This window comes from Acinetobacter sp. NBRC 110496, assembly GCF_000876115.1.
In the GTDB taxonomy this organism is placed as follows: domain Bacteria; phylum Pseudomonadota; class Gammaproteobacteria; order Pseudomonadales; family Moraxellaceae; genus Acinetobacter.
The window spans coordinates 1-41,685 of the sequence record NZ_BBTF01000033.1 but is presented as its reverse complement, the minus strand read 5'-3'; the positions used below and the strand labels follow the sequence as shown (position 1 = coordinate 41,685).

Below are 41,685 nucleotides of genomic sequence, written 5' to 3'. Positions count from 1 at the left end.
GCGCTCATCACACATTGATTCATTGTTATACTCTCTTTAATGCTCTGATTTAGCTAAAAGCGAATAGATTCTTCGTATGAGCTGTAACTTAAAGAGAACAACTTAAAACAATATTAAAGCACTAGATGGATATAAAGATTAAAACGTTAAGTGAACATCTATGCTCCATTTCCACCATATTTCATCTAGATTATGAACAAATCACCCCATTGATGTTGGTTTGAGTTTTCGAATCCGAGGCCATAATTGACAGTGCAATGGCGTCAACAACTCTGCTCAATGATCCACTAGCTGCACTCACAATATTCTGCATTGAATCATTATGATCCTGTATCGGTTGACTAAAGCTCATCCGACACGCCAACTGCTGATTTTGATTTGAATTTTGATCCAAAGTGATATTGGGATCATTACGTTTAATAATCCAAGCCACAGCGACCTCTACATTTTTCTTGGTAGCATCAGCAGTGACAACATCAAAATGGGAAAAATCAGTCGCAACCCGATAAGACACTTTACCGCCTGCCATACCGCTATTATAACGATCGACCGCGCCAAGCTTTTGCTGCAAACCGGCTGACAAATTGTCTCTTAACTCCGCACCCAACGTTGAGGTCCAGCGCTCGTTCTCTAAAATTCGTGATTTACCCGCAGCATCCTGCACTACGATCGGCGCACGATTGATACGATCAGGCAAACCAACAGGCAGAACCTCGATCACACGCACCTTCGAATTTGCCAAAGGTGAGACTTTGCTTGCCAAGGTATAATAATTTGGCGTAGGCGTACTTGAACATGCAGCCAACAATAAAGCCATGGACAAGAGACTGATTTTCGATGAAACCATCAATAGTGGTTTGACTGTGCTGTTGATCATTTCTTGTCTGCCTCTGTTTTTTTACCACGAATCAATGATTCAGGATGCTGTTCAATATAATCCGCCATTAATTGCAAGGATGCGGCTGCTCTGGTCATTTGTTGTAAAGCTTTACGCACATCCTGTTGCATCGGCGCGTCACTAGATAAAATCGACTCACTAGATTGCATGGTTTTACGCACATCATTCAGTGTCGCTTGCAAGCCCGGTGCAACTTTGCCATCCAACTGTTTCACCAACTTGTCGGTTGACTCAATGGTGGTATTCATATTCTTAAGTGTCTTACGAACATCCTGCCCAATCTCTTCGAGTGGGAACTTACTGACTTTATCGGCAATTTGTGAAACTTGCGCCTGTAAACCGCTCAACTCTGTTGCAGTAGTTGGCACTTCGGCACGTCCATCTGCATGCATAATTAAAGATGCAGCTTTAGCTTTTGGAAACTTATCAAAAGCAATATAGTTCTGGCCTGTTAATAAATTACCCGTCCGCATCTGCGCGCGCCAGCCTTTTTCAATGAAGTATTTAAAAATTTCACCATCTGGATCCAGCTCTTTACCGTGGGCCAAACGCGATGGATAAATCACTGCATCCACGCGCATTCTTAAATGCGTATAAGACTGATCAAACTCAACATTGATTGATTTGACATTACCAATCTCAATCCCCATAAAGTCAATCGGTGCGCCAGCCGTTAAGCCGCGTAGCGAATGATCAAAGTACATAATAATTGGACGTGGTTTACCATCTGGTTCTTTCATTGCCTCTTTGCGGGAATCAGACAAAGTAAAATAGCTGTTGTCAGGTGCGATAACTCCTGCCGAATTTTCTGGATAACCAAATGCAATCCCACCAGCCACAATACTGGCAAGCGATTGGGTATCTAAATTAAATCCAGATGCATTTAAAGTCACATCGACACCGCTGGCCTGCCAGAAACGGGCATCCGTTGTCACAAATTTATCGTAGGGCGATTGAATAAAAGTTTGCAATTCCACACTTTTACCATCTGCCGCTAATTTATAAGCCGTAATCTGCCCGACATTAATTCGACGATAATAAATCGGTGCACCAATATCCAATGAACCTAAATCTTGTGCTTTGAGGAAAAAAACTTTACCAGGGATATCCGAAGACACCACAGGTGGTACTTCCAGCCCTGTAAAATTCTCTTGTTTTTGCTCTGCTTTTCCACCATCGACTTCAATATAGGCCCCAGACAATAAAGTATCGATACCCGAAATCCCACCAGTTCCTACTCTGGGTCTCACCACCCAGAAGCGTGAATCTTTGGCTGCAAAATTACTGGCATCTTTGCGTAGTTCGATTTTGGCAATAACATGTGAACGATCATCTGAAAGATCAATCTGGCGAACCAAACCAATATCGACCTGTTTATAACGCACAGTGGTTTTACCCGCAACTAAGCCCTCTGCGGTACGGAAAGACACTTCAATGGTTGGACCTGTATCGAGGACAGCTTTGGCCGCCAGTGAAATCCCAATTAAAAGCGCAACAAAGGGAACCAGCCAAATCAATGCAGGTCGCCAACGCCCTTTCTTTTTTTCTGGCTCGGCAAATACTGCATCGTTCTGAGTTAACTCGATTGAGTTCTCTTCAGTATTTTGGCTATTGTGTGTATTTTCTGACATAGTGATCATTCTTTTATTGGTCAAAAATAGGACAATTCATCTTAACTTTTCAATGGATGAACAACGCTTGCTTTTAACTGCTTGGGTATCTGGCTGTCCATCTGCTGCGCCTTGAAATAATTGTCCCAAATAATTCTGGGGTCGAAACTGAGAGAAGCAAGCATGGTTAATACTACAACGGCACCAAAGGCGACTGCACCGGGTCCTGCCAAAATAGTGGCCAGTGACTGAATTTGAATCAATGCAGTCAGCAATGCAACCACAAAAACATCGATCATAGACCACCGTCCAATAAACTCAACAATACGGTACATCAGTGCACATTGTTCAGGGGTAAAATGCCATTTGGAGGAGGATTGCATATATACCGAAACCAATAAAAAAATCAGAATCAGTAATTTTAAAATCGGAATAAAGATACTGGCCATAAAAATCACCGCAGCGACCAAATAATCACTATTTTGCCAAAAATAAATCACGCCACTGATAATAGTATCTTGCTGACGGCCCAATAAAGAATCGGTAACGGTCATCGGAAGAACATTGGCAGGGATATATAAAATCGCAGCAGCAACCACCAAGGCAAACGTACGGTTTAAACTTTCTGGCTTGCGTGAATGCAACACACTTTTACATCGGGTGCAGTGTGCATGCCCATGTTGATTGGCATGAGCATCAACTTGGTTAAGTAATCCACAACAATGGCATTGAACTAGACCGATATCTTTTGCCCGAATATAGTTTTTAACCTGCAAATCAACATCTGAAAGCTGTTCTACAATTGAAAAGGTTTCGGAGTTCTGATCTTGGTCCTGCTTCATCCCAAACTCCTATCCACTTCATTCCAGAGATCTTTAATCTTAAGTGAGGCAATATAGACCAAAAGTACGCTGAGCAAGGTAAAGGCCCAGAGTGCAATGCCTGGAATAACTGTCACCATTCCTACCAGTTTAACCAATGTTACCAGTACACCGATTAAAAACACTTCCACCATTCCCCATGTCCGAAACAGGAACAATATACGCAGTGCAGGAATTAAATATGCAGGTCTACGTTTCCAGAAACTAATACAAGCAAGAACATAGCTGAGTAATAACAATTCAATCAAAGGCACAATAAAGGTGGTAATTAGAATCAGCACACCGACCAAGGCACGATCAATATGAAACATGGTCCATGCTGCACCCATTAAGGTGGTTTGTGAGGTATTGCCTTGCAACTCAACAATCACAATGGGAAAGCTGTTCGCAATCACAAAAACAATCAATGCAGTTAATACCAAGGCCAGCAAAGACGAAAATGAACGGCTTCTTCGATACAACTCTGCCCCACAACAGGTGCAGTAAGCTCGCTCATTGGGTAAAAGATCAATCTTACGGTAAATTGCATCGCATTCTTCACAAGCTGCTAATTCACTTAAGATGACTTTTTGGCCTATTGCTAAAGGCTGATTATTTTTATTCGCCATGCAGTCATGCCCATTTCAAAGACTCGCTATGATTAAAAAAACCGACTTAAGTTCTGTTATACCGCTTATTTTTGTAATCACAACGCATCATGGTCATTCTTACACAATATATAAACAAATTATCTAAATCAATTCAATGATCTAATCACACAAGTTTACTGATGAATACGGTATTGTGCATCCCTACGTACAATAAAAAAAAACGAATAAAATTGCACAACTACCGCAATCTTACTCGTCTAGTCTTTTTTAAATAATATTATGATTTAACTAATTTTTTCTTTATAAAACATATAGTAGCTTGCATAGCACGCGATAATGAACAAAATACAACAGATAAAGCCAACCTGCATCGATGGGTCTGTGACCATACTAATACAGGTAATCACACAAAATAGGCCACCTAAAATCGGTGTTAATGGAAATAATGGCGCAGCAAACTTAAGATCTTTCACTGTTTTGCCTGATTTAATCCATTGTCTGCGAAAATTAAACTGGCATACACAAATCGAAATCCACACCACTACCATCGTAAAGGCAGCAACCCCCAATAAATTCTTGAAAATTGTTTCAGGTGCAAAATGTTCCGATAACAGACCTGGAATTGCCCCAAACATGGTCACAATAATCGCAACAATTGGTGTTCCGGAGCGGGTTAATTTGGAGAAAACTTTCGGTAACTGATTCTTTGCCGAGAGTGACCACATCATACGTGATGCAGCAAATAAACCCGAGTTCGCTGCGGATAAAAGTGCAGTAATAATAACAAAACGGATGATATCTTCTGCATATGCGATGCCAATATAATTAAATACCGTAACGAATGGACTATTACTCACGCTATTTGAATTAAGGCCCGCCAGTTCAAAAGGAAGGAGTGCGCAGATCACCACAATGGTACCGACAAAGAAAATCAATAAGCGCCAAATTGCAGCATTGATTGCCTTGGGTACCGTTTTTGCTGGCTCTTCTGCCTCACCTGCTGCAACCCCAATCAATTCAGTTCCCGAAAAGGCAAAATTTACAATCAACATTGTTGCAAAAATTGGAAAAATACCATGGGGAAACCAGCCGTGTTCAGTGAGCTTACTAAATAATGGTGCAGACTCATGCCCATGATAAGAAATAAAGCCAAAGATCGCAGCTAAGCCTAAACCAATAAAACAGATAATGGTCAGCACTTTAACCAAGGATAACCAGAATTCAGACTCAGCAAATAATCGAGTAGAACTGACATTCAAACTAAAGACCAACCCAGCAAACAGCAAAGTCCATGTCCACATCGAAACGGAAGGAAACCACTCCTGCATCAGCAATGCCGCAGCGGTAAATTCAGTCCCTAAAGTTGCGGTCCAAGTCAACCAATATAACCAAGTAATCATATAGCCTGTGCCTGGTCCAATATATGTTCTGGCATACTCACCAAATGAACCAGAAACAGGCATATGTACAGCCAATTCACCCAAACATAACATGACCATATAGGCGATTACGCCACCCAGAAAATAGGAAATAATTGCACCAACGGGACCCGCCTGAGAAATGACATCACCAGAACCTAGAAACAATCCGGTTCCGATTGCTCCACCCAATGAAATCATGACCAAATGACGTTTGGTCATGGCACGTTTTAAGGGTTTTCCAGCCTCGATCTCGGCACTAGAAAAGCCCGATGCGCTGGTTACCTCTTGCTGCGGTACATATGACCCACTCAGGATTTCTCCTGATGAAAATGTCTTTTCATTATTGTTACTCATACACGGTCACTCCAAGTGTATATATGACAACCTATCCTTGCTATTTCACTTTCATAAAAAAATGAATATCTAAACGATCTTATTTGACGCGTTTTGTTTTACTGAACATCCATATTCAAACTCCATTTATGTCGATTTCCTGTTGACATCTACGCAGTGACCCTGCCGAGATTTATACCATTTCTGTTAAAATTAAGCCTGCCCGAAGCCCTACCTTTACCTTCGGATTAGGAAATAAGATCCAGACTTGCTGATCGTGTACCACATAATCACCTGCCTGTTGAGTTGCAATTACCTGATCTTTCTGAAAAGACGAGAAGTTTGGTGCATCGGCACCGAGTTGCAACTGAAAATCGTCACTTTGCTTTAAAATTGAATCCACGACTTTAAATTGGTGAATCGCGTCTTTTTGCCGAACAGGTAATGCTTGATCTGACAACACAGCACGCAACATCTGATCAGTACTGGAAAATTCAGATAGATCATTGGCACCAAAGGGTTTCGCTTTACCTAATTCCAAAGTACTACTCGCAGCCTGAAAACGTTCAGCAGTAAAATGAGTAAAAGTTTTACCCGCCGCATTGTGATAGACCAATGCATCCAAATCAGCGGCATTCAGACTTTGAATCAAAAAATCATCATAAGGATGTGTTTGGTAAGGAAATAAGGCAAATACTGGCAATAACGATGTACGAATCGCGGTATGCAAATCATAATGATAGCGCTGACTCGCTGGACTGCTCTGCTGAAAAAACTGTGCTGTGACTTGCTCTAAATGTGCTGCTCGTTCAGTTTCCTGATCCTGAATTAAATGCTGATATGCACCACAGAACATGCGGTTCATATCATTCTCTAAATAACGTACCCCATGACGGATTGCTTCAGGATTACCCAAAACGAAAAGTACCTGCACTGCAAGTACTAAACGCTCAGCAAATAAGTCATGAATGATCTGATCCAATAGCTCGATGGGTGCAGTTTCATTGCCATGAATGCCTGCCGAAAGTACGATGGTTTTGCCATAGCCAGTCTTGGGTGTACATTGCAATAGCCCTTCACCTAGCCACTGCCATGTAAATCCTGCTATTTCACCTTGCATCTGCACTGGTATTTGCTGCGCGAGTGTCAACGCCAATAGATCAACCATGTACTTTCATCCTTAAAAGCTGTTATTGAAGGTTTTATCTCTGGAAGTGATAAACCGAACCTAATGCCAAAATTTTTGTGAGCTCATCCAGTGCCGTACGGCTCTCAATCAATAAACTTGGATCAGCCAGATCATCCTGCGTTAATTCATCACGATAATGCTGATCCACCCACTGATTTAAGGTTTTGAACAAAGCATCATTCATAAACAAGTTCGGATTTACGGCATTCAGTTCAGCTTCATTCACAGCAACCCGCAATCTCAAACATGCTGGTCCACCGCCATTACGCATACTTTCACGCAAATCAAACACCTTAATGTCATCAATTGGCGTTCCCATTTGAATCATGTCAGTCAAATAGCTCCATACGGCTTGGTTTTGACGTGATTCTTCTGGTACCACAATGCTCATGCCACCATCAGCACGCGTTAAAATCTGGCTATTAAATAGATACGTTGAAACCGCATCTTCTACCGTCACACGATTGTCTGGTACTTCAATCGAAATAAACTCTTGCTCGATCCCCGTCATTTTTCTACGGATGTCATCCAAGGCCGCAGCCTGATTCAAAAATGCCTGTTGATGATGGAATAACACCTGCTGATTACTCACGGCGATCACGTCGTTATGAAATACACCTTGATCAATCACATCTGGATTCTGCTGTATGAACACTGTGCGTTTCGCATCTAAACGATGTAAACGTGCAATTGCTTCACTTGCCTCACGGGTTTGACGCGCAGGAAATTTCTGCGGTGCAACCGTTCCACCCAGTTGCTGTTGTCCATAGACAAAAACCTGTACACCTGCCTGATCGTATGCGCCACCAAGACGGTTATGATTGGCTGCACCTTCATCCCCAAATAAAGCTGCTTCTGGCAAGGCTTCATGGTGCGCGAAATATACATCATTATTGAACATGGCTTGAAGAATACGGGTGGTCGTATGATGCTCAATTGATCGATGAAACTTATTATTTAAGTTTGCCGCAGTAAAATGCATACGCCCATCAGCACTATCTGCCGATGGAGACACCGTACATGAGTTGGCGGTCCACATCGATGATGCTGAACTCAGTGATGACAATAAGGCTGGCGCAGTACGCATGGCTTGGGTAATGACATCAATATCACTGCCGGTAAAGCCCAAACGGCGCAGCGTTGGCACATGTGGGCGTTCTTGTGGTGCAAATACCCCTTGCTTGAGACCTAAATCCGCAAGCGCCTTCATTTTTTTCAAGCCTTGTTTTGCGGCTAATTTCGGATTTGATGCATTATTACGGTTTTTAGTCGATGCAACATTACCGAATGATAAGCCTGCATAATGGTGCGTCGGCCCAACCAAACCATCAAAATTGATTTCATAACCTGACATGTTCTTCTCCCTGTGTCCCGATACCCGCTGACTTACAGCACAATGCCCGGTGATAATTTTGAAGGTAAGCTAACGCCCTCACTTTCCAGTGATGCCATTGGCCACGCGCTATAATCTGCGGCATAGAAGGCACTGGCACGGTGGTTACCCGAAGCACCGACCCCACCAAAAGGTGCTGCACTTGAAGCACCTGTCAATGGCTTATTCCAGTTCACAATCCCCGCACGTGCCTCAATCAGTACACGCTCAAACAAATCACGGTCAGATGAAACCAAACCTACGGCCAAACCAAAACGGGTGTTATTGGCAATGTTTAAGGCCTCATCAAAATTGTGGTAACGATAAATTGTAGTAAGTGGTCCAAAGTATTCATCATCAGGAATGGCATTGACTTGCGTTACATCTAAAATGCCAGCAGTGAGTAATGAGCTGTCTGCTTGTGGACGTGTCATTTCTAACAGCGGTTTGGCACCCAGAGCAATCAATTTGCTTTGTGCCGCTAACATTTGTTCAGCCGCATGTGCAGAAATGACCCCACCCATAAACGGTTGTGGTTCAGCATTCCACGCCCCCACCACCAGATTTTTAGCCACATCCACAAAACGTTGAATGAAGGCATCTCCATTGGCACCTTGCTTGACAATAATACGGCGCGCACAAGTACAACGTTGCCCCGCAGAAACAAAAGCAGACTGGATTGCTAAGTTCACTACGGCATCAATATCACTGGCTTCATCAATAATCAGGGCATTATTACCGCCCATTTCCAAAGCAAGAATTTTTTCAGGCGCACCAGCCATTTGCTTATGCAAGTGATAACCCGTATTGGCACTACCGGTAAACAGTAAACCATCAATCTGTTCAGCGGCAGCCAATGCCTCTCCAGTACTACGTCCACCTTGTACAATATTCAGCACACCTTTTGGCAGACCTGCCTGTTGCCATAATTTTGCAGTTTCTTCAGCCGTCCAAGGTGTGAGTTCACTTGGCTTAAATACCACCGTATTACCTGCAATCAATGCAGGAACAATATGACCATTGGGCAAATGACCCGGAAAGTTATAAGGACCAAATACCGCAAGTACACCGTGTGGACGATGACGTAAAGAAGCAATCCCGTCTGGCATTTCAGTTTCACTAAAACCCGTACGTTGATGATAGGCGCGAATCGAAATCGCCACTTTACCAACCATCGATTGTACTTCAGTCAAAGTTTCCCAAAGCGGTTTACTGGTTTCCTGACTAATCACTTCAGCCAATTGGGTTTTATTCTGTTCAACTAAAGCAGCAAAACGTTCAATAATCGCAATACGATCTTCCAGTGCTAAGCGTGCCCATGCCGGGAAAGCCTGTCTTGCTGCATCACACGCCTGATTCACATCAGCTTGGCTTGCTTCATGTCCCACCCAAATTTGCTGATTGTTAACGGGGTTTGTTTTTTGAAATGCGGCTCCTTGTCCTTGGACCCAAGCACCATCAATCAATAATGTACCTTGTGACATTAGTTGTTCTCCATTTTTTCTAATGCTAAAACGCGCACTTCATCCTGTTCATTGACATTCAGAGCTTGAGCTTGTGCAACTGTTAATTGCAACGTATCGCTCTCGCTGACTTTGTTCATCATCAGCAACACGCAGTAATCTTTATATTGGTCGTTGGCAACCAAGTAATGTGTTTCTGTGGTTTCAACTTGCTCAACAATGCTGACTTTGAGCAAACGGCTTTCATTCACTGCCCGTAAATCGGCAGTATTGGCTTCCAAGGTTGGACCTGCATCAAAAATATCGACATAGCCTTGATATTTAAGACCTTCTGACATCAACACCTTTGCTGCTGGCAGGGTATGTGGATGTACTTCTGCAATCACCCGACGAGCCTCTAAGCTCAGCAAGTCTACGTAGACGGGAAATCTTGGCATCAGTTCCGCAATAAAGACTTTCTGTCCAGTTCCACTTAAATAATCCGCAGCCGCAAAATCCATATTAAAAAATAGGTTGCCTAACGAATCCCAAAATGGTGAATGCCCATTTTGATCAGAAAAGCCCCGCATTTCAGCAATCAGTCTTTCTTCAAAAAAACTACGGAATGCTGCAATAAACAGAAAACGAATTTTAGATAAAAACTTACCGTTCTGATTTTTGCGATATTCAGGGTCAAGGAACAAAGTACACAGTTCACTACAGCCCGTATGGTCATTACTTAAAAACAAGGTGTCAAAAGCCTTATATACATTTAAAGCTTTAGATGCATGCACCTGCTTTGCCACACGAAAGTTGTAAAAGGGCTCATTCAATCCAACAGCGACTTCAATTGCACTGACACCCACAATTTTGTGAATGCTGGTGTCTTCCAATACAAACAGATAACTTGCCTCACACTTTTCGGCTAAGCCATCCAAAGTGCGAGTGGTACGTGTAATACGTTCAGCCAAGATGTCTTTATTTGGGGGTAAGGAAGTCAGACCAATGCCAGACTCCCCCGCTCGTTGCGCTAAACGATAAATATCATCTAAGTCCCGATGCGCTGCATGTCGAACAATCATCATGGGCAGATGCTCACGGCAGACTTAGAGACGTGCTAATGCACGGGTAAAACGGTTTAGACCTTCATCAATATCCTGTTGTGGAATGATCAGTGAAGGAGTAAAACGAACCACATCGGCGCCCGCAACCAAAGCCAGTAATCCTTCTTCACCCGCCAGTGTAACGATATTTTTGGCTTTGCCTGCATGCTCATCTTTCAGCACACAGCCAATCAATAGACCTTGCCCACGAATTTCTTTGAACAATCCATATTCCGCATTGATTTTATTTAGGGCATCAATGAAATATTGATGACGTTGTTTAACGCCGTCTAAGACTTCAGGCGTATTGATCAATTCAAATACCGCACCTGCCACCGCACAAGCCAATGGGTTACCACCATAGGTGGTCCCGTGATCGCCTACTGCATACATGTTGGCATAGTGGTCTGTGGTGATCATTGCACCAATTGGAAAACCACCACCCAATGCTTTTGCCGTGGTTAAAATATCAGGCGTAACACCCGTGTTCATGTAGGCATATAAGGAACCTGTACGACCAACACCAGTTTGTACCTCATCAAAAATCAGTACCGCACCTTTTTCATCACAGAGTGCACGTAAACCTTTTAAGAACTCAATATTTGCAGGAAGAACACCGCCTTCACCTTGAATCGGTTCTACAATCACCGCACAGGTGTTGTCAGTAATTACGGCTTTCGCAGCTTCAAGATCATTAAAAGCAGTATGTTCAATGCCACCTGGTAAAGGTGCAAAATCTTGAGAATATTTTGGCTGACCGCCCGCTGTTACGGTAAATAAGGTACGACCATGAAAGGCATTTTTAAAGGCTACGATCTGGTTCTTATTTGCATTGCCACTGAGTAAACCCACTTTACGCGCCAGTTTTAATGCGGCTTCATTGGCTTCGGCACCAGAGTTACAGAAAAAGACCTTATCGGCAAAAGTGCTGTCGACCAATTGTTTCGCGAGGCGTAATACTGGTTCATTGGTATAACCATTGCCGATATGCCACAATTTTTGCGCTTGCTCAGTCAAGGCTTTTACTGCAACAGGATGTGCATGGCCTAAAGCATTTACCGCGATCCCACCTGCAAAATCAATATATTCTTTATCGTTTTGATCCCACAGACGTGAACCTTCGCCACGCACTAAAATGAAATTTGCCGGGGCAAAAACGGGAACCATCCACTCATTAAAGTTACTACGTGTAATTGCGACTTCGCTCATTTTATTTACTCACTTCCTGTTTAATCTTCAGGCTTGTTGAATGCTCAACAAGCCCTTTACTTTCATTTTTTGAATTGCTTAACCTGGGAAAATACCGCGCTCTTTGCGCGCTTTCAGAATACGCTCACAGGCCAAGATATATGCTGCTGTCCGCAAGCTACATTCTTTCTGTGCTGCAGTATTCCAGACATCAGCAATGGCTTGGATCATCAGTTTGTCTAGACGTTCATTGATCTCGTCTTCGCTCCAGAAGTAACTCGCCATATCTTGAACCCATTCAAAATAACTGACGGTTACACCACCTGCGTTACAGATCACATCAGGTACAACGGTAATGTCACGACTGACAAACACGTCATCGGCTTCTGGATAAGTTGGGCCGTTGGCGCCTTCAAGTACGATTTTGGCTTTTAGTTTTTGTGCGCGTTCAACGGTAATCTGACTTTCTAATGCTGCTGGAATCAGGATGTCCATCTCGACCGTCCAGAATTCCTCATCTGAAATCACGGTTGAATCTGCAAAGCCCTTCACTCCACCAGTTTCCACCACATGTTTTTGTAGTGCTTTTACATCCAGGCCTTCTGCATTAAAAATCGTGCCTGTGTGGTCTTGTACCGCAACAATTTTTGCACCTGCATGGCTAAACAAATAGGCTGCTTCATTGCCCACGTTACCAAAGCCTTGTACAGCGACTTTGCTGCCTTCAACAGGTAATTTAATACGTTCTGCAACTTGCATACCCGTTACAAATACACCGCGGCCTGTGGCACGAACGCGGCCAAGTGAACCACCTAAATGTACAGGTTTGCCTGTTACCACACCCGTGACGGTATGACCTTTAATACTTGAATAGGTATCCATCATCCAGCCCATGATGTTGGCATTGGTACCAACATCGGGTGCAGGAATATCAATTTGTGGACCAATAATTGGGCTGATTTCACTGGTAAAACGGCGGGTTAAACGTTCTAATTCACGTGGTGAAAGCTCTTTTGGATTCACGCGAATACCACCTTTAGCCCCACCGAATGGTAAATTAAGTACCGCGGTTTTAATGGTCATCCATGCAGACAATGCCATGACTTCGTTCAATTCAACATCTTGATGATAACGAATACCGCCTTTACCTGGACCACGTGATAAATTGTGTTGTACGCGATAACCTTCAAAATGACGGATTGAGCCATCATCCATTACGATTGGTACATCGACAATTAGGGTACGTTTTGGCGTTTTCAGTGTATTGACAAAGTTGCTGAGGTCGGCATCCAAATAAGGTGCCACTCGATCGACCTGAGTGAGAAAAGTTTGCCAAGCACTGCCATTTTGAGCCGCATATGATAAAGACATCATCTATTCCTTAATTAATCCATTGTCCCTGTTGTTCACAGATTCCCTTTGTTTCAGGGCATCCTACCCCATCCTCCTTGGTGTGCATTTTTGTTCTTTTCTGCAAAAGTAAAAATGCTTGGGGTGCTGTATAGTCATTATTATTAAGAATCAAATTGATTCACAAAATTTGTTATAATGATTAAAATGAATTATTTTTTATCACTTTGCTAATAGTAAATATCAAAATGAACAATATCGATCATATTATATTAGGATTACTCAAAGACAATGCACGGATGTCAATTACCGACTTAGCAGCAAAAACACGTGTGTCACGCGCCACAGTACAAAAGCGAATTGAATACATGGAGTCCACGGGTGTCATCACAGGTTATACAGTACGGTTCCGTCCAAATGCAGAGAAGAATATTATCCGGGCCTGGATGAATATTATGGTGGAAGGTACACGGGCTCAGGCTGTTATTCGGGAGTTGCGCCTAGAGTCCGCTGTGGAACGTCTACATACCACTAATGGCAAGTGGGATCTGCTGGTGGAACTCCAATCCGACAGCTTAGAGAATTTCGATAAAGCATTGGAACGAATCCGAAATATTTCAGGCATTTATAATAGTGAAACCAGCATTTTACTCTCCACCTACAAAACCTAAAAAAAGGGACTCTATTCAGAGTCCCTTTTTTGTATCAGCTCATGGCTTAATAACTGACACGGCGATAACTACGATATTCAGGTGTCCAGAAATTATCTTCAATCGCTTGTTTCAAGACATCATTGCTCAACGGTACTGCCAAGCCATCAGCCATGGCCGCTTTTGCTACTTTAAAAGCAATAAATTTTGACACTTGTTGAATATCATTGATATTCGGCAATAAGTCTGCTGCTGCATTTTTCAAACGTGGTGAACAATCGGCCAAGGCGGTACTTGCAGCCATCAACATCGAATCGCTGATATGAGTTGCGCCACATGCAATCACGCCTAAACCAATCCCTGGGAAAATATAGGAGTTATTGCATTGTGCAATGCTATATATCTTACCTTGGTAATAGACGGGTGCAAATGGACTGCCTGTTGCCACAATTGCAGCACCTTGGGTCCACTCGATAATATCTTTTGGCTGTGCTTCAACCTGTGAGGTCGGGTTCGACAAAGGCAACACAATCGGATGTTTATAGTATTTGGCTAAGGTTTTGATCACTTCTTCACTAAACAGGCCAGCCTGACCAGAAACACCAATCAAGATACTCGGTTTGGCATTTTTCACCACATCCAATAAAGCGACATTGTCACCGCTATATTCCCAAGTCGCAATTGCATCGACAGGTGTTGCCAGTTTTTGCTGGAAGTTGAGTAAATTCGGTTGCTGATCGGTCATCAATCCAAAACGATCCACCATAAAGATACGTGAACGTGCTTCGTGATCACTCAGACCTTCATCCATCATTTGTCTGACGATCTGTTCTGCAATCCCGCAACCTGCTGAACCTGCTCCGACAAAAGTAACGGTTTGGTCTTTCAATTGTTTGCCTTGCGCGCGCGATGCGGCAATCAAGGTCGCAACCGTCACTGCGGCAGTGCCCTGAATGTCATCATTGAAACAACAAATTTTATCGCGGTATTGAGTCAATAAAGGCATAGCATTGGTTTGTGCAAAATCTTCGAACTGAATCAACACATCTGGCCAGCGTTGACGCACTGCCGTAATAATTTGCTCAACAAATTCATAATATTGCTCGCCACGAATACGTGGCTGTTTCCAACCCATATAGATTGGGTCATCCAGCAATTCTTGGTTATTGGTTCCGACATCAATGGTAATCGGTAAGGTATAGGCAGGACTAATCCCCCCACATGCGGTATAGAGCGACAATTTACCAATTGGAATGCCCATGCCACCAATACCCTGATCGCCTAGACCTAAAATACGCTCACCATCGGTAATCACAATCACCTTAACGTTTTTCTTGTTGACGTTATGGATAATTTGATCGATGTATTGACGTTCTGGATAGGAAATAAAAATACCACGATGGCGACGGTAGATATCCGAAAAGCGCTGACAAGCTTCGCCAACGGTAGGCGTATAAATGATCGGCAGCATTTCATCTAAATGCTGACTCAATAAATTATAGAACAGCGTTTCATTGGTATCTTGAATATTTCGCAAATAAATATGCTTATTCAAGTCGCTATCGAATGAAAGGTACTGTTGATACGAACGCTGGGTCTGCTCTTCAATATTCTCAATATTGTATGGAACGAGGCCATGTAAGTTAAAATTCTCGCGTTCTTCTTCAGAAAATGCAGAGCCTTTATTTAGCAGAGGGAGTTCTAAAAGAGCATTTCCAGCATAGTGAATATATAAAGGTTTTTTGGTTTTACTCGGGTTCACAGACATACCTGACTCTTTAGACTCTCTCTCAAATGTACGAAAAATGGATTGGCTGAAGCACTTTAAAAAAGGCTTTGGCATGGGCAATAATTTACACCAATCCGAGCCCGAAGCCGAATAATCTGACAGTATGTAAAGTGATTCAACATTTAGTAAATAAATAGTAGTGCCTATTTTGGATCATTTTTTAACCTTCCATGCAACATTTTGAATTATTTTTGCAACATTGAGACTTAAATTGTAGTGAAATCGTTTGATACACGGTTTAACACAAATGAAAGCCTGACCCTCAGCCAGCATAGGCCATTTATCCAACTTACTGTTTTTGCTCTATCCTGCTTTGTTATTTGCCCGATTGTGTAATGAACAAAATGATAGATCGATCAATAAAACAAGATTCACAGCCATTAAACCCTCTAAAACACTACAAAATAGGACAATCTTTCTCAATCTCTTGCAAATAAGCCTCAATTTTATATGATTTTGAGTGAAAGCATTGCTCTCCCAATAACCTCCTTGTTTAACAGTGAGCAATGCCTTCACCCATAAAAATCAAACAAATGAAAGATGAAATGATGTGTCCAAATTACAACGGAAAATATTATCAATATATAAGCATTGATTAGAGGATTCTTCAATTTTGATCCTTATTGTCATTTGCTTGATAATTATAAAAATTATCACTATTTTGATACATACCCATCATCATTTGAATTTGAAGTATGTTCAATCAAGTAAACACCTAGTTATTTTCTTGTTCAAATTCCTGAATCGCTTCTTTTGCAATCCGGAAACTGTCTACCGCAGCTGGCACACCACAGTAAATTGCAACCTGTAACAGTACTTCACGGATTTTTTCTTTTGGCACACCATTTCGTAACGCACCTTTGACATGAAGTTTAAGTTCATGCGGACGATTGAGCGCTGAAATCATAGCCAGATTAATCATGCTGCGTTCTGGTTTACTTAATTCCTCACGCCCCCAGACGGCTCCCCAACAATATTCTGTGACTAATTCCTGTAAAGGTAAGTTAAAGTCATCCGCATTATTGATTGAATTATTGACGTAGCTTTCCCCAAGCACCTGTTTACGGATCGCTAAACCTTTTTCAAACTTTTCATTGCTCATGGATTCAATCCTCCAAATAAGGTGTATTTGATTTCAAGATAATCTTCGATGCCGTATTTTGAGCCTTCTCGGCCTAAACCTGAATGTTTAATCCCCCCAAAAGGAGCAACTTCATTGGAAATCAGGCCTTTATTAATTCCTACCATACCATATTCAAGTTGCTCGCTCATGCGCCATGCTCGTCCTAAATCCTTGGTATAACAATAAGCAGCTAGACCAAACTCCGTCGCATTCGCCATATCTAACGCCTGCTGTTCCGTTTCAAATTTAAAAACTGCGGCTAAAGGCCCAAAGGTTTCCTGAGTTGCAACATCCATTTTAGTTGTTGCATCGGCAATAATCGTCGGTTCATAAAAAAGCTCTCCCGCCTGATGACGCTTGCCTCCCGTAATTAAACGTCCTGCTTTGGCTAAAGCATCTGCAACATGTGCTTCAACTTTCTTCACGGCATTGGTATTAATTAAAGGGCCAATTTCATTTCCAGCTTCGAGTCCATTACCAATTGCAAAAGCATTCACTTTGGCACTTAATGCGGTAATGAAGCGTTCATAAATGCCATCCTGAACCAGAAAACGATTTACACAAACACAGGTTTGCCCAGCATTGCGATATTTAGCAATCAATGCCCCTTCAATCGCGGCATCCAGATCGGCATCATCAAACACAATAAACGGCGCATTGCCACCCAACTCGAGAGAGACTTTCTTCAAGGTCTGAGCTGAACGCTGGTAAAGTAATTTCCCCACAGGCGTGGAGCCAGTGAACGTGAACTTGCGTACATCATCACTTTCAAAAATCGCATCACCTATGGTCACGGCATCACCCGTGATGACACTAAAAATTTCTGCTGGAATACCGGCCTGAATAGCAAGATCAACCAAAGCCAAAGCCGTAAAAGGTGTTTCTGGAGCAGGTTTTACAATACAAGGACATCCTGCTGCCAAAGCAGGTGCAACTTTACGGGTAATCATAGCTGCTGGAAAATTCCACGGGGTAATCGCGGCAATGACACCTATCGGCTGCTTGCTCACAATAATACGTGCATCAGGATATGGGCTTGGAATAGTATCCCCATAGACTCGCTTTGCTTCCTCTGCAAACCATTCTACAAAGCTGGCCGCGTATAGGATTTCTCCTCTTGCCTCTGCTAAAGGTTTGCCCTGTTCACTGGTTAAAATAAATGCCAGCTCATCAGCATGTGCGACCATGAGATCAAACCATTTCTTTAAAATAATGGAACGATCTTTGGCTGTCTTATTTTTCCATGTTGCCCAATGCTTCACAGCAGCCTGAATTGCACGATCCGCTTCAGCTTTCCCCATATTCGGCACAGTACCAATCATTTCTTGTGTCGCAGGATTATAAATCTCTGAAGTTTGCTGGTTGTCAGCATCACACCACTGTCCAGCAATAAGCGCTTGTTGGTGGAATAATTGCATTTGTTGAAGTTGCATACACGTTATCCTGTATCGGCGTTGGAATAGGTCAACAGATGATGAAAAATCTGGAAACTATTCCATTTTGTATTATGGCATACCAAATAAATCTTGAAAAAAATTTTCGGTCGCCCGAATTTGATGACTCATCCTAAAAATAATAGAACAATGTCAGGTTTAATAATTTGTTCCACTTCCCATCATCCCCCCGCGCCAGTGAGCCTTGAGTACCACCAATAAAGGGATCATTTTTACTCATGATATATTCAGCAACCAAAGAAAGCTGTTTATGGTCGATTGCGACACCCAGAATATTACGGGTTGAATCTTGTGCACCAGCCTGATCTTTGTTGTAACGGCTATGCATGAAATAAGGCGTAATATTGCCAATCTGTTTGACATCTTTAAAGGCATAGCCAATATCAGCCGTATAATACGTTGCTTTGTTGGCAACATAATATTCGCTGTCGTATGAACCCATTAATGAAGCTGCAGAGTCAAATGAGTCTTTATTCGTGACATCATTTTTCCCACCCGTTAATGTGAGTCCCAGATTGCCATAATTAAATTTGCTAAATAATGCCCAGGCGTTACGTCTTCCTGTTTTAGACATCGTTTTATTTTCAATTTCCGAAGTCCAGTAAGAGCCGCCAACTTGGGTGCTTAAGCCAGTTAACCCTAAAGAGATATCTTGCGTTATACGCCCCACCCACATATTTTTTTCCTGTAGATCGCTTTTACTACTGTCATTTGAGCTCACATAATTGGCCGTATAGCGTCCAGAGTCTCGCGTACTTCCTTCGTAATGACCTGCATCTGTAGCAAAATAACCTACATCAAATTGAGTCGCGCTCGGTAATTCAAAGTGATAATTTAAACCAAGGTTATGCACATCTTCTAAACCTGCTGTGGTATTGATACTGCCATATAAGCTATTTCCCCAGAACCGTGCAGGCCCAAAAGGAATGGATTGCATACCCACCACCACTTGATCAGTCTGATTCAGATGATAGCCAACATAAGCATCAATCAAACTCGAAAAATCACATAAGGTATCGTACTGATAGCAACGATATTCAGCATGTCCAAATAACTGCCCACGTTCATAGTCCAGTTTTAACTGTGCTGCATCAAAACGTATTTTATGTTCAGATGCTGCTTCACCAAAATCCTTATCTTGATAATTGGCACGTACATAACCCGATATCGTCAACTTGCCTGCATCGGCTGTCGCGTCTCCAAAGCTGATCCCCGCATAACTTGACGAAATCATGCCCAGCAAAGCGGTGATTACAGCGAACTGCAAATCAATTTTTTTCATATTTTGATTCCTTTCTCATCCAGTTCCGCTTATGCATTTGCATTGCATGCAGGACGATTACACTTAATCTTTCCGAGATTAAAGGCGTAATACACCACGAAGCTCACCACCAAACCAATCACCCATGAAATATCAACATCAGGAACGATATTGGCAAATGGCCCCGTAAAGAAAGCATTGGTGAGGAAAGGAATCTGAATCACGATACCTAAGAAATAGGCGATTAAGGCTTTGGTATGGAATTTCCCGTAAATGCCGCCGTCCTGAGCAAAAATAGATGGAATATCATAAGATTTCTTATTGATGACATAGAAGTCCAGCAAGTTAATCGAAACCCAAGGAACCAGAATAAATAACAAGGCAAAAATGATATTGAGGAAGAAACTGATAAAGTTGCTCGAAGCCCACAGTGCAGTAAAGGTCGCCAGAATTAAAACAATAATGGACAAACTGATACGCACATTTTTACTTGGCATCCACTGCCCCGCAAAAGTTTGAATCGAGGTGATACAAGACAGCACCGCACCATATAAATTCATGGCATTGTGTCCGATAATATTACACAGGAATAAAATCATCAGCACATAGCCAAATAGCCCTGTTCCAGATTTAACGGCTTCCATGGCATCTGTAGTCGAGCCAATACTCACCGCAACCGTTCCAAAGCTCATCGCAAAGATCGTACCAAGCGCAGCACCTAAATAGGTATAAATAAAGGGCTTATAAATCCCGATACTTTTAGGTAAATATCTCGAATAATCTGAGGTATAAGGTGAGAAACTGATTTGCCAGACCGCACATAAACCAAACATGGCAAACCAGCCTTTCAGGTTAAACGATCCTTTTGCCAAGACCTCTGCGTTGATATGCGGAATCATGATCATGAGGCCGATTAACAATGCCCCCCCCATAAACCAAGTACCAATTTTGTTGAACTTATGAATCAGGTGATAGCCCACAATCCCGATTGTTGTTGCAGCGATCGCACCCATCACCGTCGCAGTTGAAATAGGAATCGCTGGCACAACGGTATGCAATGTTTTCCCAGAAAGAATAATATTGGAAATAAAAAAACCGAGATAAATTAATGTGGTAAACAATACAACCAATAACGCACCATAACGTCCAAACTGTGCACGGCTCTGAATCATTTGGGGAATACCCACCTGTGGTCCCTGCGCTGAAGTCAGTGCCAGAATAGCTGAACCAAAAAAATGACCACAACAAATTGCGATCAACGCACTGATCAGACTTAACTTAAAGGTTAACATGGACATTGCACCGGTAATCACAGCCAAAGGTGCAATATTGGTACAAAACCACAAGGTAAATAAGTCCCGCACTTTTCCGTGACGTTCTGAAGGATCAACATAATCAATTGAATGACTTTCTATCGCGAAAGCATTTTTTTCATTTTGGCTCATATCCTTAATCTCTCTTTGAGGAACTCATTTCCTCAATATCAATTCGTGAGAGTAAACGTAGGTTTCACAACCTGCCTTGCCAGTGCCATATCCTGATGACCTGACATTTATTTCTGTTTTTTTCAGCTCATCGTTGAGCGATATGCATGAAAGCTCAGGAAAAAGATAAAAGAGCTTTGGTCGACGCATGGGGCATGCTCAACAAAAACTGGCTTTTCTCACTCAGCTTGGAATTTATGGAATTTCTGCGTTCTGCATTCTCATGTTTTCATCCTTGAAATAGAAATCCTGAACTCGACCTTTTGCAGCGTTATCGCATCACAAAAGGATCATCAATCGGTTGATCCGAGGTACGCAACCAGACCGTTTTTGTAGTGGTGTAATCCAGTACGGCATCAGAGCCGCCTTCACGACCATGACCAGATAAACCATGACCGCCAAAAGGTGCCAGTGGAGAAACGGCGCGATAAGTATTCAACCAGACAATGCCTGAACGAATGGCTTTGGTCATACGATGCGCGCGGTTTAAGTTGTTAGTAAACACACCTGCTGCCAGTCCATAAGGGGTATTGTTGGCTTTTTGAACCGCTTCTGCTTCGCTACTAAAACTCACCACAGACAAGACTGGCCCAAATAACTCAGTCATGACGCAATCTGCCTGCGGAACATCGCTACAATCCAGAATCGTTGGAGGATAGTAATATCCTGCTCTTGGCAATGATTTTCCGCCTGTTAATAATTTCGCCCCTTGCTGAATTGAGCTAGCAACGACCTGCTCAATTTTTTCACGCTGACCTAATGTGCATAAGGGTCCATATTCCGTTGCCATGTCTTCAGGCAAACCAATCTTAATGGTTTGTACCCGCTCAATCAGACGCTGCACAAACTCATCTTTAATACTTGCTTCAACCAGTAAACGTGAACCTGCAACACAACTCTGTCCTGTTGCCGCAAAAATTGCAGCAACTTGAGCATTAACCGCACTTTGCAGATCCGCATCAGCAAATACAATAAAAGGAGATTTCCCACCTAACTCAAGCGATACTTTTGCCAGATTTTCAGCAGAATTACGGACAATATGCCGTGCTGTTTCAGGACCTCCAGTAAATGCCACATGTGCAACATCTGGATGACTGCTTAACACTGCACCGCATTCAGGGCCAAACCCTGTAATGACATTGACCACACCTGCAGGAAAACCTGCTTCATGCACTAAGCGTGCAAAAGCCAGTAACGGTGCTGGACCCTCTTCTGATGCTTTCAGTACAACTGTACATCCAGCAGCCAAAGCCGGCCCCAGTTTTACCGCAGAAAGAAAAAGCTGACTATTCCATGGCACAATCGCTGCAATTACCCCGACAGGTTCGCGGATTGTCCAAGCCTGCATATCCTGCTTATCAATCGGTAAATAACTGCCTTCAAGCTTATCGGCAATCCCTGCATAATAACGATAATACTCAGCGACATAGGCAATTTGGCTCGATGTTTCACGAATAATTTTACCAGTATCACTGGTTTCATATTGAGCCAGTTGAGGCGCCGCTTTTTCGACTAGGTCAGCAAGCTTATATAACAATTTTCCACGCTGCGAGGCTGTTAAACCTGCCCAGGCACTATCTTGTAAAGCCTGTGATGCCGCAGCAACTGCTCTATTCACTTCATCTATACGTGCTTCAGGCATTTTGGCCCAAACTTGCCCCGTTGCCGGATTGATACTGTCAAACTGGGCAGAACCGTCTTCAAATTGACCATTAATATATAACTGGAATTGAGAAGTCATGCTCTTCTCTCCTATGCAAATGCAGGCATCACGTCATTGATCATACGAACTAACGAAGCTTTTTTACGTTCAAAGCTCATTCCTGTATCAATCCAGAATGAATATTCGTTATATCCCATCGCCTCATAGGCTTTTAAACGGTCAATCACTTCCTGTGCTTGACCAATCACGTTGTTTTGACGCATTGCTTCTGGTGTATAGAAAGGATGTTGAGCCATTTCTTCTTTACTGATAGGTGCAATGAGACCTTGATTAATTTCACGCTCATTTTTAAACCATGCACCAAAATAGTTATAGAATGCATTAATTTCATCTGCTGCAACTTGTGCGTCTTCTTCACTATCAGCGACATAAGTATGGCGCAATAACATAATTTCAGGACGTGGTACATCTGCAAACTTTTCACAAGCGGCATTAAAATGTCCCATCAATTTTTCGACTTCATCATCGCCAAAGTGCAATGGAGTCACTTGCACATTACACCCATTTTCAACTGCACACTCATGGCTATTCGGATCACGCGCCGCCACCCAAATTGGTGGATGGGGTTGTTGCAATGGTTGAGGTGCAGAGGTAGTTTTTGGGAACTGCCAAAACTCACCATTATGCTCATAATCGCCTTTCCATAGGTTCTTCACTGCAGGAATCATTTCACGCATACGCTGACCTGCACCCCATGCATCCATACCTGGCATCATTCGTTCATATTCAAATGAATAAGCCCCACGTGCGATACCGATATCTAAACGACCATTACTAATAATGTCCGTCATAGCTGCTTCACCTGCAAGTTTAATCGGATGCCAGAATGGGGCTACGACCGTTCCTGTACCCAAACGAACATTCTTGGTTTTATTCGCAATATCAGCCAGATTAATAAAGGGATTCGGTGCAATGGTAAAATTCATCGCATGATGTTCACCTGTCCAGATCGCATGCATGCCTCCCTGATCCGCAATCTGGCAAAGTTCAATCATTTCATCATAAAGCTGCTTCTGCGTTTGTTGATCAGAAACACGTTCCATGTGTACAAATAATGAAAAACGCATAGTTAAACTTCCTCTTTAACAATTTGACGAACCGTACCGCTGGTTTGATTGCCGTAATAAACTCCATAGGTTTTGAGATAATTTTCTTTACGGTAGCGCATCAACATACTTTGCAAAGCACTATCTACAAAACTAAGCTGATCTAAATCATTCAAATCAACAAATTGACCCTTGGTTGCATTGGCGATGGGGGTATTACATAAAAATGAGATGTATTGTTGCTGATTCTCTATATTTTCATAAACTGAATAGATAAAGCTGGCAGAAGCATCTGGTTGATAAGTAGCAAAAATTTTTTCAAGTGCTTTATCTGCACCATCCTTATCAACCAAGAGATGAGGAATCGTCCATTTTTGATCGGCCGTCTGTTCCAATAAAATTTTATTTTCATGTCCCATAATGGAACTAATTACAACTTTTGGCCCTGAAATAACTTCTGCCGAAAGTTTCGCTGGTGTGAAATAACCACCACGGTAATAACCCAAACCCGCAAAACCTGCTGAAGCAAAGTTTTCCACTTTACCAATCAAAATGGCATGATCACCAGCATCAACAATTTGAGATGTGGTGCAATCAAACCAAGCACTGACATGATCAATCAAAGGATTTTGAAAAGCACTTTTGCTCCATGCCAAATTGGCAAAACGGTCATCACTCGGACGTGCAAATGTATTTGAAATATCCTTTTGCTCTTCTGCCAAAATATTGATCGCGAAGTGCGAAGCATTTGCAAAGTTATGATAATTGCTTGATGTCTTGGCAATGCTAACGAGCAGCAAAGCTGGGTCCAAAGACACCGAAGCAAAAGAATTTGCTGTAAAGCCCAATGGGGTTCCATCTGCTTTACAAGTGGTCACTACTGTTACGCCTGTCATAAATGACCCAAAAGCATCACGTAGTTCACGTATTTTATTTATCGTATCCATTTCACTCATTGCCTTATTCCTTTATCAAGCAACTTAGACGCTGGTTTCCAACCATGCTTGCATTGCATTATTTACTTTATCTGGGGCGGTCAAATTCACCATATGTCGTTCATTTTCAATTACGATGGCCTTGCCATTTAGTGCTTGGCTTGCCATTTGTACTGCCATTTCAGCAGTCGAATTTGGGTCATCTGTTCCAGTTAAAACCAGTGCTGGACATTTAATTTTGGCCCAAGCATCTGCATAGGTTTCATCGCCATGTGCAAATGCAGAATAAGCCGTGGTATAACCTGATAAATCCACATTTTCCAACCATGATTTAACTCTCGCAGCAGCGATTTGCTCTGCTTCACTTTGGCCAAACCAACGCTGTAACGGGGTTTCAATATCAATATGACCCGTTTTTAACTCTTCTGCACGATGGACAACAGCATCTCGGGCAGTCGTTGTACGTCGATATACACCATTTAATACAGCCATTCGCTTAATCAAATCAGGGCGTGTTGCACTCACTCCTGCTGTAATCAATGAACCCATCGAATGTCCTGCTAAATTCACTGCACCGAGCTTCAATGCTGTAATAAATTCAATTGCCCAATCGACAAATGCTTTTAAAGGTGCACCATCTGCAAGTTTTGTACTTTGTCCATGTCCTGGCATATCCACCGAGATCACTCGATAATGTTTCGAAAAAAAATCAATTTGTGGATACCATGCTGCTGCTTGCATTCCAACTCCATGGATCAGAACCAGAGGTTCTCCTTCACCTTGTTCAAAATAATGAGCAATACGATTATTTGATAGCGGCAGGGTTTTTGAGATCATGACCTAACTCTTCCAAATCTTGATAACGGTCACCAATACGGTGATGAGGACGACCACCTGTTGCTGCACCAATCACCACCACCAACTCATCGGCAGCAGGCGCATCTGGGATTGCAAACTGTAAAGTCAAATAATGAGAACGGCGTCCCTCATCATTTTTGTCCATCATTGGAATTAGAATCGGTGCATTTGCGGGGCCACGAGTATTGTTAAATGCTAAATAAGATTTTGCGCCGACTGCACCGCGGTAAGTATTACCAAAATGTAAGGTATGGATCAGCGCAGAAGCATGTTCAAGCTCACCCTCCAAGCCAACGACAGCACTTTTACCAAACGCTTGTACAGCTTCGCCAGAACCAACTTCATCAAGAATCAGTTTGGTTAAATGTTCACTTAGAATCGGAGCAATACGACGAATTTCAGGGTTTAGGTTTTCTACATAGCCCTGTCCTGCCCATGGATTTTTAATCACTGCAGCGGCTGCAACCATTTTTAAAGGTGTTGATGCCTCTTTACCACCATCTATATAAGTCGTTTCCACATGAAGCACAGTTTTACGGATTAGATTCATTGTTCTTCCTTGCTTGAGAATACATCTTGCTATTCGTATTATGGTATACCATAATACATAATGAAAAAAAAGCAAGAGTTTGTTATGCTCATTTTTAGCAAGGAACATGTAACAAAATTCTGCATTACTGAAATATGGAAAGATTAATTCCTATGAATCTTAAAATTGAAAACCCGCCTGTGACTTTACGCGAGCTTTGTCTAGATAAACTACGTAATGCCATTATTACAGGCTATTTCCCTTCAGGAAAAAGGCTGGTTGAACGGACATTGTGTGAAGAACTGGGCGTAAGCCGTTCTGTGGTCCGCGAGGTGATTCGCTATCTGGAAGCCGAGGGTCTGGTTGAAATCTTGCCCAATAAAGGACCGATTGTTTCATTGCTGGATTGGGAAATTGCGTCACAGATCTATGAAATTCGTCTTTTACTCGAACAAAGTGCTGTTGCGGATTGCACCCAAAACCTGACCGATCAAACCACTCAGCAATTGAAACAGCTATTGGCAGAACTTGAACAAGCTTTCGTTGCGGATGATATTAATTTGATTATTGCAACCTCAGCAAAGCTCTATGAAACAATTTTTACCACAGCGAAACATTACATCGCGTGGGAAGTGGTGCAACGTTTAAATGGTCGTATTAGTCGTCTGCGAGCCATGACCATGAAATCAACTAAACGTGAAGTCTCAGGTTATCAACGTATAAAAAATATGTGTGAAGCCATTTACTTGCATCAAGATGCTGAGAAGGCCAAACAGGCTGTTGCTGAACATATTGCCGAAGCTGCCTCAGTAGCAAAAAACATTTTGGAAAGTTCATGATTCAAATGGAACTATAAATGCCGTTAAAGCCTTAAAGAGAACAAAAGGATATAAGAATGTCAGCTTACTGGATTGCACACGTTACGGTTCATGATCTGGAGCAATATAAACAATATATGGCTTTAGCACCGCAGGCTTTTGAAAAATATGGCGCAACGTTTCTTGCCAGAGGCGGCAACTCGACTTGCTTAGAAGGCACAGAATATCAACGTCATGTTATTATTGAGTTTTATGATTTAAAAACAGCTGAAGCTTGTTATCATTCAGAAGAATATTCAAAAGCACGCCTTGCCCGTCAAGGTTGCGCTGATGTAATGATCAGTATTGTAGAAAGTCTAGATTAATCGAAATATGCATAAAAGAAGGTTGAGCTCAACCTTCTTTTATGCACCTTAAAGCCATGAAGTTGCCTTCTTCAAATTAAATACAGCCTCAATGATTGAGAGAGCAGCTCAAGCATTTTAAGCTTTCTTTTTTTTACTTTTCTTGCTAAAAAAACTCAAGGCATATGAATAATGGGTCGGGCTAATACGCTGAATCAAATCCAGAACTTTGGCATCATTACCAATCAAGATCCGCGCTTTATCCGCTTTCACCGCATCTAGAATGATTTTAGCTGCCTGCTCTGGTGGGGTTTTTAAGACTTTATTAAATGCCTGACTGGCCTTGGCTGGATTCATGCCCAAGCTGCGAATACTGTCACTCATGCGGGCACTGTTGGCAATATTGGTGCGGATACCGCCTGGATGCACACAGGTTGCACTGAGGCCCTCATTTTGAAGTTTCAGCTCTTGTCTTAAAGATTCGGTAAAGCCACGAACAGCAAATTTGGTCGCATTGTAAGCACTTTGCGTTGGCTGTGCGGTTAAACCAAAAAGACTGGAAATGTTAATAATATGCCCTTCACCACTTTGCTTGAGATAAGGCAAGAACTCTTTAGTGCCATAAACGACACCCCAAAAATTAATCTTGAAAATCCATTCCAGTTCTTCATAGCTCATGCCTTCTACCGTACTGGCTAAGGCTACACCTGCGTTATTGAAAATCAGGTTGATCTTGCCATGTGCCTTGAAGCTGTCTTCAGCCCAATGACGAACGGCCTGCTGATCTGATACATCCAACTGAGTCAGGCTAACTTTGACTGGATATTGCTGTACTAAAGCCTGTGTTTCTTCCAAGCCTTTTTCATTGACATCACTCAGCGCTAAATCAGCACCCTGCTGTGCCAATAAAATTGCGAGTTGTTGCCCAATTCCTGACCCTGCACCCGTAATTGCAGCGACTTTTTGATTAAAACTTTTCATATCATGACTCTATTTTAAGTTGATAAAAATTGGCAGCGTTTTGTCTAAACATGGCATGTAAAGCCTGCTCACCATAAGGACTTAACATTTGGATATAAGCTTGAATTAAGTCAACCAAAGCAACGTTGGGTTTATCCATCGGAAAATTAGAAGCAAACATAATGCGATTGATTCCAAAAACCTGAATCGCATGTTGCAGCATTGGATTTAGTAAATTGACAATTTCAGAGATTGTTGCTGTTCGCTGTTGCTGATAAAAGCGATGTCCAAGTACTGGCATCATCAAGCCTGATATTTTGGCATAGACATTTTTCTGCTCGGCGAGGCGTGCCAAATCCTGTTGCCATTGCTGAAAAATCGCTATCCGTTGTGCTGGCGTTTTTCCTGTACGTTTACCCACGGCGCCAAATAGTCCCGCAGGTGTGGCCAAATGGTCGACTACAATCCTTGTTTGAGGGAATTGCCGAGCCAAGGCGGTTATCTCAGATAATTGTGTTGAGTAGCCCCATGCATCAAAGGACAAATCCAGTCGTGCCAGTTGCTCAAAGCCTTTGAGAAATTTTTTGTGCTGATATAAATGCGGCCGATCACACCATCGATAAATACCAGTGTCCTCATGCCACGCTGCCATTTTTCGAATACCACGAAATAGCGGACTTGCCTCTTGATGTGCGTTAAGAATGTCTTTGAATTTCCGGTCTCGGGGATCAGCTGTTGCAACAATGGCACCGAGTTTTAAGCCTTGCGCTTTAAAGTCTAATTGCTGAATCCACTGGGTTTCTTCCACCACGCCAAAGCCTTTGTGATGATGCCAATTGGCTTCAACATGCACCACACTTTCCACTAAGAATGACACGCTGTCGGCGTGATAATTTTCAGGCAAATAAGGACTTAAAGCATATTGCGTGATTCCTAAACTTTCCAACAAGGGTTTGGGTTTGACCCAGCGAATGACTCGATCCATCGCGGCAGGATATTTCCCTAAAACTTTGACCAGGAACGCTGCTGAATGAGGGGTGTGATAAGGATCCCACTGATGAATATGAGGATCAATTATTGCAAAATCTAATCTTTTCATTTTTAGACTCTATGTCATTTTAAATATTGTGTTTTGAGTGTTATACATCCATGCCTCATGTTACTTATGTTCTAACTCATCCTGATCATTTAAGCCTACTGAACAAGTGATTATGCATAAAATGATTTATTTAAATATTGAACTATGAATGACATTCATTGCCATGTTCTGACAAAGCATAAATAATGAAATAATTATGATAAATTTTATAAGCTTACGAATATGTTCCTTTCAATAACGCCCCTCTTTTTTTCTTGAGTAAAAATAAAATCATTTTTAAAAAATAATGAACGTATTATCAATTGCTTAATTTTTTTCACTGCATTACTGCGGCTCAAGTTCTTGTAAATGATTCTTATTTAAATATACTTAAGCACTTTCTATGGCCTTGCATATGTCGCCGTCTGCTTAAATGGCCATGCCTCTCCTGCCTCAACTTCATGTTCTGTATCGCTCAGGTATGCTTATGTCTGCATTCTCCCCACGTAAAAATCTCATTACTGTTGAAATTTTAAAACATAGCAGTCCTTTGCTGTTATCTCTCCTTCCTGTTGCATCATGGGCAGAAACGGCGGTGGTTCAACCCACGCAACTACAGACCATTAGCGTGCAGGCTGAATCCAGCACTGGTTATATTGGATCACAATCGGCATCGACCTTGAGAGGCAATCAAAAAAATCTGGAAAGTCCACAAACAGTCAATGTAGTGTCTAAGCAGTATGTGAAGGATTATATGCCTGCAAACTTAGACAATGCGCTGACTCAAGTGAGTGGTATTACCCAAGGCAATACATTAGGGGGCACTCAAGATACCGTGATGAAACGCGGCTTTGGTGAAAATCGTGACGGTTCAATTACCGTCAATGGTATGCCGATTGTACAAGGTCGCACCATGAATGCCGCCGTTGAACAAGTTGAAGTGTTAAAAGGCCCAGCTTCTTTACTTTATGGCATCATGGACCCAGGGGGGGTGGTCAATGTTATTACTAAAAAACCTGAACGCACACAAAAAACCGAGCTTTCAGTTTATGGGTCAAGTTTTGCTGCCGGTAAAAATGGTTTAGGTGCCAGTCTGGATAGCACGGGTGCAATTAATGACAGTAACTTTGCCTACCGTTTTATTGCAGATCATTCCGATGCGGACTACTGGCGTAATTTTGGCAATCTAAAGCAGACCTTGATCGCCCCATCCTTAGCTTGGGATAATGGCCAAACCAAAGTCAATCTCAGCTATCAATATCGTCATTTTGATGTCCCTTTTGATCGCTCAACCATTTTTGATCCAAACACCAAAAAAGCTTTACCGATCTCTAAATATCAACGCTTAGATGAAGCTTTTAACCAGATGAAAGGTGAAGATCATCTGGCACAACTATTGGTTGATCATCAAATTAATGATACTTGGTCAGCTCATTTCGGCTATACCTATAACTACGAAACCTATGATGCCAACCAGTTACGTGTACTTTCATTAGATACTGCTAATCACACTGTGACACGTCGTACCGATGCGACCTTAAATGCAGAAAGTGTCGACAGTAATGCCCAGGGCTATCTCAATGGCTCGGTCAATCTGTTCGGTTTAAAGCATGATATTCAAATCGGTTCAGATATCGAATACCGTAAATATTTCCGTCCCGATATGGTTCGTAGTACTACTACTTCTACAATAGATTATTTAAATCCAAGTTTTGGAACTGTCAAACCATCTCGTGAGATCAGTGATAACGATAGTGACCAAACTGATAAATTGCATACCTATGGTTTTTATGTGCAAGATGCGATTCATTTAAATGAACAATGGATTGCAGTACTCGGTGGACGTTATTTGCACTATCAACAAACCGCTGGGCGCGGCAGACCATTTAAAGAAAATACCAACAGCAATGATGATGCTTGGCTGCCCCATGCAGGTTTAGTCTATCAATGGAATGATCAACTTTCCTTCTATGGCAGCTATACTGAGTCACTCAAACCGAACTCCTCGATTGCGCCTTTAGGTGGCAATGCTGTTATTGACGCAGATGTCCAACCTGAACAGGCAAAATCCTATGAAGTTGGTGCAAAATATGAATTTAATGATCGTATTAAGGCCAACTTTGCACTCTATGATATAAAAAAACGTAATGTGCTCGCCAAAATAACCAACGCTGCAAAAGAAGTCGAACTGCATACCACAGGCGCCGTACGTTCTAAAGGTGCTGAACTAGATCTTACCGGCCGTCTGACCGATCAGCTTGATGCAACCCTGACCTATGCCTATACCGATGCCAACGTCACTGAAGATGAAATTGGTCTACAAGGCAATCGTTTGAGTAATGTCGCACGAGATACCGCGTCGCTTGCGCTGGCCTATAATTATGGTGAACTTTATCATGGCAACTTACGTTTAGGTCTCAGTGGCAATTATGTGGGTAAACGCGCAGGTGATTCAGAAAACACCTTTGATTTGCCTGAGTATACATTGGCCAATGCCTTTATCAGCTATGACACCACCATTGCCAAACAAGCAGTCAACTTCCAATTTAATTTAAATAATCTCTTTGACAAAACCTATTACACCGCCAGTGTCAATAATCTGGCCGTATCTCAAGGTGATTCTCGCCAAGCCGTATTGCGTGCAACCTTTAAATTCTAAAACATGATATCGGCGCAGCAAGTTCATGACTGCGCTTTTGGGATTAATATGAAAAAGCTTATTTCTATCATGGCGGTGATCATTGCATTCTGCGTATGGACATCTTCTGTTTATGCCCAAGCCCGAATTGCACTGGTCTCTCAGATCCATGGTGCATCCTCAGCCATAGATGTTGCGATTCAAAAACACTTACAGCATCAAGGCTATCAAGTTGAAATATTCGATCAATCGATTTCCCCTGACCATTTAAAAAACACCGATCTCGTGATTATTTCTTCAACGGTGGCTTCCAAAAATCTGCAATCAGGTTGGCGACAACTGCCGATTCCACTAATGACATGGGAAAATGATTATCTGGATGATCTAGCCATGACTGGCAAACGAATCCATACCGATTTTGGCGAGGTTGAAAAAGAGCGTTACTTATGGCTGGTCAATGCCCCACACCCCTTGTCTGCACAACTCTCGGCAGGGACGCATAATGTATATAAGGCACAAGCGCCAATGAGTTGGGGTAAACCGGGATTAGGTGCCACCATTATCGCGACTATTTATGGGCAACCTGAAAAAGTGGCAATCTGGGGCTATGAAAAAGGTGCAACCATGGACTATGAATCACTTGCCCCAGCAAAACGGCTGATGTTTTTTCTCAACAATGATACCTTTACCAATCTATCAGCAGAGGGTTTAAAACTGTTTGATGCCGCGATCCAATGGTCACTGAGGAAGTAAAAGCCCTGCTTAGATTTCAGTTTGCCAGAACTGGTGCATTTAAACAGGCATCAGTTCAATCCGCTCCAAGCCATAGATTTCACCAAAGATACCAATCCATCAGTCACTATCAAAAAAAGATATCGGTTAATACCCATTTATTATGTTTCGTCCTCCACCCAACAACATTTACCCGTTGCTGTACTAGATTTAGCAGCTGATAGCGATGCTTATCTCTGGTAAAAATAGATAAGTTTCACGAAAGTTGCTGTCAGGATTTAACCCAAGATGCAGGCTTCGCAATAAGGGGGACTCAAAAGCCTCTTTAGCCACTAGCTTTGGCGATAACCTGAGCAACCCTGAAAATCAAGCCGTCATGTCTGATCGATTGAATGCAAAAAAGTCATTTCGCTCAATGCCAGTCACGCTCCATTAACTTCACAACCGAAAGAGATCTCCGCCTTGATTACAGAAGCTGTGGCATTTCTAAGCAAATCAATGATCTGTGACAGAGGAAAATAGCAATTCCCGCTGTCATCTCTTCATTCAATTCAGTTTCAATAAGGCAGCACAGTCACGGTTTACAGTAAATATTCCCAGATCATGTAGCCTAATCCGAATCCAATGAATGCATACAGTGTGATAATGAAGAACACAAAACTGGCATTATTCTTTTTTTTCAAAAAACTCATATCGGCACCTTTGGCTTTGCTCAACTCATATTGTTATAGTGCAATAAGATACAGAACAAGGAAAGACACAGAATTTTCTAAAAAAAATATAACAGATCAGCATAAAAATTTAGAATTGTTATGAAAAACAGCCCAGAATATGATTAAAGTATGAGTGATCTCACCCCTAATATATTAAGGACTGTTCTCAGTTGATCTCAACAGCCTAACAAATCAGCTATTAAGGTGCGGATTTTCAAGTGGTAAATCATGTTCTAAATGTGCATCAAAAATATCGGTCAGCATACTGTCATAACGTTTGGCATTGTATTGTAAAAGCCATTCTGCCTCTGCCTCGCTAATAAATCCGATTTCAACCGCATTGGCGATTCTTTCCTCAAAAGTCAGTCCACTAAACTGATCTTTTGACTCGGCTTTCTTGAATTTATTCCACAACGGTTGTCGCTGTAATAACATCTGAAAGGTCGATTCCATACGTCCCATCACATCATTGGCATCGGTACTGTAGTAAACGTGTTGTTTCAATTGCTCACGGAATGTATGTTCTTGCATAATCAACTGAGCAACCTCCTGCTTTAACTGATCCGATGGCGCCGTAATCGGGCGACCAAATGGAAAACAGATCAATCTCACCATGCAGGCAGCAAGTTTCATCGGGAAATTAGCATAGAAACCAAAGAAGGCTTCTTGCACTTGATATAACGCTTTATTTAACGCCAATTCGGCATGCTTCTGTTCAGCCTCAGTTCGTTGTCCATGCTCATAGTATTTCAAGATTGCCGTTGCGATAAATAAATGTGCATGGATATCCGCCAAACGCCCAGACAGCATTTCTTTACGTTTTAAATCACCCGCTAGTATGCCCAGCGCCATGTCTGCCGTTAAGGCAAAATTAGCGCTGAAACGGTTGATCTTGCTGTAATAAGGTTTAGAAAAATCATCGGCCTGTTGAGAGCCTGCATTGGAACCACCGCTGATACCATACGCCAATGCTTTGGCAGCGCGATTAAAGGTATAAGCCAGGTGTTTAAACAATAGCGGCGAAAATTGCTTGAACGCAGCGGCTTTCTCTTCGGATTGCAATAACTGTAATTCTTCAAACAAATAAGGATGGCAACGCATCGAGCCTTGACCAAAAATCATCAAAGAACGGGTCAGAATATTTGCCCCTTCCACTGTAATTGCAACCGGAATAGATTGATAAGTCAGTGCGAGGAAATTACGGGGGCCTAACTGAATTGCGCGGCCACCAACCACATCCATACCATGATTGACCACTTTTCGCATGGTTTCAGTCGCATAGTATTTGGCCATTGCCGTCATCACGGCTGGCGTTCCGCCTTGATTTAAACCACAAGTAACAAGATAGCGGAAGGACTCCAACATATAGGCATCACTGGCGATATCACTGGTTGCCTCTTGCACCCCTTCAAAATGCCCGACTGAGATTTTGAATTGTTGACGCACACTGGCAAATGCACCGACCAGTAAATAACTCATTTCCGCTCCTGCCGTTGCCAGAGCAGGCAATGAAATCCCCCGACCCACACCGAGGCATTCCATCAGCATCCGCCAGCCTTTACCCGCATTTTGCTGTCCACCAATAATCCAGTCCAGTGGAATAAAAACGTCACTGCCCTCAACCGTACCATTCATAAACGGCGCACCCGGATTATGGCGAGGCCCAATCTTGATTCCATCATGATCCGCCGGAATCAAGGCACAGGTAATACCATATTCCACTTTCGCCTTATCACCTAACAAACCTTCTGGATCATACAGTTTAAACGCCAAGCCAATGACCGTAGCAATCGGTGCAAGGGTAATCCAGCGCTTGGAGAAGTTCATTTTTAAACCCAGCACCTCTTGGCCTTGGTACTGTCCATAACAGACCACGCCAGTATCAGGAATTGCACCTGCATCCGAACCCGCTTCAGGGCTGGTCAAGCCAAAACAAGGCACTTCTGTCCCATTTGCCAGCCCTGGTAAATAGCGTTGTTTTTGTTCCTCGGTGCCATAGTGCAGCAGTAATTCACCCGGACCAAGTGAATTCGGTACCATACAGCTGACTGCTGCAGTGAGCGAGCGAGAAGCAATTTTGCTCATAATCCGACTTTGAGCAAAAGGCGTAAACTGTTTACCGCCGAATGATTTTGGAATAATCAGGCCTAAGAAACCTTTGTCTTTGATAAATTGCCAGACCTCAGGCGGCAGGTCTTTTTCTTGATGATGAATCTGCCATTCATCCAACATTGAACAGAGTTGTTGGACTTCATTGTCCAAAAAGGCTTGTTCTTCTGTCGATAAAGTCGGATACGGATATTGATCAAACTTTTCCCAATCCGGCGCCCCCATAAACAGTTCTTTTTCCCACCAACTGGTCCCCGCTTCTAAAGCTTCTCTTTCCGTAGTACTCATACTCGGCATGGCTTTTGAAAGAATATTAAAGGCAGGCCGACTCACCAAAGCATCACGTAACGGTGCAATCAGTACAATCACACTAGCAAGAATAATCGGTACCCCCAATAACAGACTCCACGGTGTGATCAACACACTACAGAAAATGGCAGCGACAATGGAAATAAGACAGCCAACCATTCGATTGGCTTCAAAATAAAAAACAGCCCATACCACAACGAGCTGAATCAATAGGCCAAGCAATATCAATAATACAATCATATTTGCTCCGTTATCTCAGATTGGGATGAAGATGAAATGAGAAAGATCTAAATTAATTTATAATGAAAGTCATTCTTCAATAAACAAAATGGCTATTTTTTATTCTACATATCAAAGCGCTATTTGCTTGATTAACTACTAAAATTTACACAAAGTCATTCAGATGACACCGAAACTGAGTTTCTTGCTTACGCAAGCTTACTGAACCAACAAATTGTGATTATTCACACGATAAATCTAAAAATAAAATAACAAATACTTTTTTCTATCTTTAAAAATTTTGATTAAAAAAAACCATCTTATTCGCAAAATTAAATAAGATGGACTAATCGATTTTGTATTGAATCGACAATTAAAACTGATGTGTATACGTCGTCATGATTCGATTTTCGACAAAATCTGTGCCAGGATTATTGCCTGCGCCGTATTGAATATCGGCTCGGATATGTCGCCATTCAAAACCCAAACCTTTCAATTTACCTTCGGGTACGGTGTAATTGACGATCACATTTGTCTCGGTTTCTTTATTATCCTTAAAGCCTTGCCGATAAATTTCACTGCCATTTAAATAGCGTAAAGTCAGTTTTAACCCGGGGAGACCCTGTTCTTTAAAGTCATAACTATATAATACATGCCAAGTGAATTCTTTAGCCTTATAAAAAGCAAGTGCAGACCAGCTTTGTAAATAGGCTTGCGGTACATAACCGTTCAACAAAGGAATATTATTCTCACCCATATGTTTTTGCAGACCAGTCAAAATGGTATGCGGTCCATTTTGCACACTGGCTTGCAGACCGATCGACTGGACGTCAATATTGCCAAAATAAGCCTCACCATCTTGTTTATAGTTAAAGTAGCGGGCATCCACTTTAAGCTTGCTTTTGTTGACCGTTTCCGTAAAGGCCGCACTCAAATATTGTTGTTGGTAAATATCTTCAAGCTGCCCAAACCAATAAGACCCAGTCAACTGAGGGGTAAATTGATAATCGAGACCTAGAAAATTCAACCCGTCACTTCTTTTGTTTGGGTCTGTCGAGTTACCTAAGGTGAATTTTCGATATTCATCATCATCTCGGGCATTCACATGAGTAAAACGCCCTGCTGATACTTTCAAATTTTTGATGTCCTTACTTTCTAGCATTGCGCCCGCGTAGGTGGTGACCAACTGCCGAGAATCATCAATAAACAGTACCGGTGTTTTGGGGAAAAGCTCACCGACTTTCAGTTCAGTATTGCGATATTTAAATTTCAAAGTCGCACCTAATTTTAAATAATCGCGCTCCTGTCGACCTTGATGCTGATCATATTTAAATACAGTATCCAGACGTCCATCATAGCGATCCGTTAAACGCAGTGCATATTGAAAGCCCATATCCAAACCGACTTGAATCGGTGTATCGGTATAGCCAGATTCAAAGCGTCCTGTCATCGCCTGAGACCAACTGCCCAGATCTTTATTGGTTCCTTCAAAATCGCGTTCTAAATAAAAGTTGCGTAGATAAATGCTTTTTTCACTGTCTTCTAAAAAATCCGCATAAGCCAGATTGATATTAAGACAGCCAAACAGTGTGTACAGTGCCACGCGCTGTGCTTTATACAGCGTATCTGGTTTTAACATGGGAAATCCTTTCCTGAGTATTTGAAATTCTTATTCATTCACGTCATGGGTACATCTGCACTCATCACGTCGACCACGCTTCCCGATACCTTTTAAAAACCTGCATAAATTCAGGAAGATATATTTGAGCAAATATTGGTCATGCTTTTATTATTTGAATTATTAATGTAATTTTCCATAGATAATGAAGTATATAGTTATACCTTTTAAGTTTGGTTTTAGGTTATTTTCATCACAATTAAAAAGCGATCATGATGACCGCTGATAAGTAAACTGAGTACTTCGAGTGGCTTAGTCACCCTCTAGTTGGATCGGAATGCCTTCTTCTTCAAATACTTGCTTAACGCATTCTAAAATCTGCGGTAGATACGGACTCTGATCCATATTACGCACCGCCAATGAAATTGGGGTATAGGCCTCCAAATCCAGAATGGGGATATACACCAGATTCTTCATACCAATGTCACTGGCACTTTCTGGAATCAAGCAAATCCCCTCACCTGATGACACCAAACCAAGCGCCATATGAATTTCCCGTACCTCGACCATGTCTTTAGGCACCAGCCCCAAATCGGTGAAAATCGATTGAATCAAAGTTGAAAAATTTGGTTTTTGGGTCGCGGGATAAGAAAAAATAGGTTCATCAATGATCTGGGATAGATAAATCCCCTGATCGATAAAGCGGGTTAAATGATGGTTTTTATGAATGGCCAATTTAAGTTTTTCTTTGCGCAATAAAATCCGTTTAATCGCAGGATCACTAATTCTTAGGCGTCCAAAGCCTAGATCGATTTTACCCAGCTTTAACGCTTCGATCTGATCTTTGGTACCATGCTCAACCAACTCCACCTGAATATCAGGATGATTTTGACGGAATAGATAAATCACTTGCGGTAACAGCGCATAAAGCAATGAGCTGACATAGCCAATACGTACAATCTTATTCACTGTGCTAATGCGTTTTGCCATTGAAGCCGCTTGAGCGGTATGGGTTAAAATCTGCACCGCATGCTGATAAAAAAACTGCCCCGCTTCTGTGGTTTTCACAGGCCGAGAACCACGTTCAAATAACAGGATACCGAGTTCCTCTTCCAGCTTTTGGATCTGACGGCTTAATGGTGGTTGTGCAATACATAACTTTTCTGCCGCTTTGGTAATGCTCTGTTCCTCGACTACCGTCACGAAATAACGAAGATGTCTTAATTCCATTTAATATACCTTTTAAGTATCTAAAAATACCAAATTCAGCCTAGTTCTAAATATTACATTAATTTAGGGTATGTAAATAGCTCAGGATCAAAGAAATACCCAAGATGTATAAATCCATAGAAACCCTACTTGTCGAGATCCCAACTATCCGCCCACATAAGATGGCGGTTGCAACTATGCAAACCCAAACCTTGGTTCTCATTAAAGTGACAACAGAGGATGGTTTAATTGGTTGGGGTGAAGCAACGACCATTGGCGGTTTGGGTTATGGCGATGAAAGTCCTGAAAGTGTCAAAACCAATATCGAGCATTACTTTTCGCCATTGTTAAAAAGCTTGGGCAGTTTTAATGTGGCTCAGACCCTACAGGCCATTCAACACAGTATCAATGGAAACCGTTTTGCTAAATGCGCCATTCAAACGGCGCTACTGGATATTCAGGCGCAACGTTTAGGTTTACCGCTCAGTGAAGTATTAGGTGGGCGCCTACGTGATAGTGTCCCTGTACTTTGGGTTTTAGCCTCTGGCAATACTGAAAAGGACATTGCTGAAGCAGAAAAAATGATCGCGTTAAAACGCCACAATGTGTTCAAGCTCAAAATCGGTTCCCGCCCAGTTGAGCAGGATGTTGAACATGTACTGGCAATTAAACAAGCCTTAGGCACAGAGGTTTCGATTCGTGTCGATGTCAACCGTGCATGGTCTGAATTAAATGCGATTAAAGGGATTCAAATGCTTCAGGATGGTGGAGTCGATCTGATCGAGCAACCGTGTGCAATTCACAATATTGACGCCATGCAACGCCTGACGCGCAAGTTCGATATTGCCATTATGGCGGATGAATCGTTAACCGGTCCGCAAAGTGCATATCAACTGGCAAAAAGCAATGCTGCCTCAGTGTTTGCAGTAAAAATTGCCCAGTCAGGCGGTCTGATTGAAGCCTGTGAAGTCGGAAAAATTGCCAATCTGGCAGGGATCGATCTTTACGGTGGAACCATGTTGGAAGGTCCAGTTGGCACCATCGCTTCCGCACATGCCTTCTCTACCTTTAGCAATTTAGCCGCTGGCACGGAACTGTTTGGTCCACTGTTACTCACGGAAGAAATTTTAAAAACACCGCTTCAATATGGCAATTTTGAACTCAAAATTCCAACTGGTCCGGGTCTCGGTATTGAACTGGATGAAGACAAAATCGACAAGCTGCGTCGTCAATAATTCAAGGAGTTGCCATGCTTTTTCATGTACGAATGGATGTAAATATCCCGCTCGATATGCCAGTTGAACAGGCCAATCAAATTAAAGCTGTTGAAAAGGCCTATTCACAAGATTTACAGCGTCAAGGCAAATGGCGTCATATCTGGCGCATCACCGGACAATACTCAAACATCAGTATCTTTGATGTGGACAGCAATGAAGAACTGCACAATATTTTACAGGGTCTGCCGCTATATCCCTACATGAAGATTGAAGTGATGGCGATGAATCGTCATCCATCAGCCATCCGCGAAGATGATAGCTAAAGTATCCGAATCACAACAGAATTTGAACAAGGAATGTGGCAAGCCAAGCAAGCAGCAAAACAGCAAGTCTGCGAGCCACCAAAAATTATCATACTTCAGGAGATTATGTATGAACCGTCAAGAAATCGATGCACTGGTTAAAAAAATGAATGTGGATACTGCGACAGGTGAAGTCAATCCACGTGTACAACAAATTGTGGTTCGTCTGCTCGGTGATCTGTTTCAGGCGATTGAAGATTTAGATATCTCGCAAAGCGAACTGTGGAAAGGTCTGGAATACTTTACCGATGCAGGCCAAGCCAATGAACTCGGTTTATTGGCAGCAGGCTTAGGTCTTGAGCATTATCTAGATTTACGTGCCGATGAAGCAGATGCCAAAGCAGGTATTACGGGTGGAACTCCACGTACCATTGAAGGTCCACTCTATGTGGCTGGTGCCCCAGAATCTGTCGGTTTTGCCCGTATGGATGACGGTTCTGAATCGGACAAAGTCGATACCTTATTCATCGAAGGAACGGTCACTGATTCTGAAGGTAATATTATCGAAGGCGCTAAAGTCGAAGTTTGGCATGCCAACAGCTTAGGTAACTATTCATTCTTTGATAAGTCCCAATCTGACTTTAACTTACGCCGTAGCATTTTATCGGATGCCGATGGTCACTATGTGGCACAAACGACCATGCCTGTGGGCTATGGCTGCCCACCTGAAGGGACTACTCAAGCAGTGCTGAACTTGCTCGGCCGTCATGGTAACCGCCCTTCTCATGTGCACTATTTTGTTTCTGCACCAGGCTATCGCAAATTAACTACGCAGTTCAATATCGAAGGTGATCAATACCTGTGGGATGACTTTGCCTTTGCAACACGTGAAGGCTTGGTCGCAACTGCTGTTGATGTGACTGATGAAGCTGAACTTGCTCGTCGTGGTGTGAATAAACCATTCAAACACATTACGTTTAATGTGGAATTGGTGAAGGAAAAAACAGGTGCGCCAAGTACCGAAGTTGACCGTCGTCGTGTCGGTGCTTAACTTCCCAAAATCACTGTGAGCTAGACCTGAGCTCACAGTTTTTAAATTTCTATGCATACCCGTTTATACCGAAATCTGTATGTATAGAAATTTGAAAACATGGATAAAAGGTTGGCCTTATGATTGATAAAAGCACGCT

The 41,685-nt window shown here is 42.3% G+C and carries 35 protein-coding genes and 1 pseudogene; 9 read left to right on the top strand and 27 right to left on the bottom strand.

Annotation, left to right across the window (positions count from 1 at the left end):
- Positions 1–190: 190 nt before the first annotated feature.
- The 11 genes from Aba26S_RS14725 to Aba26S_RS14675 all read right to left on the bottom strand — a co-directional run bounded on the left by Aba26S_RS14725 (position 191) and on the right by Aba26S_RS14675 (position 13,401).
- Positions 191–877 carry a membrane integrity-associated transporter subunit PqiC gene (locus Aba26S_RS14725; protein ID WP_005238884.1) on the bottom strand — a complete coding sequence of 229 codons (687 nt, stop codon included), beginning with the start codon at positions 875–877 and terminating at the stop codon, positions 191–193.
- A complete protein-coding gene (locus Aba26S_RS14720) occupies positions 874–2,529 on the bottom strand; it encodes an MlaD family protein (RefSeq protein WP_043973006.1) in 1,656 nt (551 codons plus the stop codon). Before Aba26S_RS14720 ends, Aba26S_RS14725 begins: the two co-directional genes overlap by 4 nt.
- Before the next feature lie 41 nt (positions 2,530–2,570).
- Positions 2,571–3,350: a paraquat-inducible protein A gene (locus Aba26S_RS14715; protein ID WP_043973003.1), complete on the bottom strand. Its 780-nt coding sequence runs from the start codon at positions 3,348–3,350 to the stop codon at positions 2,571–2,573.
- Complete coding sequence (locus Aba26S_RS14710) at positions 3,347–3,997, bottom strand: paraquat-inducible protein A (RefSeq protein ID WP_005238887.1); 651 nt, start codon at positions 3,995–3,997, stop codon at positions 3,347–3,349. The genes Aba26S_RS14715 and Aba26S_RS14710 overlap by 4 nt, the downstream gene beginning before the upstream one ends.
- 266 nt (positions 3,998–4,263) lie before the next feature.
- Positions 4,264–5,754, bottom strand: a complete 1,491-nt coding sequence (locus tag Aba26S_RS14705; protein WP_043973001.1) for an amino acid permease — start codon at positions 5,752–5,754, stop codon at positions 4,264–4,266.
- A gap of 172 nt (positions 5,755–5,926) precedes the next feature.
- Complete coding sequence (gene astE, locus Aba26S_RS14700; protein WP_043972999.1) at positions 5,927–6,901, bottom strand: succinylglutamate desuccinylase; 975 nt, start codon at positions 6,899–6,901, stop codon at positions 5,927–5,929.
- A gap of 34 nt (positions 6,902–6,935) precedes the next feature.
- Positions 6,936–8,276 carry an N-succinylarginine dihydrolase gene (astB, locus tag Aba26S_RS14695; protein WP_043972997.1) on the bottom strand — a complete coding sequence of 447 codons (1,341 nt, stop codon included), beginning with the start codon at positions 8,274–8,276 and terminating at the stop codon, positions 6,936–6,938.
- Between the two features lie 32 nt (positions 8,277–8,308).
- Positions 8,309–9,778 carry a succinylglutamate-semialdehyde dehydrogenase gene (astD, locus tag Aba26S_RS14690; protein WP_043972995.1) on the bottom strand — a complete coding sequence of 490 codons (1,470 nt, stop codon included), beginning with the start codon at positions 9,776–9,778 and terminating at the stop codon, positions 8,309–8,311.
- Positions 9,778–10,821 carry an arginine N-succinyltransferase gene (gene astA, locus Aba26S_RS14685; RefSeq protein ID WP_005238899.1) on the bottom strand — a complete coding sequence of 348 codons (1,044 nt, stop codon included), beginning with the start codon at positions 10,819–10,821 and terminating at the stop codon, positions 9,778–9,780. Before astA ends, astD begins: the two co-directional genes overlap by 1 nt.
- Positions 10,822–10,842: 21 nt before the next feature.
- Positions 10,843–12,048 carry an aspartate aminotransferase family protein gene (locus Aba26S_RS14680; RefSeq protein WP_043972994.1) on the bottom strand — a complete coding sequence of 402 codons (1,206 nt, stop codon included), beginning with the start codon at positions 12,046–12,048 and terminating at the stop codon, positions 10,843–10,845.
- Positions 12,049–12,126: 78 nt separating this feature from the next.
- Entirely contained in the window at positions 12,127–13,401 is a 1,275-nt protein-coding gene (locus tag Aba26S_RS14675; protein WP_026040178.1) for a Glu/Leu/Phe/Val dehydrogenase, read from the bottom strand.
- Positions 13,402–13,625: 224 nt separating this feature from the next.
- Between Aba26S_RS14675 and Aba26S_RS14670 the strand changes: the two genes are divergently transcribed.
- The gene (locus Aba26S_RS14670) at positions 13,626–14,048 is read left to right on the top strand and encodes an Lrp/AsnC family transcriptional regulator (protein WP_005238904.1); all 423 of its coding nucleotides are present in this window, start codon (positions 13,626–13,628) and stop codon (positions 14,046–14,048) included.
- Between the two features lie 46 nt (positions 14,049–14,094).
- On the opposite strand, the gene Aba26S_RS14665 is transcribed toward Aba26S_RS14670, so the two are convergent.
- The 10 genes from Aba26S_RS14665 to Aba26S_RS14620 form a co-directional block, all read right to left on the bottom strand.
- Positions 14,095–15,795 carry an NAD-dependent malic enzyme gene (locus Aba26S_RS14665; RefSeq protein WP_005238906.1) on the bottom strand — a complete coding sequence of 567 codons (1,701 nt, stop codon included), beginning with the start codon at positions 15,793–15,795 and terminating at the stop codon, positions 14,095–14,097.
- Positions 15,796–16,531: 736 nt separating this feature from the next.
- Entirely contained in the window at positions 16,532–16,918 is a 387-nt protein-coding gene (locus Aba26S_RS14660) for a carboxymuconolactone decarboxylase family protein (RefSeq protein WP_004771163.1), read from the bottom strand.
- A complete protein-coding gene (locus Aba26S_RS14655) occupies positions 16,915–18,372 on the bottom strand; it encodes an NAD-dependent succinate-semialdehyde dehydrogenase (RefSeq protein WP_005238907.1) in 1,458 nt (485 codons plus the stop codon). Before Aba26S_RS14655 ends, Aba26S_RS14660 begins: the two co-directional genes overlap by 4 nt.
- A gap of 133 nt (positions 18,373–18,505) precedes the next feature.
- On the bottom strand, positions 18,506–19,675 hold the full coding sequence (locus tag Aba26S_RS14650; RefSeq protein WP_043972987.1) for a hypothetical protein: 1,170 nt from the start codon (positions 19,673–19,675) through the stop codon (positions 18,506–18,508).
- Between the two features lie 29 nt (positions 19,676–19,704).
- Positions 19,705–21,099: a cytosine permease gene (locus tag Aba26S_RS14645; protein ID WP_043972985.1), complete on the bottom strand. Its 1,395-nt coding sequence runs from the start codon at positions 21,097–21,099 to the stop codon at positions 19,705–19,707.
- A 310-nt stretch (positions 21,100–21,409) separates the two neighbouring features.
- Positions 21,410–22,879, bottom strand: coding sequence for a (Z)-2-((N-methylformamido)methylene)-5-hydroxybutyrolactone dehydrogenase (gene tgnC / locus Aba26S_RS14640; RefSeq protein WP_043972982.1), 1,470 nt, complete (start codon positions 22,877–22,879; stop codon positions 21,410–21,412).
- A gap of 11 nt (positions 22,880–22,890) precedes the next feature.
- The gene (gene tgnB, locus Aba26S_RS14635) at positions 22,891–23,928 is read right to left on the bottom strand and encodes a flavin-dependent trigonelline monooxygenase oxygenase component (RefSeq protein WP_043972980.1); all 1,038 of its coding nucleotides are present in this window, start codon (positions 23,926–23,928) and stop codon (positions 22,891–22,893) included.
- Positions 23,929–23,930: 2 nt separating this feature from the next.
- Complete coding sequence (tgnA, locus tag Aba26S_RS14630) at positions 23,931–24,863, bottom strand: flavin-dependent trigonelline monooxygenase reductase component (protein WP_043972977.1); 933 nt, start codon at positions 24,861–24,863, stop codon at positions 23,931–23,933.
- Positions 24,864–24,887: 24 nt separating this feature from the next.
- A complete protein-coding gene (locus tag Aba26S_RS14625) occupies positions 24,888–25,679 on the bottom strand; it encodes an alpha/beta fold hydrolase (protein WP_043972974.1) in 792 nt (263 codons plus the stop codon).
- Positions 25,648–26,250 carry an amino acid synthesis family protein gene (locus Aba26S_RS14620; protein WP_005238915.1) on the bottom strand — a complete coding sequence of 201 codons (603 nt, stop codon included), beginning with the start codon at positions 26,248–26,250 and terminating at the stop codon, positions 25,648–25,650. The genes Aba26S_RS14625 and Aba26S_RS14620 overlap by 32 nt, the downstream gene beginning before the upstream one ends.
- 152 nt (positions 26,251–26,402) lie before the next feature.
- Here Aba26S_RS14620 and Aba26S_RS14615 point away from each other — a divergent pair, with 152 nt between their 5' ends.
- Positions 26,403–27,068 (top strand): GntR family transcriptional regulator, encoded by a 666-nt coding sequence (locus Aba26S_RS14615; protein ID WP_010589964.1) that lies wholly within the window; start codon positions 26,403–26,405, stop codon positions 27,066–27,068.
- A gap of 56 nt (positions 27,069–27,124) precedes the next feature.
- A complete protein-coding gene (locus tag Aba26S_RS14610) occupies positions 27,125–27,412 on the top strand; it encodes a DUF1330 domain-containing protein (RefSeq protein WP_043972971.1) in 288 nt (95 codons plus the stop codon).
- A 117-nt stretch (positions 27,413–27,529) separates the two neighbouring features.
- Here Aba26S_RS14610 and Aba26S_RS14605 read toward each other — a convergent pair whose 3' ends face one another.
- Positions 27,530–28,372: an SDR family oxidoreductase gene (locus Aba26S_RS14605; RefSeq protein ID WP_043972969.1), complete on the bottom strand. Its 843-nt coding sequence runs from the start codon at positions 28,370–28,372 to the stop codon at positions 27,530–27,532.
- A gap of 1 nt (position 28,373) precedes the next feature.
- Positions 28,374–29,450, bottom strand: a complete 1,077-nt coding sequence (locus Aba26S_RS14600) for an amidohydrolase (protein WP_043972967.1) — start codon at positions 29,448–29,450, stop codon at positions 28,374–28,376.
- 466 nt (positions 29,451–29,916) lie between these two features.
- On the opposite strand from Aba26S_RS14600, the gene Aba26S_RS14595 reads away from it, so the two are divergent.
- The 3 genes and pseudogenes from Aba26S_RS14595 to Aba26S_RS21450 all read left to right on the top strand — a co-directional run.
- On the top strand, positions 29,917–32,088 hold the full coding sequence (locus tag Aba26S_RS14595) for a TonB-dependent siderophore receptor (protein WP_043972964.1): 2,172 nt from the start codon (positions 29,917–29,919) through the stop codon (positions 32,086–32,088).
- A 48-nt stretch (positions 32,089–32,136) separates the two neighbouring features.
- A complete protein-coding gene (locus Aba26S_RS14590) occupies positions 32,137–32,820 on the top strand; it encodes a hypothetical protein (protein ID WP_043973008.1) in 684 nt (227 codons plus the stop codon).
- Positions 32,821–32,976: 156 nt separating this feature from the next.
- Positions 32,977–33,321, top strand: a pseudogene (locus Aba26S_RS21450) (alpha/beta hydrolase); the annotation flags it as partial.
- A gap of 59 nt (positions 33,322–33,380) precedes the next feature.
- On the opposite strand, the gene Aba26S_RS21165 reads toward Aba26S_RS21450, so the two are convergent.
- The 4 genes from Aba26S_RS21165 to catM all read right to left on the bottom strand — a co-directional run bounded on the left by Aba26S_RS21165 (position 33,381) and on the right by catM (position 38,997).
- The gene (locus Aba26S_RS21165; RefSeq protein WP_096911414.1) at positions 33,381–33,491 is read right to left on the bottom strand and encodes a hypothetical protein; all 111 of its coding nucleotides are present in this window, start codon (positions 33,489–33,491) and stop codon (positions 33,381–33,383) included.
- A gap of 213 nt (positions 33,492–33,704) precedes the next feature.
- Positions 33,705–36,170: an acyl-CoA dehydrogenase gene (locus tag Aba26S_RS14585; RefSeq protein WP_043972961.1), complete on the bottom strand. Its 2,466-nt coding sequence runs from the start codon at positions 36,168–36,170 to the stop codon at positions 33,705–33,707.
- 352 nt (positions 36,171–36,522) lie between these two features.
- On the bottom strand, positions 36,523–37,788 hold the full coding sequence (locus Aba26S_RS14580; RefSeq protein WP_043972960.1) for an OprD family outer membrane porin: 1,266 nt from the start codon (positions 37,786–37,788) through the stop codon (positions 36,523–36,525).
- A 291-nt stretch (positions 37,789–38,079) separates the two neighbouring features.
- Complete coding sequence (gene catM / locus Aba26S_RS14575) at positions 38,080–38,997, bottom strand: cis,cis-muconate-binding transcription regulator CatM (RefSeq protein WP_043972956.1); 918 nt, start codon at positions 38,995–38,997, stop codon at positions 38,080–38,082.
- A 104-nt stretch (positions 38,998–39,101) separates the two neighbouring features.
- Here catM and Aba26S_RS14570 point away from each other — a divergent pair, with 104 nt between their 5' ends.
- The 3 genes from Aba26S_RS14570 (at position 39,102) to catA (ending at position 41,546) form a co-directional block, all read left to right on the top strand.
- A complete protein-coding gene (locus Aba26S_RS14570; RefSeq protein ID WP_043972954.1) occupies positions 39,102–40,211 on the top strand; it encodes a muconate/chloromuconate family cycloisomerase in 1,110 nt (369 codons plus the stop codon).
- A gap of 14 nt (positions 40,212–40,225) precedes the next feature.
- Positions 40,226–40,516 (top strand): muconolactone Delta-isomerase, encoded by a 291-nt coding sequence (gene catC, locus Aba26S_RS14565; RefSeq protein WP_043972950.1) that lies wholly within the window; start codon positions 40,226–40,228, stop codon positions 40,514–40,516.
- Between the two features lie 109 nt (positions 40,517–40,625).
- A complete protein-coding gene (gene catA / locus Aba26S_RS14560) occupies positions 40,626–41,546 on the top strand; it encodes a catechol 1,2-dioxygenase (RefSeq protein ID WP_043972948.1) in 921 nt (306 codons plus the stop codon).
- Positions 41,547–41,685 lie beyond the last annotated feature (139 nt).

Coding starts and splice junctions, on each gene's coding strand:
- Aba26S_RS14585 (WP_043972961.1), bottom strand. CDS start 36,170: ATGATTGTATTATTGATATTGCTTGGCCTATTGATTCAGCTCGTTGTG.
- tgnC (WP_043972982.1), bottom strand. CDS start 22,879: ATGACTTCTCAATTCCAGTTATATATTAATGGTCAATTTGAAGACGGT.
- Aba26S_RS14725 (WP_005238884.1), bottom strand. CDS start 877: ATGATCAACAGCACAGTCAAACCACTATTGATGGTTTCATCGAAAATC.
- Aba26S_RS14580 (WP_043972960.1), bottom strand. CDS start 37,788: ATGTTAAAACCAGATACGCTGTATAAAGCACAGCGCGTGGCACTGTAC.
- Aba26S_RS14665 (WP_005238906.1), bottom strand. CDS start 15,795: ATGTCTGTGAACCCGAGTAAAACCAAAAAACCTTTATATATTCACTAT.
- Aba26S_RS14605 (WP_043972969.1), bottom strand. CDS start 28,372: ATGAAAAGTTTTAATCAAAAAGTCGCTGCAATTACGGGTGCAGGGTCA.
- Aba26S_RS14675 (WP_026040178.1), bottom strand. CDS start 13,401: ATGATGTCTTTATCATATGCGGCTCAAAATGGCAGTGCTTGGCAAACT.
- Aba26S_RS14720 (WP_043973006.1), bottom strand. CDS start 2,529: ATGTCAGAAAATACACACAATAGCCAAAATACTGAAGAGAACTCAATC.
- catA (WP_043972948.1), top strand. CDS start 40,626: ATGAACCGTCAAGAAATCGATGCACTGGTTAAAAAAATGAATGTGGAT.
- tgnA (WP_043972977.1), bottom strand. CDS start 24,863: ATGAGTGAAATGGATACGATAAATAAAATACGTGAACTACGTGATGCT.
- Aba26S_RS14625 (WP_043972974.1), bottom strand. CDS start 25,679: ATGATCTCAAAAACCCTGCCGCTATCAAATAATCGTATTGCTCATTAT.
- astB (WP_043972997.1), bottom strand. CDS start 8,276: ATGTCAGGTTATGAAATCAATTTTGATGGTTTGGTTGGGCCGACGCAC.
- Aba26S_RS14570 (WP_043972954.1), top strand. CDS start 39,102: ATGTATAAATCCATAGAAACCCTACTTGTCGAGATCCCAACTATCCGC.
- Aba26S_RS14670 (WP_005238904.1), top strand. CDS start 13,626: ATGAACAATATCGATCATATTATATTAGGATTACTCAAAGACAATGCA.
- Aba26S_RS14615 (WP_010589964.1), top strand. CDS start 26,403: ATGAATCTTAAAATTGAAAACCCGCCTGTGACTTTACGCGAGCTTTGT.
- Aba26S_RS14650 (WP_043972987.1), bottom strand. CDS start 19,675: ATGAAAAAAATTGATTTGCAGTTCGCTGTAATCACCGCTTTGCTGGGC.
- astA (WP_005238899.1), bottom strand. CDS start 10,821: ATGATGATTGTTCGACATGCAGCGCATCGGGACTTAGATGATATTTAT.
- catM (WP_043972956.1), bottom strand. CDS start 38,997: ATGGAATTAAGACATCTTCGTTATTTCGTGACGGTAGTCGAGGAACAG.
- Aba26S_RS14705 (WP_043973001.1), bottom strand. CDS start 5,754: ATGAGTAACAATAATGAAAAGACATTTTCATCAGGAGAAATCCTGAGT.
- catC (WP_043972950.1), top strand. CDS start 40,226: ATGCTTTTTCATGTACGAATGGATGTAAATATCCCGCTCGATATGCCA.
- Aba26S_RS14645 (WP_043972985.1), bottom strand. CDS start 21,099: ATGAGCCAAAATGAAAAAAATGCTTTCGCGATAGAAAGTCATTCAATT.
- Aba26S_RS14655 (WP_005238907.1), bottom strand. CDS start 18,372: ATGCAACTTCAACAAATGCAATTATTCCACCAACAAGCGCTTATTGCT.
- Aba26S_RS21165 (WP_096911414.1), bottom strand. CDS start 33,491: ATGAGTTTTTTGAAAAAAAAGAATAATGCCAGTTTTGTGTTCTTCATT.
- Aba26S_RS14610 (WP_043972971.1), top strand. CDS start 27,125: ATGTCAGCTTACTGGATTGCACACGTTACGGTTCATGATCTGGAGCAA.
- Aba26S_RS14680 (WP_043972994.1), bottom strand. CDS start 12,048: ATGAGCGAAGTCGCAATTACACGTAGTAACTTTAATGAGTGGATGGTT.
- Aba26S_RS14660 (WP_004771163.1), bottom strand. CDS start 16,918: ATGAGCAATGAAAAGTTTGAAAAAGGTTTAGCGATCCGTAAACAGGTG.
- tgnB (WP_043972980.1), bottom strand. CDS start 23,928: ATGCGTTTTTCATTATTTGTACACATGGAACGTGTTTCTGATCAACAA.
- Aba26S_RS14715 (WP_043973003.1), bottom strand. CDS start 3,350: ATGAAGCAGGACCAAGATCAGAACTCCGAAACCTTTTCAATTGTAGAA.
- Aba26S_RS14590 (WP_043973008.1), top strand. CDS start 32,137: ATGAAAAAGCTTATTTCTATCATGGCGGTGATCATTGCATTCTGCGTA.
- Aba26S_RS14710 (WP_005238887.1), bottom strand. CDS start 3,997: ATGGCGAATAAAAATAATCAGCCTTTAGCAATAGGCCAAAAAGTCATC.
- Aba26S_RS14600 (WP_043972967.1), bottom strand. CDS start 29,450: ATGAAAAGATTAGATTTTGCAATAATTGATCCTCATATTCATCAGTGG.
- astE (WP_043972999.1), bottom strand. CDS start 6,901: ATGGTTGATCTATTGGCGTTGACACTCGCGCAGCAAATACCAGTGCAG.
- Aba26S_RS14595 (WP_043972964.1), top strand. CDS start 29,917: ATGTCTGCATTCTCCCCACGTAAAAATCTCATTACTGTTGAAATTTTA.
- Aba26S_RS14620 (WP_005238915.1), bottom strand. CDS start 26,250: ATGAATCTAATCCGTAAAACTGTGCTTCATGTGGAAACGACTTATATA.
- astD (WP_043972995.1), bottom strand. CDS start 9,778: ATGTCACAAGGTACATTATTGATTGATGGTGCTTGGGTCCAAGGACAA.